This window comes from Methanobrevibacter sp., assembly GCF_017409525.1.
In the GTDB taxonomy this organism is placed as follows: domain Archaea; phylum Methanobacteriota; class Methanobacteria; order Methanobacteriales; family Methanobacteriaceae; genus Methanocatella.
The window spans coordinates 57,672-115,342 of sequence record NZ_JAFQSO010000008.1; the positions used below are offsets into that span (position 1 = coordinate 57,672).

The following is a 57,671-nucleotide window of genomic DNA, read 5'->3' on the forward strand; positions in this document are numbered from 1 at the left end:
CATTATTGTCCTTGAAATCGATTTCACCAAATTCCTCTCGAACCTGAAAAGCCAACTGGTCTTTATCCAAACTAAATTCTAAATCGTCGTCACCCGTATTTCCCCGAGCATCAATTCTAATCCATTTATCCCCATTGAAAACAGTATTTAAAGCATGAACAATGTGGCCCTGACTGTCGTCCTCGGCAATTGTCAGAAGCTGATAGCTGATTCCTGACGGAATTCCGTTTGCCCTTAGAAGTGCTGCAAGAAGACATGATTTTGCCCAGCATATTCCAGTTTTATTTATCAATGCTTCGCTAGCAGTTCTTGAAACGGTATTTACTCCAATATCCCATGAGTGAGGAATTTCATCCTTAACAAAGAAATAGCATCTTTTGATATAATCGGCTTCATCAGTTGACTGATTTTTTAATTCACAAACCTTTTCCTGAATATGAGGATTCATATAATCAATACTTGGTGTTTCAGTTAAATATTTGTCCATAAACGTCACCTAAAACTTATATGGGAAATTCACTTATTTTTAAATTCCAATTGTAACCCTTGTGCTAAAATTGGTTCGGATATCTAATATCCTTCATTTTCAAGTTTGATCAACCATTATACAATAGCAAAACATATATTATCAACTGTAATATATTAGCTAATGTATTACAAATGATAATATCTAAACCATATATTACATATCACAATACATTTAGTGTGTATTGTAATCAATAATATGTTTTCCAACACTTAAAAAAACTACCAATTTTAGATGAATCAAAACCACAGTTCATCATACCATCATAATGGAGACCCTCCGTTAAGACAACTCATCGTAGAGCGGTCCTTCTCCGTACTGAGACATATCTTCCATTGCATTTTCGAAGCTTAATCCAACCTGTAACATGCTTGAAAGCTGCCTTAAAAAGTCAGGTGCAGTTTTTTCAATTTCCTGAGCTCGTTTTTCCTGCTGGACAATGACATATGTGAAAAGAATAGGAATTGAAAAAAAGGGCAATATTAACACAGAAATAGGCAAATTTAGAATCGATAATGTTAATGCTAAAGCAACTTCACCTACCAATATAAAAATTATAATTATAGCTAAAACTTTACTTGCCTCTGTAAAAATAGTTCCACCAATCAAAAATTCCTGTAATCTAGATAAATACTTTTAAAAAATGATATTGTCCAAAAATATAGCTAAATCATTTATTATTTTAAATTTCATAAAATACATTAGACTTAAAAGCATATAAAGTGTTTGTCGTGTTTAAAAGCAATTTTACAAAGTGAAAACAAACTGAAAAAAAATAAAAAAAGAATTAAATAACCATGAAGATTATTTAATTGAGTTTATGATTGTACTTACTGGATTGTCAGCTCCTTCAGGCGCTGTTTCAGATGAAGGAATAGTGAATGTAATTATACATTGGTCATCCCCAACAGAGAAAACATATGTCATGACAGTATAATCATTTTTTTCATAATTCTGTTGACGAACCTCTTTGCTACCCACGGAATAGGTATCTTCACCTATAAATTTGTAACCTTGAGATTCAAGATTCTCTTTTGCATCCTCACTGTCTTTAACATCATCAGTAATCATCACTACGATTGCATGTTCGTCTCCTTCCATCAGAGTAATCATTGAACCATTGACTTCTTTAACTTCATATCCATCAGGAATAGTGAATGTATAGTCATCGATTGTGGTATCTTGAGCTACAACTATACCGACACTAGCAATGAATACTAATGCAACTAGAAGTAAAATCTTTTTGTTAATATCCATAAAAAACCTCCTTATTTTTAATTTATTATTGTCAAGAGTTATAAAGATTTTGATATATTCTGAATATTTTAACTTAAAATTAAAAAAAGTGTGAATAAAAATAAATTATATTTTTAAAAATGATGTGGCAAAACTGAAAAAATACCTAATTTTTCTTATTTTTAGAGTATTTCATTCTAATAACATTGAAAATAACTACAAGAATGAACAAAATAACTCTCCAATACCATGCCACAGGAGCAAAAAGCAGACAATATAGAAGAATCACACCTACAATCCCATGTGTAAGGAGATTTTTCCAATCTGTTAAATAACTTTTTAAAGCATCGATAATCTTCATTTAAACACGTCATTAGTTTTTACAGGATTAATTCACATTTTAACAAAAAAACAATAGATATTATTTCACAAGTTTATTTTTCAATCATTTTTCAGAAAAAACCTCAAATTTCGCATATTTAATTAAAGTATTATATTATCGCCATTATTAAAATAGCTTTCTTAAAAGCCACGACAAGCCAATAATGTGAAAACAATAGTGAAAAAGATATATATTATGTCCAACCTAAAATTACATATTGATTAGTTTTATCTCAAAAATCTAAACAAAATACGGGTTGATAAAATCATGCTAATGAATGAACAGACAAAGCTAGACAAAGACCACTATAGAATTTTTGGATTGAGCTGGGCAGGTTGGGTTTTTGATTTCTATGATCTGGTCCTGTTCACCTTTTTAATATCTCAACTTCAAGCCGACTTGAACTTCTCCGCCGAAATGCTTTCATTATGCCTGGGTATATCACTATTTGCAACAGGTTTGGGAGGAATTATTTTTGGAGCATTGGGCGACAAACACGGTCGTAAAAAAGTATTGCAATGGACAATAATCGTTTATTCGATAGGCACATTACTATCCGCATTTTCATGGTCATTTTATTCGCTCGTAATATTTAGATTCATTACCGGCCTGGGTGTCGGTGGAGAATGGGCTACTGGCCAGATCTATATCAGCGAAACATTCCCCGACAATTTAAGAGCCAAATTCGGAGCGTTCATGCAATCCGGAGCGCCTGTTGGAGTGATTTTAGCATCAATTGTGGGCGGCATAATAACTCCAATCGTCGGCTGGAGAATGACATTTCTAATTTCAATCCTTCCTGCACTCATGGTCATTTTCATAAGAAAACATCTTAAAGAGTCAGATGTCTGGATTCAAAATAGGGACCAATATGTAAACAAGAACATCTTTAAGGAGTTCAAGGAATTAGTCGCAAAAGAGCACAGGAAAATATTCCTCATATCATTAATATTATGCATATTCGGTATGTCCGCATACTGGTTTACGTATTCCTGGCTGCCAACCTATCTTGCAAAGGAAAGGGGCCTTGCCTTAATCGGATCCACATTCGGAATCATATTAATCCAATGCGGAGATTTTTTAGGATACACCACATTCGGTTTTGTAGCCGAGAAGCTTGGAAGACGTCCTGCATTTACAATCTACAGCTTCATCATGGCATTCAGCATATCAATGATAACCATCTGCTGGAACCAGATCAATGCAATCAACGATTTGATATTCGTATTCATGTTCCTAACAGGATTCGGAACAGGATTCTTCGGCGGATTCGGTGCATTGTTCTCTGAACTGTTCCCTACAAAAATACGAAATACCGGTGTTGGAACAGTATTCAACCTTGCACGGGGAGCACAATTCATCACCCCATCAATCATTACTCTTGTTGCCGCATACTTTGATTTAAGCTATGGAATAGCAATTGCAGCAATATTCGCTCTGCTGGTAGGTATTTGGATTTGGGTATTCCCAGAGACTAAAGGAACAAACATTAATGAACTGGATAAAGCCAATTAACTATTATAGAAGTCAACAATTCAAAAAAAATCTGTGATGAAAAAAATAAAATAAGTTTTTAAAACTTATTTTTCAAAATACTATAAAATTTATCCAATATCTTTTTGATGCGCCATGACTAAAAAAAATTATGCGAATCCAATTATAGGCCATTCCTAATACGTATTATATGCATCATATGCCGCATATAAACTATATATGATTGAAATAGCATTTCCAAATAAGCCTAATTTAACTATGTAGATTATAATTCCAATAATTAATGCAATTATAAACATTATAATCCCTTTTTTCTTATAACCATTAATGGCCTGACCTAGACCAGGGATAATGAATGAAAGAATTGCATTGACAAGTGCATCTGTGTTCATAACTTTACCTCCATTAATTATTTATCATCATTAATGATATTTAAAGTTTTAGGCATACCTAAATTTTTAGTAGATTAAAAATTATTTTTTTAATTAAAAAATTCCAATATCATATAGGCAGTCAAAATCGTGAAAAAATGTGGGATTTATGCCACATCCAATTAATTTTTAATAGTTATTACTGTACTGTTCAAACCAAGCACTCTTGAGTAATCAATCTTATCAGCAATCTTATTCAAAACACTGATATTGTCAAACTCCAACTTGTCATTTTCAACTACCGGATTGAAGTCAATTCCCGTGTCTTTTACAGAAATTAGAATATTATCCCCGTTATCCCTAACAATAACATCAATTGTTTCGACTTCATCGTTGGTGTTAATGATGTTTACAAGCATTTCTTCAATTGCCAGGCCCACTATTGTTGCTGATTTATTTCCTGACAGGTAATCCTGAACATCACGAGCCAAGTCTACAGCTTCCCGGATATCCCCTTTAATTGTATGCTCAAATACTTTTTCATCATCGTTATGCTTGTTAATAAAGAATCCTGAGTATTCACCATCTGTCTTTTTGTTAGTGTATCTTGAATAACCAACAATGACCAATATTGTAACCAACTCTGCAATTGCAAAAGAAATCCAAATTCCGTTTCCACCAATGGCAAAAGACAATATGGCTGCAAGTGAAATCGGCAATACAAATCCTTCAAGTAACGAAATAACTGTAGATATTTGATTTTTTTGAATTGCCTGAGCATAGAATGTGTATAAAAATGTAATAGCTGTTCCAACATAGCTTATCGCAAATATTCTTAAAGCATTCAATACAACAGGAACATCCGCAGGGTTTTTAACGCTATACAAGAATAACAAAGCTTGAGGATAGACAATGAACAAAATTGATAGCGCCAAACTTGATGCAACGACAATTTTTAAAGATCTTTTAATTATGTAATTTACTCCGGAATAGTCCTCCTCTTTAAAGTAAACAGACACAATAGGAGACATTGTCTGCGCCGTTCCAATCAGGAATATGTATAATATAAATAAACTGTTATAACAAATACCAAATGCAACAACCCCAGACTTTCCAACGTAAAGTCCTACTAAAAAGTTTATGACAAGCAACTTTAAAGTTAGGTATAATTGAGTTGATGCAGATGAAAATCCTGAAGTTACGATTTTCTTAAGGAAACTGAAGAAAGAATTAACTTTTAATTTTATAAATTCCAATGTGCGCTCCTTTTTAAGGAAGTAATATGAAATCAAGATAGAACCTACCAGATAACCTGTTGAAGTAGCTAGTGCTGCACCAGAAAGCCCCATATTGAAAAATTTAATATAAATAAAATCAAAGCAAATGTTAACGATATTAGCTATCAATATTGCCCTGAACGGCAATGTTGGAATACCATCTGCCCTTATGAAATAAGACAAGCTCATCATATAACATAAAAATGGCATACCAATAATCAAAGCAACGAAATATTTGGCAACATCTGAAACAAGCTCAGGTTGGGATGAACATAAAAATTGAGCGATGTTTCCTGAAAACAGCAATCCTACAGCCGTAATTAATAGCCCTATCGATATAAGTGAAATAATGGATACCGAAAAGTAAGTATTGCTTTTCTTATCATCGAATTCCGCCTTTGCAACGGAACAAAGTACACTGCCTCCCAATCCAATCATCCAGTAAAGAAGATTAACAAACGTGATTACTGGAGCTACAATTTGAATCGGAGCAAGATTACTTGCCCCTATTAAAAAACTCACAATTAAACCATCTACAAATAGACAGATATTACCTGCCATTGATGTAAATAATGTGGGGAGGAAAAATTCAGAGAATTTTGCCCTCAACAAATTATAATTTCTTTCATACATCTTTCATACCCCTAAACACTGAAGAAATCCAGATCATCCAAGAATTTAACAAAATTATAAATGTACTCCTCAGATACGAATGGCCATTTGATACCTAAGCGGTACAATGCCTGAATAGTGTAAGTATTGTCAACAGGCATCCATATCTTTTTAACCTTTCCAGAACCGATGGACGTAATTAAACCTGACACTCCTTCCTGTTTTGTTTTATCAGCAAGTGCTTCATCCAAAGCAGTTTCATAATCTTCTTCTTCAGCAGGCTCAATATCCAATCCCAAAGGTTTGATGATTTCAATAATATCTCCAAAGCAGACACTATGATGGTCATATGGATGGAACACTGTGCACTCTTTAGGTGTTTTTGAAAGGTTTATAATGGCCTTTGCAGTCATGTCAATTGGTGAAAATTCAACATTGCTCATCAACATTGAATAAGGCATTTTTCCGATTGTAATAAATGCTTTCAAACGATTGATGAATCCATTTGATTCAAAGTTGATTTGGAATTCGCTGTCTGAGCTTCTTGCCATCAAGTTTCCAACCCTCATGATTTTAACATCCAAATCATCATTGACGGCAGCTTCCAGGACTGCACGTTCAGCTAAGAATTTGGAACTGAGATATTGGTTGTCTACAGCCTGTCCAATGAATAGATCTTTCTCCGTGAATGGAACATCGACTGGAGGATAATTGTTTTTACTCTCACCTGCAATACTGTAGGTTGAAACTTGGACATATTTTGCATTTTTCATTTTTGCAAATTTAAGTCCGTTTACTACTCCTCCAAGGTTAATGTCTTCAATATCGGTTCCTGATGAGAAGTGTTTTACATTTGCTGCACAGTTAACTATTGTATCAATTTTTTCAGGAACCAGCTTTTCAAAGTCTTCAAAGTTAGTGATGTCCCCTTCAATAACATGCAATCTTTCGCCGAATAAGTCTTCATATTCATTGGAGAAGTAATAGAAGAGTAATGATTTCAATCTTTCTTCACCGCTGAGTACTTTGTTTGCCCTTATGAAACAGTAAACATCACCAGTTTCATTTTCCAAGATTTCGCGCAATACATGTATTCCTAAAAATCCAGTAGCTCCTGTCAATAATATATTGCCCAAACTATCTTGAATTTCACCATTGATTATTGTTTCAATGTCATTTTTAACAAGCAATTTGTTAATTTCAGAATAATCATATGTCAATTCTGATTTCTTCTCGACGGACTCATCAGATAAAATCAATTCCGCCAATGCCCTTGGAGTTGGATTTGAAAATACATCCCCATAATTTAGGTTATAATTGCGGTTTAACGCTTCCATAGTTATTTTAGTAACAAGCAATGAAGTTCCACCAATGTCAAAGAAACTATCTGTTACACTCACTTCATCAAGGCCTAAAATTTCTGCAAACAAGTTTGCAAAGAACGCTTCGACATCATTTTCAGGAGCAATATATTCTGTGATTAAAACTGGTTCAGGCAAGTTCTTCAAGTCTGTTTTACCATTCAATGTTTGAGGCATCTCATCAAGTTCCATATAAACAGTCGGAACCATATAATATACCAATTTCTCAGCTAATTTAGTTTTTAAATCATCAACATCGATTGAATATCCATTTTCTTCACGATTTTCATCCTTAAATTCATCATGAAGTGTGAAATAAGCACACAAATGGTCATTGCCTTTAATCTTTCGAACAACAACCGCTACAGATTTGATTCCAGGATATCTGGCAATTCCTGCTTCAATTTCACCTATTTCAATTCTTAGACCCCTGAGTTTGATCTGATTGTCCATTCTACCGAATACATAGAATTCACCGTCTTCAGTAACCTTAGCAAAGTCTCCAGACCTATAGAATCTAATTCCATTTATTTCATCATATGCTTCGGCATTTTTCTCAGGACGGTTCAGATATTCTCTTGAAACACCTCTTCCTGCAATATACAGCTCCCCAATAACATTTGGAGGCAAAGGATTGGAGTCAAAATCCATGATAAACTCATGAACATTGAAAAGTTCTTTTCCAATTGAAATATCAGAACTTTCAAGCAAAGCACCATTACAGTAAACAGTTGTTTCGGTTGGTCCGTACATATTAAAGATTTTACCGTTCGAATGCTCTGAAAGCAATTCATACAGTCTTTGTGGGAATGGTTCACCCGCAATCAAGTATGCTTTAAAGCCATACATTGTTTCCTGCATTGCTTCAATTTCAAGATATTGAAGTAAACGTGAAGGTGTGGCCACATAAACATTGGCGCCACTTCTGTGAATCAGGTCCATCATTTCAATAGGGTCCTTGTATTCAACATCATTGGCAAATACTATCGGAACACTGTTTAAAAGTGAACCCATCAATTCTTGCTGGAATACATCGAAAGCAACTGTAGTTGTTGATAAAACCTTATAATCTTCTTTTTCAAGATTGTGGACCAATTCATAAGTACAGATATTTCTTGGGTCAGGATATACGAAGTTTGCAATGTTTCCGTGTTCCAAGATTACTCCCTTAGGGAGTCCTGTTGAACCGGATGTGTAAATAAGGTAAGCCATGTTATTTGCTTTGACATCCGGATTAGGATTTGATTCATCGGTTTCTTTAAGAAGTTCATTAACATCCAATAAGTTTTCACTGTAGTCGCTTAAGTCTATGCATTTCTTATCGATTACATCATCGACAATGATGAATTTTGATTCACTGTCAGTTAAAACATGCTCAATCCTATCGGCAGGGTACTCCGAATCAACTGGAATAAATGCTGCACCAGATTTCAAAATACCAAATATGGAAGCCATCACATTACTGTCCCTGTTTAAGATAAACATTACCCTATCTTCAGGACCGACACCCCTTTTGATAAGGCCGTGAGCAATCCTATTGGCTTTCTTATTCAATTCATCATAAGTAAACTCACCATCTGTAGCATAAAGAATGACCTTATCCGGATTAAGTTCCACTTGTTTTTCAAATATCTTATTTAACCTGTGTTCCGGAACCTCATCATACTCCAAATCATCAACGCCCCAATCATCATTTTCGATGATTGAAATATCTTTAATTAATGTGCTTTCATCGAATTTTTGGAATTTGTTTAAAACAACACCAATGCAATTTAGGAACGTGTTAATTAAAGTACTGGAGTACAATTGATCATTGTATTCACAGAAAATTCTGTATTTATTGTCAACTTCAACTACATTAAGGTTTATTTTAAATTTCAATCCATCATAGTCAATAGATTGTCTTTCAACGTTCATTCCACCGATTTCGATGTCTTCAATGATTTTTCCATGATATGCGTATAATATCTCAGGAGTTATATCATATTCGTTTGAGATTTCTGTTAAAGGATATGAAGAATATGTCAATACATTTAACCATTCTCCATTGATGTATTCGAAGAATTCTTTAATATTTAAGTCAGAATTTAATTTTAAAGCTAACGGTAGAGTTTTAACCATCATTGCTAATGTTTTTTGTTGATTTGGATTGAATCTACCATTAGTAATTGTTGCGATTAATAAATCTCTTTTATAAACAAACTTGGATAAAACAAATGAAGTGGCAGCCAGGAACAGATTATTTTGACTGATTTTCAATTTAGAACAGAACTCATCAATATTTTCCTTATCCATGAAAATATCATCCATTGCAGCATTGCCTTCAGATTCATCACCGTTAATGTCTTGGGTGATTAATGTTGCCTCATCAAACTCTTTGATTTTGTTAAAGAAGAACAATTCAGCTTCTTTATACAAACTTGACTGTTCTGTCTTAATTTCGTTTAGGCAATATTCAAATCCGTCAAGTTCCTCCAATTCATAATCTTTTCCATCATAGATTTTGGCTATTTCGTCAAACAAAATGTTAAGAGAAGTACCATCAACAATAATATGGTGGAAATCAGCCAACAGCATTGAATCTCCAACTATCTTAAATCTGAATAGCGGCCCTTCATCCAAGATGAACGGTTTTACAAATTCATTCTCATCGGCTTTTCCAACAATTTCAATCAAATCATCCACTTTCAGATTATCCCTTCTTTGTTGGTAGACTTCCCCGTTTTCCATTACAATTCTTGTTTTTAAGTATGGGTGATTGTTAATAGCTGTAACAATTGCTGACTTAAGTTTTTCTGCATCAATATTCTCACCAAATTCCATTTTCTTTGGAAGATTATAGGCAGTGTTTTCTGGGTCTTTGATGCAGTCAAAGTATACTCCAAGCTGATTTGAAGTCAACGGATATAATTCCTGAACTTCAGTTGACTCATCATCAGTTATTTTTATTTCAGAAGCTATCTTCTCAATAGTTTTATAACTTAAGATTTCTGTAACGTTCAATTGTGCATTTAGATTGTTATAAATTGCTGAAGTTAATTTGATTACAGATAGGGAAGTCAATCCAATACTGAACAAATCAGTGTTCACACCAAACTCATCGATGCCCAAGATTTCGCAAACAATATTAAACAGTTCATTTTCAATATCATTTCTTGGTTTTATGAATTCATCAACATCAATTTCCGGATCAGGCAAGTTTTTAAAGTCTGTCTTTCCATTAGGTGTTTTCGGGAATTCATCAAGCTGTGTGAAATATGATGGAACCATATATTCAGGCAGCGAATCGATTAAATGTTTCTTTAAATCATCCATGTCGACATCATCTGTAGCTGTGAAATAAGCGCAAAGATGCTCAATTGAGTTGATTTTCTTAACAATGACCTTTGAAAGGGTCACATTTTCATAATTTGCAATTGCCCCTTCGATTTCTGACAATTCAATTCTCAAACCTCTAAGTTTAATTTGAGTATCATTACGTCCTAAAACATATAATTCTCCAGCATCGTCTTTCTTACCTAAATCGCCAGTATTATAATAAGGAATATTGTTTAATTCCATGAACACCTTGTCTGTTTGTTCTTGATTGTTTAGGTAACCTCTTGCAATTCCAGCACCACCAACATAGATTTCACCAGACACGTAAGCAGGAAGCTGATTTCCATCAATATCCATTACCTTATCAACAACATTCAGCATTTTCCATCCTGCAGTGACATTAGGAGAATCGATTAACTTATAATGTGAAGCGATAGTTACTTCTGTTGGCCCATATGAGTTGTAAATGTCTGCATCAGTGTATTTTGATAACCTATCGTATAGCACTGGCGGGAATCCTTCCCCTCCCACAATAATCACATTGCAGTTTCCAACAACATCCTGGATCTCTTCCAGTTGCAGGTATTCAAGCAATCTTGTCGGTGTTGAACCGAACCCTTCAGCACCAGTCTTTTTGAACAGTTCAACCAATTCCAAAGGATCAATAGCCTGCTCATCATTAGCGAACACTACTGGAAGTCCGTTTAATATTGTACCGAAGACTTCTCTTAAAAATACAATGAATGAAACTGTGGAAATTGAAATGAACTTATTGCACTTACGGTTCAACTCGTAAATTGGAACATTCTCCTCAACATTAGCAATATAGTTTGAGATACCCCTATGAGTAATCATTACTCCTTTAGGCTTTCCGGTGGAGCCTGATGTGTAAATCAGGAAGCACAGATTGTCAGGAGTCAAATCAATTTGAGGGTTTGAATCGTCATCTTCCTTAAGCAGTTCATCAACATCGATTCTATTTTCACCATCATAATCAATATCTGACGAAGTAACGACGAACTTTGAATCACTGTCTTCTAGAATTTGGTTGATTCTGTTTTTAGGATAATTCGGATCAATCGGGATGAATGCAGCCCCTGCCTTAACGATACCTAAAACAGTGGCAATCAAATCACTGTTTCTCCTCATCATGAACATTACCCTGTCTTCGACATTGACTCCATTTTTGATTAAACCATTGGCGATTTTATTTGCCTTTCTGTTTAATTCACCATATGTCAGTTCACCATCCTCTGCATAGAGTATTGTTTTTTGAGGATTTTCGCTTGCAATATTTTCAAATATCTTATTTACCAATCCCTCATTTGCAAGCTCTATCTTAAATCCTTCATCCAATTCCAAATTCTCACGTATTGAAATATCTTTAAGCGGATCATCTTCTGATGAGAACCTATCCAATAACACATCCATAGCATTTAAAAACGCTTCCATCAATTCTTTTGAATAGAATGATTCATCATAGCTGATGTTAATGTTGCCGCTTTCAAAATTGAATACCAATTTGTAGTCTTTTTTAGCATATTCATCGATGACGAACAATATTTCGCTTTCAAAGTTTAATTTTTGATTGTTTAAAAGTGGATAGTTGTTATATTCCTCAAAATATTGTTTAAAATCGTCCAAGTATTCTTTAACAGTCAAATCAGTGTTGAAGTGATATCCTGCAGCAACACGATTATAGGCGATTAAAATATCCTTTGAAAATGAGAATTTGGTTAGATTATATAGGAAAGTTGCAAGCAAAAATTTCTCTTTAGATAACCTATATCTGTTTGCTAAATTCTTTAATTTATCAATGTCAATTGATTTAGATATTTTCTTAAAATTAATTTTATCCCCATTAACATCTGGGGAAATGGCAGTTGGATTATCAAATGAGTTAATCAAATTATTATAATAGTTTTCAGCTTTGAAGAAGTCAACGACGTTTATGTTATAATCCTTGCATTTTTTGGAGGAATCTTCATAAACCTGCTTTGCCAAATCCTTAATGCCTTCTGCAATGAGACCTATTTCCTTTGAGTTGAAACAGGACTTGTCGTATTCAATGAATATTGATTGCAATCCATTTTTATCCGAATAATTCTTGTTTATCCTGAAATGAAGAGGGAATTTGATGTCCTTTTGAAGTGTTAGGAATTTTGAATCATAATTTGTGGAATTTGATACGATTGAAATCATTGAAATGCAATCCGGATCAATTCCAACGTTTCTTAAGTCAGTTGTATACTCACTGAATTGCAGTTTTGCATGAGACAATCCTTCTTTTAGAACTGCTTTTGAATAGGCCAGCAAATCATCAAATGTCAACTCCTCGTCATATTTCAATCTTAAAGGAATTGTATTTACAAACATTCCAAGGGCATCATCCTGGCCGAAGTATCTTCCATGGACAGATGTATTTAAGACCAAATCTTTAAATAGCTCGTTGCCCTTTTTAGATTTTGCGAAATACAAAAAGTTAAGTGCTAGTGCTGTAACGAACGGGGAATATTCAAAATTCGGCGTTTTATCTAAAAGAACTTCCAAATATCCGAGTTGAGAGTCATCAAATGAATACCAATCCTGAGAATAATCTTTTAAGGCATCCAACCAATATTCTTTATCAACATTAGCCTCATCCGAATTTAAATAATCAATTTCCGCATCGACATAAGTTTCATAAGAATAATCAATCGGGACGTATTCCTCATCATTTTTTACACAATCGATATATTTTTCAATTTCCTGCGGAACGATTGAAAACAGAGAGGTTCCATCAAGCAAAATGTGTTGAACAACCCCTATGAGAACTGCTGAAGAAGAAGTTTTTAAGACGGCCCATTTATATAATGGAGAATCAAAAACATCATCAAACGGCTTATCCAAATAGTCCTTGATAAACTCATCAAGGTTTTCATCATTTACTTCAAATGTTTCAACATTCACATCAACATCATCAGCATAATATTGTTTGAAATCACCGTTTTCATCATATTTAATCTGCAAGTTTAAATATTCCCGACAAATGGTTTCAATAGCTGAATTCACATACTCAAAATCATCCAAATCATAATCTTTCCCAAATTTAAGATAAAAAGAATCGTTATTTGGATTGTTCAATTCTGAGAACAATAGCATTTTCTGTGCAGAAGATAAATTATACATAACTACTAAATCCTCCAAATTCTCCTATTATTTATAATTTCTATTAAATAAAATATTTAAAAGTTAACAAATTAAATAATATAATATACAAAAATAGTTTTGAGGATTACTATGAACATTGAAAAAAAATATAATGAAAAAGAATTGACCTTATCTGTTGATGGCCGTATTGATACTATAACCTCACAGGACTTGGAAACTGAAATTAATGCAGAAATGGGCAATTTCGATTCCTTGATAATGGATTTTACCGGTTTGGAATACATCTCAAGTGCAGGGCTTAGAGTATTAATTGCAACCCAGAAAAAACTAAAAGCCGACAATATCCCATTTGTTATTAAAAACGTTAATGATACTGTCAGCGAAATATTCAGGATGTCCGGTTTTGATAAAATATTAAAGATAGAATGAATTCAATAACCCTTAAGCCAGAATTAAAAGAGTTATACACAATAAATGAGTTTATCTCAAATAAACTATCTCAAGAAAACCTTCAAGTTAATTTAATTGTTGAAGAAGTTTTTGTAAATATTGTACACTACTCAAAAACCGATTTTATAACTGTTAATGTTGAATATGACCATCCAATATTAACATTGGAGTTTATTGACAATGGAGTCGAATTCAATCCTCTCCTAAAAGAAGACCGCGAGGCTCCCCAAACAATTGAGGACGCCCCAATTGGCGGGCTTGGAATCTTTTTAACCAAAGAACTGTCTGACGATTTAGACTACGCCAACATTAACGGTGAAAATCACTTAAAAATAACTAAAAAAGTGGAATGATGAAAACCAAACTAAGAAACATATTGATCCCATTCATAGGTATGTTTATTGCTTATTTTGCTTCTAACAGCGATATTTTTCTTGAAATGGGAGTAAGTATCCCCCATGTAGGCCTATTATTTGTTTTTGGATTAATATTTGGCCCATATGGTTCTTTGGGTGCCGTGGCTGCAAACATAGTAATCGATCTTCTAAACGGATATTTCCCTATTGAAATACTACCATCAGCCATTTTTAGTTTTGGAGTTTCATATTTATCCTATAAACTCTGGTACACCAGTTTTAGAGGCCATAAAATTACAAAACCAAACTTAGATAATTTTTACCATGTCCTCCTATTTTTATCAATTATAATAATCTGCGGATTTATCTATTCAGTAGTCCACGGTAATTTAATCTATGTTTTATTTGACATGGATTTAGACCAATATATCACTGTTTATTATTTTATGAATTTTATAAATATTGCATTTGTCTTTGGGATAATATTCATCTGGTTATCTAAAAAGATTGATTTTGTATACACTCCAGAACCATCCAAAAGACCATTCAATAAAAGATTATACCAGATAATATTCTGCCTATTATTACTTGTTTGCCTAATTTCCATGACAACATTAGTATTGGACATAGATTCCCATATCATATATGCAGAATTAATATCAATCGGAATCTTATTATTTGCATTTTTAACAAAACCGGTTGAAAATAAAGTAGAAGAAAATGAAGAGAATACAATAGTCACTAAGATTGTGAATGTCTTTCTAACAACGACACTACTTATTGCCATTATCGGAATAATAATCTCCCTTTTTAGTTATGGGTTTGTGGAAAGCTTAGACACAGGCAATGAAATGAATCTCTTCATATATCTGATGCCTTTACTCATAATTAGTGATGCCCTCATAATATTATTCTTTATTCCAGGAATAGTTATTTTAAAATACATTGAAAATAAGGTAATCAAACCGATTTCATCATTTTCAGAAATTGAAAAATTTATCAAAGAAGACGAAAAAATCGAAACCGAAGGACTGGTGGAAATCTATTCAAAGTACATCAATGAACAGAATGAAATCGGAACCCTTGCACGCTCCTACACCGATTTAATTAATCACAACAACCAATATATTGAAAATATCCATGAGATTGAAGGTGAAAAAGAGCGCATAAAAGCAGAACTTGATATCGCAACAAAAATTCAGGCTGCAAACCTGCCGACTGAAGCCCTCATAAATGATGATTACATTGTTAACGGTTACTCACATCCTGCAAAGGAAGTTGGAGGGGACTTCTTTGATTATTATGAGATAGATGACGATAATTTGGCTATTGTAATCGGTGATGCATCAGGAAAAGGCGTTCCAGCCGCACTGCTTGCAACAATTACGCAGGCGATACTGCAACAATTGCTCAAACATGAAAAAGACCCTTCCAAAGTGTTATATCTATTAAATAATCAGCTAGCTGAAAATAATTCCGAATCCATGTTCATTACATTATGGCTTGGAATTTATAATAAAGCAACCAAAAAACTAACATTCTCAAATGCAGGACATAACCCTCCATTAATAAAAGAAAATGATGAGTTCAAATACTTGAATATTGATACTGGAATTGTTTTGGGAATAATGGAAGATTATGAGTTTGTATGTGAAGAATTAACATTTTCAAAACAATTAGTTGCATATACCGACGGAATAACAGATGCCAACAATAAGGAAAACGATATGTACGGTGAAGACAGGCTCCGAGACTTCTTTAATGGATTTAAATTAGACACCGACCCGATAAAGCCTCTTTTAGATGACATCAATGACTTCACCAAAGGTGCGGAACAATTTGATGATATGACATTAATATACTTAAAGATAGAATGATAAAATTTGCCTTTTGTGATGTTGATAATTTAGATTTAACCAAAGCCTATAATCTATTGCCCAAAAGCAGGAAATCAAAAGTGGACAATTTTAGATTTGAAAAAGATAAAAAGCTTAGTGCTGGAGCATATCTACTATTGAACAAATTACTAACTGAAGAAGGCATCACCCAACCTATTTTTAAAATTGGAAGATATGGCAAGGCATACATATCCAACCATGAAAACATTTATTTTAATTTGAGCCATTCAAGCAAATTAGTCGCCTGTGCGGTATCCGATGGGGAAGTTGGAGTGGATGTCGAAATGATAGATCCTGCAATTGACTTGAACATAGCCAAGCAATACTTCTACAATAAAGAATATGAAAGCATAATGAACTCAGACAACCCCCAAGACGAATTTTTCACATACTGGGTTTTAAAAGAAAGCTATATGAAATACACTGGCCTGGGCTTTAATCTAAAATTGGACAGCTTTGAAATCATCATCAAAGATGAAATCAAGCTCAAAAATGATGAAAACAATATAAAATTTAGCCTATTCAACATCAATGATTACAAATTGGCAATAGCTTCCAAATACGATGTTGGAAAAATCATGGAATATGACATTAATGATCTAATTTAGATAAAAATGCTAAAATTAGAAATATTTAATATGAACCCTAATAAATAATTTAATATACAAAGAAAACCAAATTATCCAAAATATTGGTTCGTGATGAAAATGTTAGGTTTAAAAAGTAAAAATATTGAAAATGAAGATATTAAAAATCCCCCAAGCGATGATGCATATCCACTCATTGCAACAGTATTTGCAAATAAAAAATTGAGCAAACCTAAAATAGCCATAAATTCTTTATCACTTACAATTCTCGATTTAATTAATCAAGAGCAAATTAAATGTGATATAGATTGGGAAAACCCACATGAAATAGGTAAAAATCTTTCAGAAGAAGATGTGGAAGTCATGAAAAACATCACCCTTAGACTAGCAAATAAAGGAGAGCTAAAAACTTCAGAAACCTTAGCTATCAACCTACTGAAAAGAATGAACAACTCAAAAAAATTCAACTTGAAGGATATGCTGAAGAAAAGCAAAAACTCAGCAATAGCCAATAACTTCCAGGACGATTTCATAGAATTTAAAAATGCTTTGGAAAATGAAAACAATTTTACTTCAAAAGATTATAAAGACATTTTAGAAAATGGCAAATTTACATCTAAAGGAAAAGAAATCAAAAAAGAGTGGAAAACCTTCCAAGATTATCTTAAATCAGAAGAACTAAGTGAAAAATATCCTCCAGAATCAATCGAAGAAAATGCCGAGCAAATAATTTTGGCGGCATGCTTCAACATTGAAAAAGAGGCATTGAAATCAAGAGAAAATAACTCTAAAATATCTGATTTCATTGACAAGGACGGATATAAAATGTTAAACATTATATTTGATAACACATTATCCAATGTTACTGAAAAACGCAAAGGAGACGGAATATTCTACGGAATAAATGACAAATATACTATTCCGGGAGGAGGATAATAAAAAGCAACTTATTTTGTTGCTTTTTTCAATACCCCCAGTATTCCCATTTCATTAATCATTGATTCCAAACCTAAAAGGATAATGGCTACATCACCAACTAATTACTCAATTTTTAAAGGCAAATCCCCAATCACATTGGCTTTCTTATAAATGGCAACGGTATCTTCAAGCCTTACCCCGAATTCACCTTCCAGATATATGCCTGGCTCAACTGTTATGACCATGCCCTCTTCAATTACCGTTTCATCACGAATTGAAAATCCGGGAGTTTCATGAATATCAAGACCTAAACTATGGCCTGTTGAATGAATGAATCTATCACCATAACCATAATCGGCTATGATGTCCCTTGCAACCTTATCAATTTCGATGCATTTAAGACCTGGCCTGATGGCTTTAATCGCCTTATCATGCGCTTCAGCGACAATATCCCAAATTTCTTGTTGTTTTTCATTATAGACAATGGTTCGAGTATTATCAGAGCAATATCCTTCAAAAATCGCTCCCCAATCTATTAAAATAGGTTTTTCTAGCCTCTTAGCTTGAGGTATTGCATGAGGTAAGCTTGAACTGGCCCCACTCGTTACGATTGTGTCGAATGATTCCTTTGAGGCCCCATTTTCTATCATCAATCTGACCAAATCAAAAGCTATTTCCTTTTCAGTGTTTTTATTGTTCAAAATATCCAGCTGTAAAAATGACTTTTGAGCAATTTCTGTCGCTTTTTTGATTTTTTCAATTTCCAGTGTTGTTTTTATCATACGTTGCTTGTCAATGTATGTTTTTGAATCGATTGTAAAGTCATCCTTAAGCTTTTCATAGCTGCCGAACGGCAAACTTGGCTCGATGGCCAAATTCTTGATTCCTTCACTTTTTAGCTCCTTAATCATCACATCCATTGATTCGTATTCTTTAACTTCAAGAGAGGAATTATTTTTAGCAATCTCCATATCCATGCTGGAGACATAAATAATAGGTTCCTCCTTAATTACACAAAATGCAAAGCTGGTTGGCCTATAATTTGAAATATATTCAACATTAGTGAATTTTGTAAGCAAATAAGCTTGAACATTATCTTTTTTTAAATCATTTATGATATTTGTTACATGTTCATCCATAGTTAATATTAGAAAAAACTTTATATATAAAATTAGATATTTTAAAATCATGATTAAATTTACAGCTAGTGAAGTAAGAGATTTAATAATTGCATTCATCGTTATTTCCCTATGTTTCGGAATTGCAAATACCGGACGTGATATGAATGCCTTAGCCCAAATACTTCCACCAATTATGGTTGGCGTAGGTCTTGGCTTTATATTACATGAACTCGGACACAAATTTGTATCAATGAAATACGGATACTGGGCTGAATTCAAATTATGGCCACAAGGGTTGCTATTTGCACTCGTTACTTCATTTTTCGGATTTGTATTTGCTGCACCTGGCGCAGTTTACACATATGCAAATTACATGACCGATGAAATAAACGGGAGAATATCAATTGCCGGACCTATTGTAAATATCGTGCTTGCATTAATATTTCTTCTTATTGCAACATGGGTCTATCCTACTGCCTTCTATTCACCAACAGCACGGTTAGTCTTTGTAATCTGTTCACTAGGTTATTCCATTAATAGCTTTTTAGCTGCATTCAATTTGCTTCCGATAGGTAATTTAGATGGATCTAAAGTGTTAAACTGGAATGTTGGAATTTGGATTGCCACAATAGGAATCGCAGGAATCATGACCCTGTTGTACATGACAATAGGTGTTGAAAATATTGTTAGATTAATCATAGGATTTTAAGATGACGGAAGAGATTACATATTTTGAAGGAACTCATAGGGTAATAGCTCCGAAGAAAACGATTGAGATTACCCAGGATAAATTAAAGACAGCAGGAATAACCCGTATTGCAGACATCACCGATTTGGATAGGATTGGCCTTCCGATATACACTGCCATTAGACCAACCGCTGAAGAGGGCGGAGTCAGCATCTATGGTGGGAAAGGAATTTCTAAAAATCATGCCAAAGCATCAGCAATGATGGAAGGTTTTGAAAGATATTCCGCTGAAAGGCAAGATAGCGATGAAGTTATTGTTGCCAGCCCATCCGAGATTTCTGAGTTTGGCGAGTTCATCGAACCTGAATCATTGAATCTTCCAAAAGAACTTGAAAAAAAATGCATTAATGATTTGAGATTAGAATGGAGCCTATCGCATGATTTGATATCAAATAAAGATTATTATGTTCCGACAAATGCTGTTTTTCACCCATACACACATGAAAATGATATAACCAGTTTATTTAAATCAAATACCAATGGCCTTGCTTCCGGAAACATACTGGAAGAATCCATATTGCATGGGATGTTTGAAGTAATTGAAAGGGATGCCTGGAGCATCTTTGAGCTGACACATAAAAATTATGCCCAAATTGATACAAGCAGTATTGAAAGTGAAATCGTCAATGATACCATCGATAAATTCGAATCCGAAGGCATTAATATTAAATTAATGGATTTCACTGCAGACATTAATGTTCCGACAATTGCCGCTTCAGCAGATGACACAGTAACAAGAGATGCTGGACTCTTAACATTGGGAATGGGAACTCACCTAGACCCGGAAGTTGCAATTTTAAGAGCCTTAACAGAAGTGGCTCAAAGCAGAGCGACTCAAATCAATGGCGCTCGTGAAGACACTGTCAGAGCGGACTTTGCTCGTGAAGCAGGCTATGAGCGAATGAAAAGAATCAATAAATATTATTTCAAAGAGGAAGAAGAAAAGATTAGCCTATCAGATATCGAAAATAAGGCCACAACATCAATAACCGAAGATATTGAAATTGTTAAAGAAGAACTAATATCCAATGACATTAGCAAAATTTTATACACCGACCTTACAAGACCTGAATTGGACATTAGCGTTGTTCGCGTCATTATTCCTGAAATGGAAATTTATGCAATCGATCCGTCTAGAGCAGGTTACAGATTTTTAAAAGTAAGATAAAATGACAAAAATAATTATTTATACAGGACTATCAATCCCATTTAGCGAAGCAAAAGAAATTTTAGACTCCGATGACAATAATGAAGTAATTTATAAAAGACCAATTCAGAGAGGAGATTTGAACTTGGCCTTGAAGGAAAATCCCGACATTATCGGAATAATCGATGGAGTATTCCACCAAAACTCCGCCGTTGGCCATAAGGAAATTTTAAACGTGATTAAAAAAGGCGTTAGGGTTTATGGAGCTTCAAGCATGGGCGCTTTAAGGGCATCAGAGCTAGATACATTAGGAATGACTGGAGTTGGTTATGTTTACAACCAATATGCAACAGGAGAAGTGGATTCCGATGATGATGTTGCAGTGATGCTTGACTCAGAAACTTTAGAAGCGCTTTCAGAACCATTAATCAATATGAAATATGTTTTTACAAATGCCGTTGATAAAAATATCATTACCGAAACGGAAAAAGACGAATTGCTTGCAATTGCCAAAAAAACATTTTATCCCAAAAGAAATTATGCTCAAACATTGAGCGCATCAAATCTGGACAATGATAAAAAGGACAAACTCATTGATTTCATTCGCAAATCAGCAGACATTAAAAAAGAAGATGCAAAAGAATTACTTGAGTATATTAAAAATGAAGCATAATTCTAATTTTTAATTAAGTGATGTAGATATCCCACAACATTTCATTGAGATTTTTGATTAAAATTAATTAAAACAAAATCCCCTTGAAATAAATGATAAAAATAAGATAAAGGTATCGATTTAATTAATCGAATATCAATGTTAATGAAAGCATTTCCGCCATCGTCAAACATTATAAAATTAAGTTATCAAACTCACCTATTCATTTCCTGATATTTTTTCAAAACGATGTCTGGAGTTTCAATAGTTTTTTCAATGGTTTTAAAAATTTCATTAGTTTCGTGATCTTCGGAAACTTTTGTCAAGCCTTTTAAAACCAATTGTTTGCCATCAATCTTAAAACCAGTGTTGTCAGCCTCTATTTCTATTAGATTGATTTCAATTTCAGAAGCGTTTTCCAACTCATCATTAGCCTTAACCTCATATTTGAGTTTTAACTCCTTATGAGGCATCAACTCGTTGATGGTTCTCTTTATCACTGATTCAAACAGCTCCAAAAATTTCACGGCAGGAGGCAACTCATTAGCCCACCAATAGGTAAGAACAGAGTTGAGGACTATTTCATGTTCGACAAAATCATCATATAATCTTGCACGAACTCCAACGGAACTGTCATCAACTACTTTAATCACCAATACTGGACTAACAGCCATCATATCACAGTTATTCTACTAATGCCTTAATTAAATCGCTAGCTCTTACAAGACCGACTAAATCACCTTCAACGCCGATGACCGGAATTTGTTCGATGTTTAAGGATTTCATTTTTTTAGCGCAGTCTGAAACTTTGGTTTTGGAGTTAGCCACTTCAACATTGCCCACTGCAACATCACATACTACTTTATCAGTGAATTTCAAATGATTTTTCTCAATGTATAAAACAGAAGTGCTGTCCCATGACCATTTATCTCCTTCAGTACCAACAGTGGAACTGTGTTCACTTCTTTCAGAGATAATTTCGATTTCAGAGATAAAATCAGTTTCTGTTAAAATTCCGGATAATTTAGCATCATCATCTAAAGCCAAAATGGATTTTAATCCGAATTGATTCATACTTTCAAAAGCTACATTTAATGGAGCTTTTTCCCAAGTGGTTGGAACAGTGGTAATCATATAATTTTCAACAGCATCATCAACAGTAATTTTAGTTAAAGCTTTAGATACCAAGTCAAATGAAGTGATGATTCCAACAAGTTCCCCATCATCATTTACAACAGGAACTCTTCTTACGTCGTTTTCAATCATCTTGCGAGCTGCATCAGTTACGTCATCTCCAGGATTGACAGTAACTAAATCTCTAGTCATCAACATTGCAATTTGTTCTTCATCAGGATTATTAATTAAATCAGAACGAGTTACTAGTCCTACTAAAATATCAGTATCTTCTTTAACAACAGGAAGCACTGCTTTGTTTTCCTTTCTCATTAAGTCTAAAACTTTTTCTCTGTTACCTGGAACAGAAACGCTTACTACATTTTTAGACATAGTTCTTTTAACTAACATAAAAACACCTTTATTAACAAATAAATATAAAATTTACAATACCTTAATGAATAACGAGCACTGCACATTTAGCCGAATTTACAACTTTATCTGCTACACTGCCCATAATAAATCTATCGAAACCGGATTTACCGGAACTACCTATTACTATTAAATCAACTTCTTCTTCTTTTGCCACTTCTAAAATACATTTAGCCGGAGACCCTTCTTTAACGATGTGATTGATTTTTAAATTATCTTCATTTAATTCATCGAATTCTTTAAGGTTCTCTTCTGATCTTTCTTTTAAGAGTTGATTTAACTGGTTTATTTCATCATCTAATGGAAGTCCGTTAACAAAATTATTTTCTGTGACACTCACAGCGACTATTTCAGCCCCAGTAACCTTGGCTAAAAACAAGGCATGTTTTTGAGCTTTTTTTGCAAATTCTGATCCATCGGTAGGGACCAATATTCTTTTATACATCATTAACATCTCCCATAATATATAGATTTATATCCATGATATTATACAATACATTTTTTATTAATGATATATAATATATTTTTCGTTTCGCAACGATTACATATATTAAGATGTGGGTCTTTAGAAAAAGATTTAAAAATAATTAATTCCGCAAAATCGCCCTCATTTATGTACGACTTTTGTACCACATTATTAATCTCATGACTGCAGACATTTGTTGTTGCCATCTGCAATAACATTGCAGGGTCAATGTAACTTTTATAATAAACTGACATCAATTTCAAGCTAAATTCCAACTCCCTAAGCATGTTCGGAGAGTTTAGCATGACATTATCACTTCCAATCAATGGACGGATGCCCAAGTTTAACATTTCATTTAGCTTGCATACCCCAACATTCAATGCTGCATTGGCCCTTGGACAAACGACAACATTTGAAGAGGAATTCTTAATCAAATCCAAATCATCATTTTTCGGATTTGTAACATGGACCAACTGAGAAAAGTTAGCGTCAACACCTTTTTCAATTTCGGTTTTGTTGCATTTTTCCAATGATTCAATTTGGTTTTTTTCGGATTCCGCTACATGAATTGAAGAAATCTTACCCTGCTTACTACATTCATCAACTATTAATCTGGCCACTTCATCTGTAATTTCACCAAACCCGCTTGGAGCTATTCCATCAGCAACCTTTAGAATTTTGCGAATAGCTGTTTTGACTTTTGACAAATCAGGATCATCGCCATAAAAGCTATCATCACGACCCAAAATAACTGGTTTGATTGGGATATCCCTGCTAGCTTCTTTTAGAAGTTTGATGCCATGAAGGCCACCTTCACGATAATCAATGAAATGAGTGGTTCCGGAGTTTACCATATCCCACATTGATGATATCATTGCCCCAATCATCTCATCATCCTCAGCATTTGCCAAAGCCTTATGTTTAACTCCATTAGGCGGCTTGACCATTTCACTTAATGACAAACCGTAACCCTCATCCTTAATAATTGAGTCGCCAATATGAATGTGGCCATTTATAAAAGAAGGACAAACAACAGCCCCATCAACATCGATAATCTTGCCTTCAGACAAATCCTTTCCGATTTCTATAATCCTGCCGTCATCAACGACAATGTTTTCCTTTGATGAAACCAAATTTTGACCTTTCAATATAATTCCATTTGCTATAGTAAACATTAATGGAAATTCTAATTTTTTTTATTTATAAAATTTATCCTAATCAATTAAATTTATTTAATCATAAAAGATAATATTAACTAAGTAATTTGCAACTTTTTTATAAAATATTCAAATCCCAACTTCATCGTTTCATAAGTAAAGGAGATGATTTACATTAACTCTCAAGAGATAAGATACTTCTACAGGAATATAGTAAAAACTGGCGATGTATATAGAGTTAAACATAATAATAAAGACTATGGAGAGTTCAGTAAATTATCAGATGCATTATATGAAAGGGATGCACTATTTTTTTGTAATTTTGATTATGACCTGCTTGTCGAATGCGATTTGGAAAACAAGTATGAAAATATGGAACTGCCACCGTTTCCTGAAAAAAGACCTAAAGGAAGAATAAAAGGAACAAAAATTAACAAAAAAGAAAGGGAAGGGGAAATCCTCTTTAATCACAAAAAAAGGAAATTCTACATCAAACGAATGGAGGATGTAATCGGCTATTACGATACGATGACCGAAGCGTTCTACTACAAAAAGCTTTTGATGGATAATGATTGGGATAAAAGTGTTTTAAAAACCAATATTAGCGAAAGGATTGAAGTCAATATTGTGATTGATCAAAATAAAGAATATAAAGTTCAGCTAAACTTCTGTCCTAAGTGTAAAAGCAGGTTAAAAATTGGCGTGGAAGAATGTCCTTCCTGCGGTATCAATATTGAAGAATACCTTTATAATAATTAAAAAAGGATAGAGAATATTTATTCTCCATCAACATATTCGTTTAAAGATTTAACATTGATTTCACTATTTTGCACAGCAGCAATCGCATTTAATGCTGCTCTTGCACCGGCCAATGTAGTTACGTAAGGTATGCCCAGTTCAATAGCCAATCTTCTGATGATATAACCATCTTTTGCAGATTGTTTACCCTCAGAAGTGTTAATTATTAAATCAATTTCTTTATTTAAGATTGCATCCCTAATATTAGGGGATCCTTGAGATACCTTTTTAATTATTTCGATATCATCTAAACCAGTGGCCTTACCGGTACCGTCAGTTGCGGCAATACTAAATCCTAAATTAGCTGCTTTTTCTGCAATAGGCCTGATTTTTTTCTTATCCAGTTCTTTAACTGTGATGAATACTTTACCTTCCTTAGGCAATTCCATGCCTGCTGAAAGCTGTGATTTGTAAAATGCCATTCCAAAGTTTTCATCAATACCTATACTTTCACCTGTGGATTTCATCTCAGGTCCCAATATAGTGTCTGATTCCGGTAATTTTAAGAATGGGAATACAGACTCTTTTACAGCCACGTGGCCTATATTGATTTCTTTAGTTAAATTAAAGTCTTTTAATTTAGCCCCTTGCATAATCCAGGTTGCAACCTTTGCAAGCGGCACACCGATAGCTTTACTTACGAATGGAACTGTCCTACTTGCCCTTGGGTTAGCTTCAATAATGTAGACCATTTCCTCATCAAGTTTAACTGCATATTGAATATTCATTAAACCTTTGACATCCAATTCCAAAGCCAGTTTGGTTGAATTTTCACGAATGGTATCCAAGATATGTGCCGGAATAGTCTGAGGAGGTATTACGCATGCAGAATCCCCTGAGTGAACACCGGCTTCTTCAATGTGTTCCATAATGCCTGCAATGAACACATCTTCACCATCACATAAAAGGTCAACATCAAGCTCAATGGCATCTTCCAAGAACTTATCAACCAAAATCGGATGGTCCGGTGATACTTTTACGGCCTCTTTCATATATTCTTCAAGCTCATTGACATCATAAACAATTTCCATTGCTCTTCCGCCGATAACATATGATGGACGTACAAGAACTGGGAAAGTAATCCTTTCTGCAATTTCACGGGCTTCCTCAAAGGAATTGGCTGTACCATATGGTGCTTGGTGAATGTGTAATTTTTCTAAAAGTTCTGCAAACAATTCCCTGTCTTCAACCCTATCGATACTTTCATATGGAGTTCCTAAAATCTTTACGCCTGCATTGGCTAAAGGAACAGCCAGGTTAATGGAGGTCTGACCACCGAATTGTACAATAACACCATCAGGCTTTTCCTGATCGATTACCCCCATTACATCCTCAAATGTCAATGGTTCAAAGAACAATTTATCTGAAATATCATAATCTGTACTTACTGTTTCAGGGTTGTTGTTGATTAAAATTGTTTCGATGCCGTCATCTTTTAGAGCTAATGAAGAGTGTACACAACAGTAATCAAATTCGATACCTTGACCAATCCTGATTGGGCCTGCACCAAGAATAACAACTTTTTTCTTAGTGGTGGATACAAGTTCATTGCCCGCATCATAGCTGCTGTAGTAATATGGAGTTTTAGCCTCAAACTCTGCAGCACAGGTATCTACCATTTTGTAAGATTGCTTGATATTGTATCTTGAAAGCAAGTTTCTAACATATTCTTCAGTTTGACCAGATAAATCTGCAAGTCTCTTATTGGAACAACCCAATTGTTTTGCTTTTCTTAAATATGCCTCATCATTTAATTTTTCAGCAGTCACATCGTTTTCGAACTCAACGATGTTTCTGATTTTGTATAAGAAGAAATTATCGATTTTGGTGATTTCCCTTATTTTATCGATATCCATTCCATCTTTAATAGCTGAGTAAATTTGGAAATAAATCAAATCAGTAGGATTTGCTAAATCTTCTTCAGTGTATTCAACATATTCAAATCCATCAAAGCCCATATCAAGAGACCTTAATGCCTTTTGGAATGCCTCTTCAAAGGTTCTTCCAATAGCCATTACCTCTCCTGTTGCTTTCATTTGAACTCCAACTTCACGGCCGATTCCTTTGAACTTATCGAATGGCCATCTTGGGATTTTGATTACAACATAATCGATAGCAGGCTCAAAAGAAGCGGGGGTCTCTTTGGTAATGTCGTTTTTGATTTCATCTAAGGTCAAGCCCAATGCAACTTTTGATGAAATCTTAGCGATTGGATATCCTGTCGCTTTGGATGCAAGTGCACTACTTCTGGATACACGAGGATTTACTTCAATTACCTTATATTCATCGGTTTCAGGATTTAATGCAAACTGAATGTTACATCCACCGCGAATACCCAATGCCCTGATAATCTTAATTGATGCATCACGCATCTTTTGAATGGTCTCATCGCATAAGCATTGAATAGGAGCAACAACAACACTGTCACCGGTGTGGATTCCCATCGGATCAATGTTTTCCATAGTACATACAATGATACAGGTGTCTTCCTTGTCCCTCATCACTTCAAATTCGATTTCTTTCCATCCAAGAACTGATTCGTCAATGAGCACCTGATTGATGAAACTCATATCCAATCCATGTTTTGCAATCTCAATTAATTCTTCTTCATTGTGAGCTATTCCCCCACCAGTTCCGCCTAATGTGAAAGCTGGCCTTACAATAACCGGATATCCAATATCCTTAACTGCTTCAAGCGCTTCATCAACACTTTCAACAGCCTGACACTTTGGAATTTCTTCTTCGATTTCTTCCATAAGATTAGCAAACAAGTCTCTGTCTTCTACATCCTTAATTGTTTGAACATCTGAACCTAAAACCTTGATTCCTTCAAGCAAACCTAAATCCCCAAGACCGGTTGCAATGTTTAATCCTGTTTGTCCGCCCATGGTTGGTAAAATAGCATCAATTTCTTCTTCTTTTATAATCTTTGCAACAATTTCAGGAGTTAACGGTTCGGTATAAACAGTATCTGCCATGCCTAAGTCTGTTTGAATTGTAGCAGGATTACTGTTAACAAGTACTGTTTCAATACCTTCCTCTCTTAGTGATTTACATGCTTGTGAACCGGAATAATCGAACTCTGCAGCTTGTCCGATTTGAATAGGTCCAGAACCAATAATTAATACTTTTTTAATATCCTTATCAACTGGCATAAATAATCCTCATTAAATTTTTTTAATAATCATCCATCATTTGATTAAACTCATCAAAAATACTTCTTGTATCATTTGGACCAGGACCCGCTTCAGGGTGGTATTGTATACAATGCAGAGGCAATTCCTTGTGAGAAATACCTTCCGGAGTTCCATCATTTAAATTAATTTGAGTTAGTACTAAATCTGTTTCTTTTAATGATTCTTTATCGATAGTAAATCCGTGATTCTGTGAAGTGATAAATACCCTGCCAGTATTCAAGTCTTTAACAGGTTGGTTTTCTCCACGGTGCCCGAATTTCATTTTATATGACCTTGCACCAAAAGATTTAGCAATCAACTGCTGACCCATACAAATTCCAAAAATTGGCAATCTGTTGGATAATTTCTTCATGGTTTCAATAGTTTCAGATACCCTATCAGGATTTCCAGGACCTGAAGTTATCATCAAACCGCTTGGAGAGTAATCTAAAACAGTTTTATAATCAGTATCATAAGGGAATAAAATCACGCCTATGTCCCTTTCTAAAAATGAGTTAATAATATTCCTCTTAACGCCACAATCAATTAAAGCAACTTTTTTATCAGCATCTTCATTGAACATCTTAATCTCTTTTGTAGATACCAACGGCACAACATCCTTATCCTCAATACTAGGTTGTGAACGTGCCATTTCAAGCAATTTATCATCATCAATATCTTCAGTTGTTATAGCTGCCTTAAGTGAACCTCGCTCACGAATTTTAAGTGTTAAATCACGAGTGTCAATCCCACTGATTCCAGGAGTCTTAAACTCTTTTAGGAATTCATCTAATGTTTTTTGAGGCCCGAAATTTGAAACATCTCGACAGACCTCACGACAAACAAAACCTTCAACCTGGACTTTATCAGATTGATACCACTTCTCGCTTACCCCATGATTTCCCTCTAAAGGGTAAGTGGACATTAAAATTTCTCCTTTAAAAGACGGATCTGTTAATGATTCTGTATAACCACCCATTCCTGTAGAAAAAACGAGTTCTCCTAATTTAGTGGTTTCATAACCAAAGGATTCTCCTTTTAAAATAGTTCCATCTTCCAAAGCCAATTTAGCTATTTTTACCATTTAATCACCATCATAAAAAAATTATAACTCTCTATCTTTAATATATATCATTTTACTATATTATTAAATTTTGTTTTTTGTTGAAATCTTTCAGAAAAAATTGAAAAATAAAGAAAGTAAATGAATATAATTTAAGAAATAGGAAGGCGAAAATATATACTAACCAAGAAAAGAGAGAATTAAAATATGGGCAATAATCTTGAGAAATTGGCTAAAAAGCATCTGAAAAACCAAAATGACTATAAAAGATTTAAAAAGCTAATCCATGAGACAAAAATCTATAACCCTCCAAAATCATTAACTGGAGAGTTGAGGCCTTATCAAAAAATTGGCTACTCATGGCTGGTTCAAAATATTAGATTTAAATTCGGAAGCATATTGGCCGATGACATGGGGCTTGGAAAAACAATACAGGTTCTCAGTGCAATCCTTTATCTAAAAGAAACCGGCAGATTGGAAAATGAATCAACATTAATTATTGTCCCTCCAACGTTAATATCCAACTGGGAAAATGAGATTAAAAAATTCACACCAGATTTAACCTACTTCATTTATCATGGATCCAGCAGGACTTTTCCCCTTGAAGATTATGACATCATTTTAACTTCATATGGTGTCGTTAGACTTGATTTGGACATGTTCATGGATAGGGTTTGGATGCTGTGCGTGATTGATGAAGCCCAAAACATTAAAAATCCGAATACCGAACAGACAAAAGCCATTAAAAGCGTTGATGCGCGAACCAAAATAGCCTTGACCGGAACCCCGATTGAAAATAGGCTGATGGATTACTGGTCGATATTTGACTTCACAAACAATGGGTACCTATCCACAAAAGATGACTTTAAAAGACAATATGTTGTCCCTATAGAGAAATTGGAAGATGAAGAAACTTTAGAGAACTTGAAAACAATAGCTAAACCGTTTGTTTTAAGACGCCTGAAAACTGATGAGGACATCAAAAAAGAATTGCCTGATAAATTCGTCAATGACATCTATTGCAGCCTAACCAAAAAGCAAATCAGATTATACAATGCAATTTTAGAGGAAATATTTTTCGATATAGAAAACTCAAAGGGAATTCAGAGAAAAGGAATAATCCTTAAAATATTGACTGCCCTAAAGCAAACCTGCAACCATCCTGCACAGTTTCTAGACATCAAAAACCCAAAGATTAGCGAATCTGGAAAGATGGAACTTCTAGTAGACATTTTAGAAAACATATTAAGCGTCAATGAAAAGGTGATAATCTTTACCCAATATGTGGAAATGGGCAAAATTATTCAAAAGCTAATCTCTAAGAAATTCAAGCGGGACGTGCTGTTTTTACACGGTTCACAGACACTAACTGAAAAAACAAGAGTTATTGACACTTTCCAGGAAGATGAAGATTATAAGATTTTGGTTGCAACACTCAAGACTGGCGGAACAGGGCTGAATCTGACTGCCGCCCGAAATGTCATCCACTATGACTTATGGTGGAATCCTGCTGTTGAAAACCAAGCAACAGATAGGGTGCACAGGATTGGACAGGAAAAAGATGTTATGGTTTATAGATTCATAACAAAAGGAACTCTTGAAGAAGCAATCGATGCAATAAGCAAGCGAAAAGTAGATTTGGCCGAAAAGGCAATAAGCAATGACGAGACGTTCCTTACTGAAATGAGCAATGAAGAATTGAAAGATGTATTGTCCTTAAGACTCTGAAAGATGATTTCAACAATCTATTCTATTTTTAGACTAAAGTTCAGACTTCTTGATGAATGTGTTAATGCGCCGATTGAAATAATGTCCACACCCAAATTGGCATAATCAAGAATGGTTTCTTCAGTAATACCGCCAGACACTTCAATCAATGAATTTTGACGAATATTTAATTCTTCAAGCTCATAGATGACATCCCTAACTTCATCGGGAGACATGTTGTCAAGCATTACGATATCCGCTCCATTTTCTACACATTGGATTGCATCCTCTAAAGTTTCCACTTCAATTTCTATTTTTTTAGAAAAACTTGCATTATCCTTTGCCTTTAAAAGAGCTTCCAGAGGTGTCCCGCAAGCGGCAATATGATTATCCTTAATCAATACCATATCATCCAAGCCGAATCTATGAGTGTCTGCACCCCCAACTTTTAGCGCATGCTTATCAAACTTTCCAATTGCAGGAGAGGTCTTGCGTGTTCCCGCAACTCTCACATCATAATCTTCAACTAAATTAACATAATAATCGGCAGCGCTGGCTACGCCGCTCATTCTCATCATCAAATTCAAGGCAGTCCTTTCAATAAGCAGAATTGTCCTTGCATCCCCTTTAATGGACAATAGAATATCCCCAGCAGAGATTCTGCTTCCTTCAGATATCCAAAATCTAACCTTAACACCATACTCTTCAAATAAATCACGAATAATATCGATACCGGATAGGATACCTTCATCTTTTGAAACAATATATGCGCTTACTTCCTTGCCTTTTTCAACCACGGCATCGGAAGTTACATCTCCAAAACCTTCATCTTCAGCCAACATATATTCAATAATCTTATCCAAAAAATCACCTAAAATTTAATAATTAATTAAAATATATATCTATTTTATAATATAAAATAGTGATTATATGGAAATAATATTTTTAGGAACATCATCTGCAGTTCACTCAAAAGAGAGAAATCATCCTTCAATTGCACTTAAGGCATTTGGCGAAGTGATGCTTTTTGATTGTGGGGAAGGAACTCAAAAACAGATGTTATTTACTAAAGTAAGCCCTATGAAGATATCTAAAATATTTATCACCCATTTTCATGGAGATCATATTTTAGGACTTCCAGGATTATTGCAGTCATTAGGATTAAATGGGCGAGAAGAAAAACTAACAATTTACGGCCCTAAAGGATTGGAAAAAATTAAAGAAGCTATTTACAGCCTAGGCTATTGTAAAATTGAGTTTCCAATTGATTTCATCGAAATAGATTCCGGAATTGTAGAAGAGAACGATGAATATGTTATAAGAGCACAATTGGTAAGACATAATGTTCCTAATTTAGCCTATTCTATTGAAGAGAAGAAAAAACCAAGATTTTTACGCCAAAAAGCTATTGAACTTGGAGTTCCGGTTGGTCCTGCATTCGGAAAACTTCATAATGGAGAGGAAGTTGAAGTTGATGGCAAAATTATTAAACCAGAACAGGTATTGGGCGAACCTAGAAAAGGGATAAAAATCACATATTCAGGAGATTCAAGACCTTGTGAAGAGATGATTGAATTTGCAAAAGACAGTGCTGTGTTAATCCATGAATCCACATTTACAACTGAAGAGACATCAAATGCAGAGGAACATGCTCACTCGACATCCGCTGATGCGGCATATATCGCCAAACAATCAAATAGCAAAATGTTGATATTAACCCATATAAGCACAAGATATGGTGAAAATTATTCCAAAATAATTTTAAAGGAAGCTAAAGAGATTTTTGAGAATACAAAATTAGCCCATGATTTATGGAGCTTTGAAGTTTAGATGATAACATGTATATTCAAACGCCAATGGATGCTACAACAACGTTCATTTATATATTGATTGTAATTATAGCCACTACAATCATAATAAGAACAATAGCTTTTCTTATGAATAAAATGAAAAGATTCAATAAAAATATGACCGCAGTATATCTTATAAGCGACATAATTACTTATGCCATTTATTTTATAGCATTGATGATCATTTTACAATTGTTTGGAATCAATCTTGCAGGAACTCTATTGAGTTTGGGTATTGTCGGTATTGCCGTGAGTTTTGCAGCCAAAGACATTATTTCAAATTTGTTTTCAGGAATAATTCTGATTCTTGGAAAAAGCATCAAGGTTGGCGATACCATTGAAGTTAATGGTAAAAAAGGGTATGTGGAGCGCATTACACTTAGATCAACAATCATGGTTGATGATTTAGGAGTTAAAAACCATGTCCCCAACTCAACATTGACTAACGATTATTACCTCCAATTCAAACCCCCTGAAAAATATAGGGTGGACATTATTGTAGGATTGCCTTTAAATGTAGACATCGAGAGATTTAGTGAAAAAATTATTCAAAAAATAAGCAATTATAATGGTTTAGCTAAAAACCCTAAGCCACAAGTCTTTTCAAAAGAAATCAAATTTGAAGAAAGCCGAGTGAAAGTGTCTTTTTGGGTAAAAGATTTAAAGGATAAAGACAAATATAAATTAAAAATCAGTAACGATATTAGAAAATGCATGAAAAACGTGGGTGAGAATGATGAGTAGTTCAATCCAAGAAGAAATTTTAAAGTTAAAAGAAGAAAAAAATGCAATAATACTTGCGCACAATTATCAACCTAAAGAAATTCAAGAAATTGCTGATTTTCTTGGAGATTCCTTAGAATTATGTATCAAAGCCTCTGAAATTGAAGATAAAGATTTAGTTATCTTTTGCGGTGTTGATTTCATGGCAGAAACTGCTTTTATTCTAAATCCTGATAAAAAAATTGTAATACCAACATTAGAAGCGGAATGCCCTATGGCACACATGTTGCCAGAAGAAGAATTATTAAAAGCTAAAGAAGAACATCCTGATGCCGGAGTGATTCTTTATGTAAATAGTATTGCAGAATCAAAACAACATGCAGACACATTATGTACTTCATCCAATGCCGTGAAAGTTACTGAAAGTTTGCCTCATGATAAAATATTATTCGGACCTGACAAAAACTTGGGAACCCATGTGGCTGCAAAACTTGATAAAGAAATCATTCCAGTTCCAAAAGACGGCCACTGTTATGTTCACAGGCTGTTCCACATTGAAGACGTTGAACTTAAACGGGAACAGTATCCGAATGCTGAAATCATTTGCCATCCTGAATGTGACATCAAAGTTCAAAATGCATGTGACAAAGTGATGTCAACTGGCGGAATGCTGAGATATATTACTGAAAGCGACAAAGAAGAATTTGTCATTGGAACCGAAATCGATATGATTACTCGAATCAATTCAGAAGCTCCTGGAAAAAAATTATATCCTCTGCTTGAGGGCGCTATTTGTGAAACAATGAAACTTCATACACTTGAAAAGGTTAGAGATTCTCTATTGAATGAAGAACCGCAAGTAACCCTTCCAAAAGATGTTGCAGACAAATCAAGAAAAGCAGTTGAACATATGCTTAATGCATCAAAATAGCTAGTTAAACTAGCTATAAACTTTTTTTTATTCACTGAATTGTTTTAAAAATGAGATTATTTCGAATCCCATTTCGGAATAGTCTTCATCCTCATAATACTTCTCGCTTTTAGAATCGAAAATTAAAACCTTTGAATCTTCTATCAAATCCCCTAAAGGAGCGCAGTCCTTTTTGGGGTTGAAAAATAAATACCCTTCAAGACCCAAAATTAATGATTTTGCATTAATATTATGCAGCTTATCTTCAACATCATAATTTAACATGCAATCATTTCTGAATTTGAAATCATGAATGTCCATGAATAAACCATCTTCAACATAACCCTCCATTAATGCATCTATTTCATCATTCGATGCATTTTCTAAAATAGATTCAGGAAAATATCCTGCAAATAACAATCTGAAAATAGGAATGGACAGCATGGAAAATGAAGAGCTATACTCATCCGAATAAAAATCATCAGATGCCTCTATTATGCTTTCAGCACATTTTACAAAAATATAACGATAGGAATATGTTTTAAAAGAAGAATTTACAACAATTATGAAATCCATATCATCAGGATATTCGCAAGCCCATGTAAATACTTCAAATCCACCAAATCCTTCTCCAATCAATCCCTGAATATTTTTAATATTAAATTTTTCGGCTAAAAATTGCCTTTTAAAATTTACGCGATCTTTAAAGGTATACTGTGGAAAATTATATTTCAAACCGGTAGACGATGGAGAGCAAGACCCAGGCACTCCTAACGAAAAAATCCTGATAAAGAAATAGTCATTTCTATCAAAATCATGGTTTTTGATTAAATTGTGATATTGGGCTAAAATAGAACGGCCACCAAAGATATTAGGGCAATAGACAATTGCATTCACGATATTTCCATCTTCATCATATTTTGGGATTCCGCTGGTGCCGTATTCAACATTAACATCTTCGAGAACCCTGCCGGATTCAAATTCAAAGGAATCCATAACATAATTGCCGTTTTCAATATTGAATTTCTGATAAATAATATCACAACCGAACAAAATGCATTATAGAAATTAACACGAAACTGATTTTACAGCGCATTATTATTTAAAATCTTTCATAAATTCATAAAAATCATCCATTAAAAATGAATAATCTTCATAACCACTGTGATCCTTTTTTGACTCGAACAAGATGACTTTTGAATCTTCAATCAAATCCTCCAAAGGAAGCACATCATATTTTGGAGAGTAATACAAATCATCAGCTGAAGAAAGAATTAATGTCTTTGCTTTTATGTTCTTTAGCTTATCTTCCACATCATAATCTTGGATGCAATCATTTCTAAATTTAAAATCATAGATGTCTGTAAATAAACCTTCATCCACAAAATCATCCATCAAAACATCAATCTCATCATTAGACATTTCCTGAAAAATTTGTTTTGAAACATGGTTTGAATATAGCAGCCTATAAATTGAAACCATCACGCGAGATAATGTTTCACTATAAATTTCATCATAAAAAGCATCATTAGACTCAATAATGCTGGCTACAGCTTTTGAAATAACATAACGGAAACCGCTGGTTTTAAAAGAGCTGTTGCATATTATCAAAAAATCCATCTCATCGGGGTATTCGCAAGCCCAAGTGAAAATTTCATATCCTCCCAAGCCTCGACCGGCGATTCCATGAACCCTATCCATGTTGAATTTATCTTTTAAGAATTGCCTTTTAAAATTAACCCTATCTTTAATAGTGTATTCTGGAAAAGAATGTTTTAGCCCTGTTGTTGATGGGCTGCAAGAATCCGGAAAACCTAAAGTAGTAATTGAAATGAAACAGTACTCCTTTTGGTCAAACGGTTCCCCTTTGCCAGCAATCTGGTATTCATCTAAAAAGGAGGAATAGTTCCCATTGAATTTATGGCAATAGATAATTGCATTTATAATTCTGCCTTCATCGTCATATTTTGGAGTACCATAAATAGAATACTCCACTTCAACGTTTTCAAGGACTTTACCACTTTCAAAAGCAAATTCATCTAAAATATGTTTGCCATATCCTAAAATGGAGTCATTTCCACTTAACATAATTTTACCTCGTAATTATGATTATCTAAACCAAAACATATAAAATTACCTAAATTGTAAAAAATAGTATACATTACTTTAAAAAATCACATGTCCTCTAAAAAACTAGACAAGAACAGATTCATTTCAATTTCTTCACGAGCAATGAAATCATCCAACCTGAATTGTGCAGTATCACTCTGGAAAGGATATAATTCATCATCAAAACACATTTTCAATCTGAAAACATCCCCCTCGATGTTTGTCTCTTCATCCAGATTATCATTCAAATAAGTCATTTGACTTAAAGACAATCCCGATGCCTCATATTCAATGTAATTTCTATCGCCACTGTTTCCATAATCAATTATCTTAACAATCATCGAAATCACTTAAGAAATCTTTTAATTCATAAGAAATGTTTTCAAGTTCATTAAAGCACAAATGCCCCAATTCAGAATCCATAACTATCAATTCAGAATCCTTAATCATTTTAGACATTGGAATAGCATCCAGTTCTGGAGGAAAGTGAGGATCTTGTTTGCATGCAATGATTAAAACCTTGGAGTTGATTTTATCCAAATCAGCCTCGACATCATAGTTCATGCTCGCCTCATTGCAATATTTCAAATCATAGATGTCTGTTTCTATCATTTCATTTCCAAACTCTTCAAAGTCCATGGCCAATTCATCATTGGATTTTGCCCGCAAAGCTTCTTTTGAAAGGCCAAAATTAAATTCAGCAAGACAAGCCATCCTTAAAGTTCTGATTAAAGAATAAGTAGCCTCACCTTTAGCATAATCCGGATCAGATGTAATAATCTCATCAACAAATTTTGACAAAATGTAATCATGGCCTGCAACTTTAAAACTGCTAACTCCACAAATGATAAAATCTTGAAAATCAGGATACTCAATGGCCTGAGTTAATCCAACAAAACCACCCATGGAGTTGCCAATCAACCCTAAAACATGGAGGATATTGAATTTTTCTTTAAGAAACTGCTTTTGGAAATTAACGACATCCAAAATAGAATATTTGGGGAATTTATTCTTTAAACCGGTTGATGAAGGAGAACAAGACCCTGATGATCCCAGTGCAGTCATGCTTATAAAAAAGTATTTATCCTTATCGAAAGGACAATCTTCAAAAGTCAAAGGCAATATCTTGTTTATTCCTGAAAAAGAACCTAAAGAACCATGACAATAAACAATCGCATTATCGATTAATCCATTTTCATCATATTTAGGAGTTCCATAAGTCATATATTCAACTTTAACATCATCTAAGATATTCCCATTTTGAAATTCAAATGACTCCATTATAAAATGCTCTTTTCTGTTTTCAAAAAACTCCTCATCAAAAATATAAATTCCTCCTAAAGCTAGTTAATTATCTAAAAAACAAAATATTTAAATTAAACTAGACAATGTTATTGTGATGAAATATAAAATTTTAGAAAAACCAAGTTGTGAAGATGCATATGATTTAGTTCACGAGGCCTTAAGAAAAAGAGCGACAATACTGATTTTTGCTTGCTGTAAAGTTAATTATGAAGGCCGTGCATTAAGTGAACTTAACTGGGGAGAACGTATAATTATGATAAAACCCGATGGAGCTTTTTTAATCCATCAAGAAAAGAAAGTCGAACCGGTAAACTGGCAACCGCCAAAATCCAAGACAAGAACCTACATCAAAAATGAAAATCTCTTTTTAGAAAGCCATAGAAGAACACCAAAAGAGCTATTGACAGTTGAAATAAGACAAATCCAATTTATCAATTATGCCAACATCGAAGATTTTGAAGAACTTGAACAGGCGGGATACGAAAAGGATATGGGGGACATGATAATGGACAAGCCTCATATGATTGAAGAAGGTTTCACACCAACTGCAAGAGAATACAGTGTAGAACATGGCTTTATTGACATATTAGGTAAAGATAACGACAACAACCTGATGATATTGGAACTTAAAGCACGTAAAGCAGGAGTTAGTGCAGTTAAACAACTTAAGCGATACCTTCAAGATTTTGAAAACACAGATGACGATTATCTAAAAGAGTGCAAAGCTCAAAAGAAAAGAATCAGAGGACTTCTTGTTGCCCCATCAATAATGGACGACGCACAGGAAATGATTGAAGAGGAAGGAATTGAGTTTGTATCCATCGAACCCCCTCGTGAGTTAAAAAGAGATAAAAAAGTTACATTAGATGCATTCTAATTCAATGCATCCTCAATTTTTTTAAGTTCCATGGCATGGAATTTTTCAGTGAATTCATTTGCAGGAGTTGCAGTTGTTACATGGCACTCCTTTTGCAACTTATATATTAGATATTCATCATTATCAAGAGAAATGGAATCATCCTCATCCAACAGCTCCAAGTCATCCAATTCGGAGTTTATATTCTCATATTCTTCTTTTTCAAGTGCAATGATATCATCAATTTCCATTTCTAGAATTTTAGGATTTAATTGTGTTGCAATAGCCACGAATCCATTTACTGTTTTATCTGAAAGAGCGAATTCTGATTTTCTAATTTCATCCATGGATAATTTAATATGGTGCACAGTGTTTTTTGTTACAGGAATTTCACTAGACAAACCAATCTGATTTATTTCATAGTCGTGTTTCCAGTCCCCAATTTTATAAATTGCATAATTTATATCATCAACATTAATCATTTCATCACTAACCATGATATCACGTAATATAAATATATTTTTATAAAATAAAAACATTATTATAAATATACATATTATAAATGTAAATTTCAATGGAGGTTAAGCTGTGAAAAAATGTCCTGAATGTGGGAATCCTAGTTACGATGGAGCTCCTGTTTGCGGAAACTGTGGATATAAATTCCCAAAACCAAAAATGAAAGTCCATAGGGAAGAAAGTATCTTCGAAGGAAAACAAAAAGAAAAACCAAAAGAGAAAAAAACTTCCAATGACGATAGCGTAATAGAAATTATTAAACAAAAAAAACTGATTATTGGAACAATTTTACTTATAACTTTTATTGTGATTTGTGGAATTATCATCACTGCACCAAATAACAATACCGGTTCTACAATCCAGACTGGTGATTTGATGGAATATGATGCTGGTGATTTTGCATTCAAATATCCTAAAAGTTGGGAACCTGTAAATTTAACCGATCCAGACCATGATACAGCCATATTCTTCAAAAATGAAAACAATACCATTATTGAACATTATAATATAAGCAGCAGCGCCAGTTCTCTTAAAGAAATAAATCAAGATAGAATTGCTCACGCTTTAGCTAGTGGAGATGCCGTCGAGCTTTTAGAAACAATAACATTAGATGGCAGAAATGCATCAAACATCATTCTAGAAAATGCTGACGGAAACTACACAAGATATGTTTCAATGTTCACTGATGGCAAGCTATATGTTTTCAAGGTTACTGGAGACTCTATTAATGCAATTACATCAGACAGCATTAATGATGTGATAAATACCGCAGATATTAAATAAGTATGATTCATTTCATACTTCCTATTTTTATTTTAGTGTTAATATGACTACAATTAAACTTGCTCTTTGTCAAATGGATGTTATCGACAACAAAGAGGAAAATTTAAAAAAAGCTAGCTCAATGATAGCTCAAAGTGTAGAGGAAAATGCTGATTTTATTATTCTACCTGAAATGTTTAACTGTCCCTATTCTAATGACAAATTTATAGAATATCAGGAAGAGGAAAAAGACAGCCCCACATTAAATCGAATCTCATCACTAGCTAGAAAAAACAATGTTTACATCCTAGCAGGATCAATTCCTGAAAAAGAAAACGATAATCTGTTTAACACTTCATATCTTTTTGACAGAAAGGGCGAAATAATAGCCAAACACAGGAAAATGCATCTTTTCGATATTGATGTTAAAGATAGAATAACATTCAAGGAATCGGATGTGTTGACTGCAGGAGATGATTTTACAATAGCCGACACTGAATTTGGAAAAATCGGCATTGGAATTTGCTATGATATCCGTTTTCCAGAATTGGCAAGAATAATGGTGGAAAACAATGCTTTGGCATTATTCTACCCTGGAGCATTTAACATGACAACCGGCCCCGCTCATTGGGAGCTATTGTTTAGGGCTCGGGCATTGGACAACCAAGTATTCTGCATTGGTGTTGCACCTGCATTAAATGAAGACGCCAGCTATCATAGCTACGGCCATTCAATTATCACAAATCCCTGGGGCGAAGTGCTTGCCCAAGCTGGGCTAAAAGAAGAAATAATTATCTCTGAAATTGATCTTGATGAAATAAAAAAAATAAGAGAAGAGCTTCCTCTTTTAAAAAATAAAAGAGAAGACCTCTATGAAGTTGCTAAAAAATAACTATTTTAATTTAGCCAACCTTTTTTCGAAGTAAGCTAGTTTTTTATCATTGCCTTTAAAGACTTCGATTGCAGTTTCTATGACTCTAACCTCATTGTCATAGTCATTGGCTTTTCTGTAAAGAACGCATAATCTTTTATATGGAGCATCTTTAGTTTGTTTTGCTTCAACATATCGTTCATATTCTTTTATGGCTTTTTGAGGATTGGTCTTTTCCATTTCTTTAATTGTGCTCATAGGAATGACTTTTACAATAGATTCCCCTGAAGCCTTAGCTTTCTGTCTTTTTTGGGCCTTTTTGATTGCCTTATTGCAAGATTTTTTAAAGTCCTTATCATCTTCACTTTTTCTTGCTTCTTTAATTAGGCCTATTGCCTCATCAGTTGCAAGATCGCCCAATGCCTGAATTGCGGCTAATTTCACACCCCAATCCTCATCTTCAAGACATTTAGCAATGGTTTCTAATTCCTCATTGGCCTGAAGTTCGCCAAGGGAACGTACAGCAACCTTTCTAACACCAAAATCCTCATCGTCTGTTGCTTCAACAAAATATGGAATGACTCTTTTGTCTTCGGTTTCTTTAAGTGCAAATGCTAAAAACCTTTTATCTTTACCTTCAGCATTTTCAAACTCTTCAATCAATTTATCGACAGCCACATCACCCATGCTTCCTAAAATTTCCGCTGCCTTGAATCTGACTTGTGCATTCTCATCAGTGGTGGCTTTTATTAAAGGTTCGATAGCTGTTTCATCAGTAATTCCAACCAATGATTCGATAGCTTCCTTTCTAACTTTAACGTCATCACTTGATAAATTGTTAATAGCATCCTGAAAATTTAAATTTGACATAGTAATAGTTAGATTTAAAGTGATATATAAAATTTTAAAAAAAAAGTAAAAAAATAAGAGAATAATCTCTTATTTAAATTGCAGTCCATCCGCCGTCAATACAGATTAATTGACCGGTACAGAAACTTGATGCGTCAGATGCAAGGTATATTGCAATACCATCCAATTCACCAGGTTGGCCTAAACGGCCGGCAGGACAATATGCTGCAATAAGATCCATGAATCCATCCATTTCAATTGAATCCACGGTTAATTCTGTTTCAAATACAGCAGGGCCGATTGCATTTACGGTAATGTTGTATTTAGCCCATTCAACAGCCAAGTTTTTAGTTAAGTTCATTACTCCACCTTTAGCTGAGGAATATGCACTAATACCTCCTCCAGGGAATATTACTCTTGAGTGGATTGAACCAATGTTAATGATTTTACCGTATTCCTGTTCAATCATGATTTCTCCGACAGCTTTACACATGTAGTATACACCGCTCAAGTCAATGTGAATGTGCCTTTCCCATTCTTCATTGCTTTGGTCGGTAACCATTTTGTTGTTTCCCATACCTGCTGCGTTAACCAAAATATCGATTCTGCCATATGCGTCCATGACTTTTGCAACTGCTGCAGTGATACTGTCGTAGTCACCAACATCACAAACTGCATACATTACTTCAGTTCCGAATTCTTTTTCAATATCAGCAACGTTTTCTTGGAGTCTTTCTTCTCTTCTTGCAAATAATGCTAATTTTGCACCTTGGCTTGCATATGCTTGAGCAATTTGCCAACCGAGTCCAGAAGAAGCACCAGTGATTACTGCTACTTTATCTTTTATATCAAAATAGTTTTTCATGTTATTATACCACCTAAGGCATAAAGCCTATGATTAAATATATGAAGAAGTATACTATTTAACTATTATTATATGATTTTCTAACGAATATCCAAAAATTTTAAAAATATTAAAATATAATCCAAAAATTGAACTAAAATGCTTAAAAAACTTATAGAAACTTTTCAAACTGTACAATAATATAATGCAAAATTTATACTTAAAAAATAAAAGACATGAGAATAAATAAAATAATAAAATAACTTAACAATCTTATAAAAATGTGTGATGAAAATGATTGAAGAACAAACCAAAAGCTATTCTAAAAAACAAATTTTCAAAACCCTGCACCCTTGGGTAAGACAATGGTTTGATTCGCAATTCAATGAATTCACACCTGCACAGAAAAAATCTCTCATTGACATCCACAAGAAAAATAATATCCTCATCTCTTCACCTACAGGTTCCGGTAAAACGTTGACTGCTTTTTTATCAATTATCAGTGAGCTTACAACTCTTGCAGAAAAAAATAAACTAGAAGACAAGGTTTACTGCATTTACATTTCGCCACTGAAAGCGTTGGATAACGATATTGAAAAGAATCTGGAAGAGCCCTTAAAAGGAATAGAAGAAATTGCAGGACGTGATTTGGGAATTAGAAAGGCCGTGAGAACAGGTGACACATCCCAATATCAAAGACAGAAAATGCTTAAAAAACCACCGCACATCCTGATTACAACACCCGAAACGTTATCAATATTGCTTGTAGCGCCGAAATTCAGAGAAAAATTGAGCGGCGTCAAATATGTCATTATAGATGAAATACACTCCTTGGCAGAAAATAAGAGGGGAGTTCATTTAAGCCTATCACTTGAAAGATTGCAACACCTAATCGGACATTATACAAGAATTGGGCTTTCAGCAACTGTCAGCCCCATTGAAGAGATTGCCAAATTTCTGGTGGGATACGAATATGGCGTTGGGCGAAACTGTAAAATAGTTAACATAAATTACCTAAAGGAGCTGGATATGGAAGTGATGTGTCCTGTAAGCGATATTGTACTGGCCGATGAGGAAGATACAAAATTGGGGATGTATGACCTGCTGGACGATTTGATTTTTGAAAACAAGACAACACTGATATTTACCAATACGCGCAGCGGGACAGAACGCTTTGTTTATAACCTAAAGAAGATGTACCCTACGCATTACAATGATGAAAACATAATGGCGCATCATTCATCCTTATCAAAGGAAGTCAGGCTAGAAACCGAAAACAAGCTAAAAGAAGGAAAATTGAAAGCTGTCGTGTCCTCCACATCATTAGAGCTTGGAATTGATATAGGATACATTGATTTGGTTGTCCTGATAAACTCTCCAAAATCCGTTGCAAGAGCGCTTCAGAGAATTGGAAGAAGCGGACACAAGCTACATCAAAAATCAAAAGGAAGGATAATTGTAACTGACCGTGACGATTTAGTTGAATGTTCTGTTTTGCTTAAAAATGCAAAAGAAGGAAAGATAGATAAAATATCAATACCTACAAACTGTTTAGACGTTCTTGCACAACATATTTACGGAATGAGCATTGAGAACCCATGGGACATTGATTACGCTTATGACGTTATTCGAAAAAGCTATTGCTATAAAGACCTCACAAGGGACGATTATGAAGATGTCTTAAGTTATATGGCTGGAGAATATCCTGAACTTGAAGAAAGATATGTTTATGCAAAAATCTGGATTGATTATAAAGAAAACACTTTTGGAAAACGAGGAAAACTAGCCAGAATGCTTTATTCAACAAACATTGGGACAATACCTGATTCATCAGGCGTTTTAGTTAAATGCGATGGAGAAACTGTTGGAAAAATAGAAGAGACATTTATGGAAAGGTTAAAAAAAGGAGATACATTCGTTTTAGGAGGTAGAACCTACAGATTTAATTACGGGAAAGGAATGACCATCAATGTAACTCCCGCAAGCGGACCTCCAACAATACCATCTTGGTTTTCACAACAATTACCCCTTGCTTTCGACCTTGCAATGGATATTCAACGATTTAGAGCCCACATGGATGTAAAATTCAGATACAGAAGAAGCAAGGAAGAAATAATGGAATTCATTCATGAATACTTATATGTCGATGAATTCGCTGCAAATTCAATTTATGAATATTTTGTAGAGCAATTCAAATATGCCCAGATCCCAAGCACTCAGAAACTGTTAATAGAATATTATAAAGGATTTGGAGATAGGCGATTTGTAATATTCCATTCATTATTTGGAAGGAAAGTTAATGATGCCCTTTCTCGTGCTGTTGCATATATTGTTGCTCAAAGATACAACATTAACGTAACGATTTCCATATCAGATAATGGATTTTATTTAAGTTCAGATGGTAAAATTGGAGGCTTAGAATCTTTTAAAGAATTGAACCCAGAGAATTTTGAAATAATCTTAACAAAAGCATTGAACAAAACAGAAACATTGGCTTCAAGATTTAGACATTGCGCAGGGCGATCTTTAATGACCCTCCGGAAATACAAAGGAGAATCCAAATCCGTTGGTCGCCAACAAGTGCGAGGAAAAATATTGCTTAAATTCGTGCAGGACATGGATGATGACTTTTCAATACTAAAAGAAGCTAGAAGAGAAGCTCTTGAAGATTATATGGATATTAAAAATGCGTTGAAAGTGATTGAAATGGTTTCATCTGAAGAAATGGAAATAAAAACTATCAACACTGTAATACCTAGTCCATTTGCATTTAATTTAGTTTCACAGGGATATTTAGATGTGCTAAATCAAAATGATAAAGGAGAATTTACAAAAAGAATGCACCAGGCAATACTTGACCAAATCAAAGACAAACTAAAAGACATATATTAACCAAAAATAAATATATTTAATAATAATACAAACATAAGTATAAAAGGTGATTATTATGACTAAACGAAAAGCAGTTTTTATTGGTTTCATATTAGTTGTAATCATAGAATCATTTTTTGCACATTATGACTTTATAGGCCTATTAATTGCAGGATTTATTACTGGATATATTGCCCATGACGGTATATTAAATGGCTTTTGGAATGGTGCAGTTGCAGGAGCAATGGGCGCAATCGTTTGTGCAATACTATTCCTACTACTTGTAATCTTTGGAGGCAGTCTAATCGACATATTCGGAGGCCTTACCGGATTTACAGTCACAGGGATTGAAAGCATATTTGTGATAATAGGCCAGTTAATTTACTTTGCAATAGTTATGGGAATAACTGGAGCTGTTGGAGGGGCAATAGCTTCTAGAGATTAAATTTTGGAGATAGAACATGAAATTATTTGATTTTGTGAATTTTAAAGCATTAGTATTTGGAGCGGCAATAGCGGGAGCATTTGTAATATTTGGATCATTATATTGGGATTGGTTTTATCCATTTGCAGCTATCGGACTTTTATATGCTGGATATGGCCAAAAAAATATGAAAATTGCAACAGTTATGGGTACAATGGCATCGACCGTGCTTGTAATATTGGCATTAGAAGGGTATTTCGGAGAAGTTACCGGATTTATGGCAACTGAAACTGGAATACTTGTTATGTCAATAAGTATTCTCCTTGTCGGAGCGCTTGTTGGTTTTACTGGTGGATTAGTTAAAAGAAACAAAATAAAAGCAAGAGAAGAATACGAAAAACAGCAAAAAACTGGTAAAAATAAAAAAAATAAAAAAGCCAAAAGCTCAAAAAATATAAAAAAATAAAACAGTTGCAAAAAAAAATTTTAAAAAATAATAACAAGAATCATGTTATTATTTTTTCTAATTCATCTCTTTCTATACCATTTTTAATTTCAAGTGCAATTCTTCTACCCATACTCATTGGTTTGCCATAAGTTAAGTAGGAGTAAGGAGAACCATCCATGAATGTGTTTGTACCACCGTCAGTTCTTGCACTGATTTCAAAACAAATTACTTCCAGATTATCGTTTACTAAAGTTTGCATACAGAATGGTCCGTTTAATCCAGGAGCAACTAATTTTTTAGCACTTTCTGTTAATTTATCAGCAATATCGAATACCTGTGGGAGTAAAGATTCACGAATTACAGCAGGGTGATTACCAGTGACAACATAAGACGGGCTTAAATCAATGTCTAATTGATCTTTAGCAGGCATTCTTACAAATCCATCAATACTGGATTCATATCTTGTGTCCATACCCATTAATTCAACCTTATCGTCAAGTGCAGAGTAGAAATAGTGTATACAATAGTTACAACCAGAAACATATTCTTCAATGTGTGCTGCTTCCACATCACTGTCGTCTAACCATCCACGTGCTTTCATGGCTTCGATTTTCGCATCGAATTCATCAGTAGATGATGCTACAAAGTAACCTCTTCCACCTCTTGCACCAGGGAACTTGACCATTACCGGCCTGTCAATTTCTGAAGGATCATTGTATTTGAATGGTATCCTTACATCCCCTTCCACAAGAAGCGCTCTTTCTTTATCTCTTTCAGCTTCCCATCTAAGTACATCCCTGTTACCGAACATCGGAACATTGAATTTGTCTTCAACGTTATCGAGTCCAGCATATGCAACAAAAGACCCGTGAGGAACAACGATTGCATTCATGTCTCTAAGTTGTTGTTGAACATCCTCGTTAACAATGTCCTTAAATTCATCAACGATAATGTATTCATCGGCTACGCCAAAACGTTGATAAGGGACCTCACGACCTTTTTCACAAACAATAGCTGTTCTAAACCCTTCTTCTTTAGCACCTTGTAAAATATGTAAAGAAGTGTGACTTCCGAGAGTGGCTATTGTGATTTCATTTTTATCATATTTAGCCAAAATATCCAAAATGTCTTCCTTTTTAACTTCTCCCATTATATCTTCTCCTAAAAGAATGATAATATTATATATATTTTTTGAATTTATAATAGTTTTTATTTGAATTTCAATTAAAAGTTAAAATTAAAAATGATAATGACAAATATTAAAATGAATCACAAAGGAAAAGATGAAAATGTTAATCGGTTTAATTTCAGACACACATATTCCGGATAGAGCGAAACAATTACCTCTAAATGTACTTGATGCATTTAAGGATGTTGATTTAATATTGCATGCTGGGGATTTGACTTCAACTGATGTTATTGACCAACTAGAACAAATTGCTCCAGTAATGGCAGTTCAAGGAAATATGGATAGAGTTAATGGCATTGACTTGCCTAAAGCCAAAGTACTTGAGGCTGAAGGGTTGAAAATTGGGCTTGTCCACGGAGAAGTCTATCCAAGAGCGGATACACAACAATTAGTGTATTTAGCCAAACAGCTTGATGCAGATATTTTAGTCAGCGGCCATTCACATCAACCCAAAATAGAAAAAATAGACGGAGTGTTATTGATTAATCCGGGAAGCCCTATTGTACCAAGACTTGCGGACAGGACTGTGATGCTTCTTGAAATAGACAATATGGAAGTTGATGTGGAAATCGTTAAAATTGGCTCACCAGTATGTAGCGCACTTGATTTTGACCAATACAAGAGGGATTGAAATGGGAAGCAAATGGCAAATGGAAAAACACAAAGACCCCTATTACAAAAAAGCTAAAAAAGAGGATTATCGTTCAAGAGCATCATATAAACTCAAGCAACTTGATAAAAAATTCAAAATAATCAAACAGGGAAATACCGTTGTGGACCTTGGAGCTGCTCCCGGAGGCTGGTCACAGGTAGCTTTAGAGAAAGTAGGTGAAGAAGGAATTGTCGTTGGAGTCGATTTGAATAGATTCAAAAAATTCCATGAAGAAAATTATTATGGAATTAGAGGGGATTTCACAACACCGGAAGTGCAGGAAAAAATCATGGACATCATTGGCGGAAAAGCAAAGGTAGTAATGTCAGATGCCTCACCGTCCCTTTGCGGTATCAAAAACATTGACCAATTGAGATCCATTGATTTAATAAATGTAGTGATTGAAATAGCTGAAAACATCTTAGAAGAAAAGGGAAATTTAGTCATGAAAGTATTCCAGGGCCCCGAATACAAACCGATGCTGGACTCTCTTAAAGGAAAATTCAGACAAGTGAAAACAACAAAACCGGCATCATCACGTAAAAAAAGCTCTGAAATGTATGTTGTGGGACTCGGATACAAACCTAAAAAAAATAGAAAAGAAAAGAAGAATTAAAGAGTATCATATGCGTCTTGAGCAGCTTTAAGTTGCTCCCTAGCATGGTCGATTCTACTGTCAACTTCATTAGATGGTTTATTTGCATCCAAAGCACTTTGTACATTTTGAATAGCCGTATCTGCCCGTGTCAACTCCAGCTTAGCATCATTATATTTTTGAATATCATCAGCGCCACCCGCATAATATGTAGCTTTAATAGAATCAAATTTAACTGACAGGTTAGAATATGTTGCTTTTAAATCAGCAAGCTCATCATATTGAGTACCAGAGGAGATTTCATTTGTAATGCCTGCTGAAATCATACTGTATCCCACATAAGCAACAACAATGATTGTTGACACTATCATGATAATTCCAACAACAGAAATTAACATAGAAGTGGATTTGAATAAACTTAATTTAGATTTCCTCATAATAACCCCAATTTTAACAAATAATTTTTTTATGTAACTTTAATTTTATTAATTTTAATATATATTTTTTCCCATTGAAAACATTAATGCAAGAATTTTTTAACTATGAAATAATAAAATTATAGATAATGAATTCTACTGCTAAATCTCAAACATCAATTATAAAATTCGAAGAATTTTTTGCAACATCATATAAAGATGATGTATTCGAAATACTAGAAACATATCCCGATGAACGCTCACTCACTGTAGATTATAGTGCTTTAGAAATGTTTGATCCTGACCTGGCGGATTTGTTAATAGAAAAGCCAGAAGAAGTTATTGAAGCTGCACAAATAGCCATAAAAAATATCGACCCCCTTGTAAAAGATGCCGACATCAACATCCGTTTTGAAAACTTAACAAATGTGATTCCATTAAAAACATTGTTAAGCAAATATATCGGAACATTTGTTGCTGCTGACGGTATTGTAAGGAAAACTGATGAAATAAGGCCACGTATTGAAACCGGTGTGTTTGAATGTAGAGGATGTATGAGATTGCATGAGGTCGAACAAAGTTCAGGCAATAGAATTATTGAACCTTCCTTATGTGGCGAATGTGGTGGAAGATCATTCAGATTACTTCAAGAGGAATCAAAATACATTGATACCCAAACAGCAAGAATGCAAGAACCTTTAGAAAATTTATCTGGAGGAACCGAACCAAAACAAATGTTAATGGTTTTAGAAGATGATTTAGTAGATAGATTAAATCCTGGAGACAAAGTAAGAATAACAGGAACATTGAAAACATTTAGAGAAGAAAGAAGCGGTAAATTTAAAAATTACATTTACGTCAATCATATTGAACCATTAGAACAAGAATTTGAAGAATTGCAACTATCTGAAGAAGATGAAGAAAAGATTATTGAATTATCACAAGACCCCCACATTTATGACAAAATCATCAAATCAACTGCACCCTCAATTAGAGGATATAGGGATGTGAAAGAAGCCATTGCACTGCAACTCTTTGGAGGAGCTGCAAAACAGCTTGCTGATGAAACCAGACTCAGAGGAGACATTCACATTCTTATCGTAGGGGACCCAGGTATCGGTAAATCCCAAATGTTGAAGTATGTTTCAAAATTAGCTCCAAGAAGTATTTACACAAGTGGTAAAGGTACAACCGGAGCAGGATTAACTGCCGCTGCGGTAAGAGATGAACTGGGAGGATGGTCTCTTGAAGCAGGTGCATTAGTACTTGGAGACCAAGGTAATGTATGTGTCGACGAGCTTGACAAAATGAGAGCGGAAGACAGGTCTGCACTTCACGAAGCATTAGAACAGCAAACTGTAAGTATTGCAAAAGCCGGAATTATGGCAACTTTAAATTCTAGATGTTCTGTTCTTGCGGCTGCAAACCCAAAATTCGGAAGATTTGATAGGTTTAAAGTACTTGCAGAACAAATTGATTTGCCTTCACCAATTCTTTCTCGTTTTGATTTAATATTCGTTGTAGAAGATAAACCTAGTGTTGAAGGAGATTCAAAATTAGCAGAACATATCCTAAAAATACACCAGTCAAACACTGTTGATTATGAAATTGAACCAGAATTGCTTAGAAAATATATTGCATATGCCCGTAAAAATGTAAATCCTGTTTTAACGGATGAAGCTAATGAAGTCTTAAGAGAGTTTTATGTAAGCACAAGAAACAGCAACAGAGAAGAACAGGCTCCCGTTCCGATTACAGCAAGACAACTCGAAGCTATTATTCGTTTAGCAGAAGCGAGCGCTAAAATTAAACTCAAAGAAACTGTCGATAAAGAAGACGCTGAAAAAGCTGTAAGGTTACAATTAGCATGTTTAAAAGAAGTGGGAGTGGATCCTGAAACTGGAGAAATGGACATAGAAGTCATGGAAGGAAGAACCTCCACATCCAAAAGAGAAAAAATGCAAAGGGTCATGGAAGAAATTGCCCTTCTTGAAGAGGAATACGGTAATCAAGCCCCACTCAATGTTTTAATCTCAAACATGGCAGACAAATATGATATGAGTGAAGAAAGAGTTCAGGAGTTTGTCAGAAACTTAAACCAAAAAGGATTAATTTACATTCCTGCTAACGGATATCTTAAACGCGCTTAAGATTTCCAAACATTACTTTTTTTAAGAATGCAATGAAGATTTAATCACCACTATTGAAAATTAGCAATACATTAATAAATGATTAAAATCAAATTTAATATATTATACTTATACTAATTTTTATAGGAGAGATAAAATGGATAAATATGAAGATTTATTAGAAAGAGCGATAGACCAATTACCTCCTGAAGTATTTGAACACAAAAGATTCAAAATTCCTAAAGCTTACTCAGATATCCAAGGTAATAGAACCTTTATCAAAAACTTTAAAGATGTTGCAGAAGGTTTAAACAGAGACCCACAACATTTATTAAAATTCTTAATGAGAGAATTAGGTACTGCAGGAAACATTGAAGGTCAAAGAGCAATATTGCAAGGTAAATTTACACACTACCTAATTAACGAAAGAATTGAAGACTATGTAGACAAATACGTAATTTGTCATGAATGTAACCGTCCAGATACTAGAATTATAAGAGAAGGTAGGATATTCTTACTTAAATGTGCTGCATGCGGTGCAACAGCACCTTTAAAATCATTATAATTCTACTTTTTTATTTATTTTTTACTGATATTATGTTTTGTCCAGAGTGTGGAAGTACCGATAAGGAAATGGTCGGCGACATTTGCATTGACTGCTTTTTAAAAGATTTTCAAATGATTGAACTTCCAAAACGCATTGAAATTCAAATATGTAGCCATTGCAACAGCAAACTTGAAGAGGGAAAATGGTCAGAAGAAAACATTCCTGAAGAAGAGATTATCTACAGAGCACTCGAGAGAAATATAAAAATTGCTGATGAAGTTTCAAATGAAATAATAAATTTAGAAATTGACCAAATTAAAGGAACAATAGCCAGCTGTTATGTTGAAGTTGTTGGAGAAGTTCATGGCATGCAAATTGAAGAAACCCATGAATGTGAGGTTAAACTTCAAAAAACAGTTTGTCCAACTTGCAGCAAAATGCAATCAGGTTATTATGAGACTGTAATTCAATTTAGAGCAGATAATAGAGAAATAAAGCCAGAAGAATATGCTAAAGCGGATGAAATAGTTGAAAGAACATTAATAAAACAGTCAAAATCGGACAAACTTGCATATTGTCCTCAAATAGCTAAATTAAAAGAGGGATATGACTATTATATCGGTTCTTTTAAATCAGGAAAAAAAGTAGCTGAAAATTTAAAGGAAGAATTTGGAGGAATAATAAAGGAATCCCCAAGATTAATTAGTGAAGACAAATCTACCGGAAAAGGACTTTACAGAATTTGGATTTCAGTTAGAATTCCCGAATTTGAACTCAATGACTTCATCAAATACGAAAATAAAATAATTCAAATACATAGCATTAGTAAAAATAGCTTCGTTGGGATTGACATTTCTACAAATAAAAAACATAACATCCCTATGAAGAACCTAGAAGACATTAAACTTGTTAAAAAATCAGACGAGATAGAGACAACAACAATCATCTCAAAATCTCCAAACATGATGCAAATCTTAGACCCTGTCGATTACTCTGCAGTCGATTTGGAAATGAAAGAAGAATTTGCAGATTACAATATTGGAGACGAAATCAATCTTATCAGAATTGATAATTACATTTATTTATTGAATTAAGTGATAAAATGAGTATTGAAGAAAAGATTCAATTAATCAAAGAAGGAACCTTAGAAATTATAGATGAAGAAGGATTAAAAGACGTTTTGGCTAAAGAACAACCTGTAGCTTATACTGGTTATGAACCTTCTGGAAAAATCCATTTAGGGCATGCAGTAACCGTGCAAAAATTAAAACAGCTCCAAAAATTAGGCTTTAAAATTAAAATCCTTCTTGCAGATTATCACGCATTTTTAAATGGAAAAGGAACTGTTGAAGAAATAGCGGAAACCGCAGAATACAATAAAAAATGTTTCCAAGCATTAGGTCTTGATGAAACAACAGAATATGTTTTAGGTTCATCTTTTCAATTAGAAGGAGATTACACTGATAAGGTTTATCAATTAGCTACCTTAACTACTTTAAAAAGAGCAAGAAGAAGTATGGATCAGGTAAGTCGTGCAGACGACAATCCGAAAGTGGCTAGCGTAATTTATCCAATTATGCAGACCGTTGATATGGCTGCATTGGATGTGGACATTGCCCTTGGAGGAATGGAACAGAGAAAAATCCAAATGTTGGCAAGAGAAAACTTGGAGAGAATTGGAGAAAACGTGCCTGTGTGTATCCACACCCCATTGTTGCATGGTCTTGACGGCGATGCCAAAATGTCCTCAAGTAAAGGAAACTATATTGCAGTGGATGATTCTGTTAAGGTAATCACCAAAAAAATCAACAAAAGTTTCTGTCCGCAGGGAGAAATTGAAGGAAACCCGATGATCGAAATTGCAGAAACATTCGTTTTCCCAAATCAAGATACTTTACTTATCAAAAGACCTGAAAAATTCGGTGGTGACATCGAATTGACACATGATGAATTAATTAAAGACTTTAGTGAAGGAAATTTACACCCAATGGATTTGAAAAATGGAATAAAAGACTTCTTAATTGAATTCTTTGCTCCTGTAAGAGAATACATGGAGGGAAATTAAATGGATGAAGAAAAACAAGAATTTCAAATGGGCATACCAAATGGTGTTGGTGAAGCAATGCTTGCCCATGCATTTGAAAAATTTGACTTTAAATTAGAACAGACCGAATTCGGCCCTGTATTGATTGGAGAATATGACGAACTTGTGAAAGTAAAAGAATTCCTGGCAAATGCTATCGAAGAAAGATTAAAAGAACTTGAAGAGTGAATAGTTAATTATCTTAATTAATTATTCTTTTCAATAATTTCTTTTAATTCAATTATTTCTTCTTTTAACTCCTCGATTTTTTTCTCATTTTCATTTAGCTGCTCATTGACTTTTTTTAACTCCTCTTCGGAATTTGCAACATTTTCCTTTAACTCATGTATATGATAGCTTCCTTCCTGCAGCACATTATCCATGAAATAGGAAGAGATCGCCCCCGTGATTGCACTGAAAATGAACACTCCTATTATTAACAATACTAGGCTGAATACCTTACCGAAGACCGTAGAGGGAGTAATGTCACCATAACCGACTGTTGTTAAACTAACAATCACAAACCATAAATCATCAAACAGATTGTTCATACTAGGGTCAATTAGATATAAGCCCAATGTTGAGCCTATTACAACCAAAACAAAAACTCCTAAAATCTCATCCAGATGAGTGCTTTTTAAAAAGACCCCAACAATTCTGAAAAAGAGTGCAATTAGCAGTAACACTCGTATGAATTTAATAAACATTATATAATCAGAGACTAAAAACGGAGATAACATTAAATCAAAAGGTATTGCTGCAATCAATCCTATGAAATTTTCCTTAAAATAACCAAGTTTATCTGAAGATTTATTAAATCCTTTAAAAAAGTCAAACAAAAGAACAAGACATACAAATATGTCAAAAAAGAAAATGGCATTGAATTCAGCCAAATTAAGAACTATTGAAGTGGAAATCAAGATTATATTGATAAAAACTATAATGCTCAACACTATTTTAGAGACATTGCGAATCTTCGTTTTCATTCCACACATCACCTATCTTATGCAATCCGGACAAATCCCTAAATAAGGCGCAACGGCTTTTTTGATATCTGAAGAAACCTTATTAACCCCATTGTTTGCATCAATCACCTGATGTTCATAATTCTCAACCAACTTCAGATAATTTTCTTTGACGCCAGTCAAGAATTCCTCATTTTCAAAAGTATCTTCACCAGATGTCCTTGCAACAGATTTAGAAACATCCAAATCAAGCAATATCAACAAATCCGGTTTTTTAGCGTATTTATTTAAGACCTCAATCCAATCTGCAGGTTCCTGATAAGCAAGAGATGAAATAAATGACCGGTCAGAAATTATGATTTTAGATTCATCTTCCAATCTATCCATTATTAGCATCCTATCAGCTGCAAAAAGCAAGCCTAAAGTCTTTTGAACATTATCGGATGTGGCATCAGGCCTTTGCAGGATTTTACGAATCAATTTTCCAACTTCGGAATCTGTCGGTTCAACCAATGTTTCGACCCTGAATCCATTATCCTCAAGCCATTCCTTTAACATTCCAATTTGGGTTGATTTTCCGGCACCGTCTATTCCTTCAAATACTATGTACATAAAATAGATTATGTTTTAATTTAATATATAATTAATTACAAAAAGATTAATGAATAAATCAATCAAGGTGTATTAATAAAATGGTTTTAGAAGAATTGTTAGCTCCTGCAGGTTCTCCAGAAGTTTTGACCATTGCGGTTAATGCCGGTGCCGATGCCGTTTATCTAGCCGGTCAGCAATATGGAGCTAGAGCTTATGCTAAAAACTTTACAATTGAAGAAATTGAAAATGCTGTTAATTACGCTCATTTGAATGGTGCTAAAATCCATGTAACAGTCAACACACTAATAAACAACTTTGAAATTGTTGATGTACTAAAATACTTATTTAAATTATATCAGATTGGAGTGGATGCAGTTATTGTACAGGATCTTGGATTAATCTGGCTTTTAAAGACATTCATTCCAGAATTGGAGGTTCATGCCTCAACACAAATGGGTTTGAACAATTACTCCTCATTCAAATGGGCCAGCAAAAATAATATAAAACGGGTTGTGCTTCCAAGGGAAGTCAGTATTGAACAAATCAAAGATACTCATGACCAACTTGAAAAAGACAACATTGACATGGACATTGAAGTATTTGGACATGGGGCACTATGCTATTGCGTAAGTGGAAAATGTTACATGTCATCATACAATAGCGGGAGAAGCGGAAACAGGGGAGCATGTGCACAGCCTTGCAGAAGGGAATATCGTCTAAAGTACAGAGGATACAACATAGGAAATGGGTACCTGCTTTCAACACATGACCTTGCAACATATGACAACATACAGGCCATTTCAGATGCAGGAGTTAAATCGCTGAAATTGGAAGGGCGAATGAAATCAGGAGATTATATCGGAACCATCGTCAACAGTTACAGGAACATCATTGACGGAAATCCTGGAGACTATAAGAAAGACTTGCACCTTGTTTTTAATCGCCAATTTACCAACGGATACATGATGGGAGACAGGCCAGGAGAAGTAATGGGAAGAGGAAGTTCAGGTCATGAAGGCCTATACATCGGAGACATTACAAACATTGAAGATACCAAAGTCACAATTGAAATTAAAAATAAGGAGATTCCAATTATTCTAGAGCCTGGCGATGGAATTGCATTTAAATACAACGGCAAAATTAAAGGAATCTATCTTGAAAACATTATCAAGCAGGATGAGAATGAGATAATAATAGACACCACACGCCTTGTCAAGGTTGGAACTGAAGTATTCATCAGCTATTCCAAATCAACACACGATTATCTAAAGCAATTTGAAAAGGAAACCATTAAAAACAATGTTGGAATTAATCTGTCCCTAACCTGGGATGAAAACCTTAACCTATTCACAAAAGTTGAATACCATATAGATGATGAGTTGATTAATTTCAGGCATAAAACCTTAGACAAGTTCCAAAAGGCTAAAAATAAACCAGTTACAGAGGAAACAATTGAAAAGCAGCTTAATAAAACTGGAGGAACTCCATTCTACATTGAAAATATTAGATTTAATAACATGCCTAAGGACATTTTCATCCCAATCCGTGAAATTAACCAGATCAGGCGTGAAATCCTAGACACCGCAACCGAACTTTTAATCAACCATTATACTCCAACTAAAAAGTCTGTCAAAGCTGTGCGTAAGA

General features: G+C 34.2%; 54 protein-coding genes (2 of these 54 cut by a window edge). 28 read left to right on the plus strand and 26 right to left on the minus strand.

Translation table 11 applies throughout. The features are described from left to right. The 4 genes from IJE64_RS03925 to IJE64_RS03940 form a co-directional block, all read right to left on the minus strand. On the minus strand, positions 1 to 487 hold the 5' portion of the coding sequence (locus IJE64_RS03925; RefSeq protein ID WP_292782317.1) for a transglutaminase family protein. It extends 80 nt beyond the left edge of the window; the window shows 487 of its 567 coding nt (coding positions 1-487); its start codon is at positions 485 to 487; the stop codon falls past the left edge of the window. Positions 488 to 808: 321 nt separating this feature from the next. Continuing rightward, entirely contained in the window at positions 809 to 1,072 is a 264-nt protein-coding gene (locus tag IJE64_RS03930; protein ID WP_292782319.1) for a type II secretion system F family protein, read from the minus strand. Positions 1,073 to 1,330: 258 nt separating this feature from the next. Further along, the gene (locus IJE64_RS03935) at positions 1,331 to 1,783 is read right to left on the minus strand and encodes a hypothetical protein (RefSeq protein ID WP_292782322.1); all 453 of its coding nucleotides are present in this window, start codon (positions 1,781 to 1,783) and stop codon (positions 1,331 to 1,333) included. Between the two features lie 145 nt (positions 1,784 to 1,928). Then, on the minus strand, positions 1,929 to 2,123 hold the full coding sequence (locus tag IJE64_RS03940; RefSeq protein ID WP_292782326.1) for a hypothetical protein: 195 nt from the start codon (positions 2,121 to 2,123) through the stop codon (positions 1,929 to 1,931). A 288-nt stretch (positions 2,124 to 2,411) separates the two neighbouring features. Here IJE64_RS03940 and IJE64_RS03945 point away from each other — a divergent pair, with 288 nt between their 5' ends. Continuing rightward, complete coding sequence (locus IJE64_RS03945; RefSeq protein ID WP_292782329.1) at positions 2,412 to 3,659, plus strand: MFS transporter; 1,248 nt, start codon at positions 2,412 to 2,414, stop codon at positions 3,657 to 3,659. Between the two features lie 155 nt (positions 3,660 to 3,814). Here the strand turns inward: IJE64_RS03945 and IJE64_RS03950 are convergent, their stop codons facing one another. The 3 genes from IJE64_RS03950 to IJE64_RS03960 form a co-directional block, all read right to left on the minus strand. Then, positions 3,815 to 4,030, minus strand: coding sequence for a hypothetical protein (locus IJE64_RS03950; protein ID WP_292782332.1), 216 nt, complete (start codon positions 4,028 to 4,030; stop codon positions 3,815 to 3,817). Positions 4,031 to 4,191: 161 nt separating this feature from the next. Continuing rightward, the gene (locus tag IJE64_RS03955) at positions 4,192 to 5,919 is read right to left on the minus strand and encodes an MATE family efflux transporter (RefSeq protein ID WP_292782334.1); all 1,728 of its coding nucleotides are present in this window, start codon (positions 5,917 to 5,919) and stop codon (positions 4,192 to 4,194) included. Between the two features lie 11 nt (positions 5,920 to 5,930). Next, positions 5,931 to 13,745 (minus strand): non-ribosomal peptide synthetase, encoded by a 7,815-nt coding sequence (locus tag IJE64_RS03960; protein WP_292782337.1) that lies wholly within the window; start codon positions 13,743 to 13,745, stop codon positions 5,931 to 5,933. A gap of 111 nt (positions 13,746 to 13,856) precedes the next feature. On the opposite strand from IJE64_RS03960, the gene IJE64_RS03965 reads away from it, so the two are divergent. The 5 genes from IJE64_RS03965 (at position 13,857) to IJE64_RS03985 (ending at position 17,954) form a co-directional block, all read left to right on the plus strand. Then, a complete protein-coding gene (locus IJE64_RS03965) occupies positions 13,857 to 14,156 on the plus strand; it encodes an STAS domain-containing protein (protein WP_292782339.1) in 300 nt (99 codons plus the stop codon). Next, complete coding sequence (locus tag IJE64_RS03970; protein WP_292782341.1) at positions 14,153 to 14,530, plus strand: ATP-binding protein; 378 nt, start codon at positions 14,153 to 14,155, stop codon at positions 14,528 to 14,530. The genes IJE64_RS03965 and IJE64_RS03970 overlap by 4 nt, the downstream gene beginning before the upstream one ends. Then, entirely contained in the window at positions 14,530 to 16,410 is a 1,881-nt protein-coding gene (locus IJE64_RS03975) for a PP2C family protein-serine/threonine phosphatase (RefSeq protein WP_292782343.1), read from the plus strand. The genes IJE64_RS03970 and IJE64_RS03975 overlap by 1 nt, the downstream gene beginning before the upstream one ends. Further along, on the plus strand, positions 16,407 to 17,039 hold the full coding sequence (locus IJE64_RS03980; RefSeq protein WP_292782346.1) for a 4'-phosphopantetheinyl transferase superfamily protein: 633 nt from the start codon (positions 16,407 to 16,409) through the stop codon (positions 17,037 to 17,039). The genes IJE64_RS03975 and IJE64_RS03980 overlap by 4 nt, the downstream gene beginning before the upstream one ends. Before the next feature lie 99 nt (positions 17,040 to 17,138). Then, on the plus strand, positions 17,139 to 17,954 hold the full coding sequence (locus IJE64_RS03985; protein WP_292782349.1) for a hypothetical protein: 816 nt from the start codon (positions 17,139 to 17,141) through the stop codon (positions 17,952 to 17,954). Between the two features lie 104 nt (positions 17,955 to 18,058). Here IJE64_RS03985 and IJE64_RS03990 read toward each other — a convergent pair whose 3' ends face one another. Beyond that, positions 18,059 to 19,075 (minus strand): aminopeptidase P family protein, encoded by a 1,017-nt coding sequence (locus IJE64_RS03990; RefSeq protein WP_292782351.1) that lies wholly within the window; start codon positions 19,073 to 19,075, stop codon positions 18,059 to 18,061. 49 nt (positions 19,076 to 19,124) lie between these two features. Between IJE64_RS03990 and IJE64_RS03995 the strand changes: the two genes are divergently transcribed. The 3 genes from IJE64_RS03995 to IJE64_RS04005 are packed head-to-tail and all read left to right on the plus strand — an operon-like array spanning position 19,125 to position 21,625. Beyond that, a complete protein-coding gene (locus IJE64_RS03995) occupies positions 19,125 to 19,766 on the plus strand; it encodes a site-2 protease family protein (RefSeq protein WP_292782355.1) in 642 nt (213 codons plus the stop codon). A gap of 1 nt (position 19,767) precedes the next feature. Beyond that, positions 19,768 to 20,973 (plus strand): YcaO-related McrA-glycine thioamidation protein, encoded by a 1,206-nt coding sequence (locus IJE64_RS04000; protein ID WP_292782358.1) that lies wholly within the window; start codon positions 19,768 to 19,770, stop codon positions 20,971 to 20,973. 1 nt (position 20,974) lies between these two features. Continuing rightward, positions 20,975 to 21,625: a TfuA-related McrA-glycine thioamidation protein gene (locus IJE64_RS04005; protein WP_292782361.1), complete on the plus strand. Its 651-nt coding sequence runs from the start codon at positions 20,975 to 20,977 to the stop codon at positions 21,623 to 21,625. 194 nt (positions 21,626 to 21,819) lie between these two features. On the opposite strand, the gene IJE64_RS04010 is transcribed toward IJE64_RS04005, so the two are convergent. Genes IJE64_RS04010 through IJE64_RS04025 form a run of 4 tightly spaced genes read right to left on the minus strand, consistent with a single transcriptional unit; the run spans position 21,820 to position 24,790 of the window. Further along, on the minus strand, positions 21,820 to 22,281 hold the full coding sequence (locus IJE64_RS04010) for a hypothetical protein (protein ID WP_292782364.1): 462 nt from the start codon (positions 22,279 to 22,281) through the stop codon (positions 21,820 to 21,822). A 7-nt stretch (positions 22,282 to 22,288) separates the two neighbouring features. Continuing rightward, a complete protein-coding gene (locus IJE64_RS04015; RefSeq protein WP_292782367.1) occupies positions 22,289 to 23,128 on the minus strand; it encodes a CBS domain-containing protein in 840 nt (279 codons plus the stop codon). A gap of 43 nt (positions 23,129 to 23,171) precedes the next feature. Beyond that, on the minus strand, positions 23,172 to 23,594 hold the full coding sequence (locus tag IJE64_RS04020) for a universal stress protein (protein WP_342764989.1): 423 nt from the start codon (positions 23,592 to 23,594) through the stop codon (positions 23,172 to 23,174). Between the two features lie 41 nt (positions 23,595 to 23,635). After that, the gene (locus tag IJE64_RS04025) at positions 23,636 to 24,790 is read right to left on the minus strand and encodes an amidohydrolase family protein (RefSeq protein ID WP_292782373.1); all 1,155 of its coding nucleotides are present in this window, start codon (positions 24,788 to 24,790) and stop codon (positions 23,636 to 23,638) included. A gap of 147 nt (positions 24,791 to 24,937) precedes the next feature. Here IJE64_RS04025 and IJE64_RS04030 point away from each other — a divergent pair, with 147 nt between their 5' ends. Continuing rightward, on the plus strand, positions 24,938 to 25,531 hold the full coding sequence (locus IJE64_RS04030) for a zinc ribbon domain-containing protein (RefSeq protein ID WP_292782376.1): 594 nt from the start codon (positions 24,938 to 24,940) through the stop codon (positions 25,529 to 25,531). A gap of 17 nt (positions 25,532 to 25,548) precedes the next feature. Here the strand turns inward: IJE64_RS04030 and carB are convergent, their stop codons facing one another. Together carB and carA are read right to left on the minus strand one after the other, a co-directional pair. Continuing rightward, complete coding sequence (gene carB, locus IJE64_RS04035) at positions 25,549 to 28,725, minus strand: carbamoyl-phosphate synthase large subunit (protein ID WP_292782378.1); 3,177 nt, start codon at positions 28,723 to 28,725, stop codon at positions 25,549 to 25,551. A 22-nt stretch (positions 28,726 to 28,747) separates the two neighbouring features. After that, positions 28,748 to 29,830: a glutamine-hydrolyzing carbamoyl-phosphate synthase small subunit gene (carA, locus tag IJE64_RS04040; RefSeq protein ID WP_292782380.1), complete on the minus strand. Its 1,083-nt coding sequence runs from the start codon at positions 29,828 to 29,830 to the stop codon at positions 28,748 to 28,750. Between the two features lie 186 nt (positions 29,831 to 30,016). Between carA and IJE64_RS04045 the strand changes: the two genes are divergently transcribed. After that, positions 30,017 to 31,537 (plus strand): DEAD/DEAH box helicase, encoded by a 1,521-nt coding sequence (locus IJE64_RS04045; RefSeq protein WP_292782382.1) that lies wholly within the window; start codon positions 30,017 to 30,019, stop codon positions 31,535 to 31,537. A gap of 17 nt (positions 31,538 to 31,554) precedes the next feature. On the opposite strand, the gene nadC is transcribed toward IJE64_RS04045, so the two are convergent. Then, positions 31,555 to 32,379: a carboxylating nicotinate-nucleotide diphosphorylase gene (nadC, locus tag IJE64_RS04050; RefSeq protein WP_292782386.1), complete on the minus strand. Its 825-nt coding sequence runs from the start codon at positions 32,377 to 32,379 to the stop codon at positions 31,555 to 31,557. Positions 32,380 to 32,446: 67 nt separating this feature from the next. Between nadC and rnz the strand changes: the two genes are divergently transcribed. The 3 genes from rnz to nadA are packed head-to-tail and all read left to right on the plus strand — an operon-like array spanning position 32,447 to position 35,020. Continuing rightward, on the plus strand, positions 32,447 to 33,346 hold the full coding sequence (rnz, locus tag IJE64_RS04055) for a ribonuclease Z (RefSeq protein WP_292782392.1): 900 nt from the start codon (positions 32,447 to 32,449) through the stop codon (positions 33,344 to 33,346). Between the two features lie 8 nt (positions 33,347 to 33,354). After that, on the plus strand, positions 33,355 to 34,110 hold the full coding sequence (locus IJE64_RS04060; protein WP_292782395.1) for a mechanosensitive ion channel family protein: 756 nt from the start codon (positions 33,355 to 33,357) through the stop codon (positions 34,108 to 34,110). Next, positions 34,103 to 35,020, plus strand: a complete 918-nt coding sequence (gene nadA / locus IJE64_RS04065) for a quinolinate synthase NadA (protein WP_292782397.1) — start codon at positions 34,103 to 34,105, stop codon at positions 35,018 to 35,020. Before IJE64_RS04060 ends, nadA begins: the two co-directional genes overlap by 8 nt. A gap of 27 nt (positions 35,021 to 35,047) precedes the next feature. Here nadA and IJE64_RS04070 read toward each other — a convergent pair whose 3' ends face one another. The 4 genes from IJE64_RS04070 to IJE64_RS04085 form a co-directional block, all read right to left on the minus strand. Next, a complete protein-coding gene (locus tag IJE64_RS04070; protein WP_292782400.1) occupies positions 35,048 to 35,995 on the minus strand; it encodes an alpha/beta fold hydrolase in 948 nt (315 codons plus the stop codon). A 102-nt stretch (positions 35,996 to 36,097) separates the two neighbouring features. Then, entirely contained in the window at positions 36,098 to 37,087 is a 990-nt protein-coding gene (locus IJE64_RS04075; protein WP_292782403.1) for an alpha/beta fold hydrolase, read from the minus strand. Between the two features lie 86 nt (positions 37,088 to 37,173). After that, positions 37,174 to 37,449, minus strand: a complete 276-nt coding sequence (locus IJE64_RS04080) for a DUF5750 family protein (protein ID WP_292782405.1) — start codon at positions 37,447 to 37,449, stop codon at positions 37,174 to 37,176. Further along, on the minus strand, positions 37,439 to 38,389 hold the full coding sequence (locus IJE64_RS04085) for an alpha/beta fold hydrolase (protein ID WP_292782408.1): 951 nt from the start codon (positions 38,387 to 38,389) through the stop codon (positions 37,439 to 37,441). Before IJE64_RS04085 ends, IJE64_RS04080 begins: the two co-directional genes overlap by 11 nt. 118 nt (positions 38,390 to 38,507) lie before the next feature. Here IJE64_RS04085 and nucS point away from each other — a divergent pair, with 118 nt between their 5' ends. Further along, positions 38,508 to 39,290 carry an endonuclease NucS gene (nucS, locus tag IJE64_RS04090; RefSeq protein ID WP_292782484.1) on the plus strand — a complete coding sequence of 261 codons (783 nt, stop codon included), beginning with the start codon at positions 38,508 to 38,510 and terminating at the stop codon, positions 39,288 to 39,290. On the opposite strand, the gene IJE64_RS04095 is transcribed toward nucS, so the two are convergent. Next, positions 39,287 to 39,766, minus strand: a complete 480-nt coding sequence (locus IJE64_RS04095) for a hypothetical protein (protein WP_292782411.1) — start codon at positions 39,764 to 39,766, stop codon at positions 39,287 to 39,289. The genes nucS and IJE64_RS04095 overlap by 4 nt on opposite strands. 91 nt (positions 39,767 to 39,857) lie before the next feature. Here IJE64_RS04095 and IJE64_RS04100 point away from each other — a divergent pair, with 91 nt between their 5' ends. Both IJE64_RS04100 and IJE64_RS04105 read left to right on the plus strand, forming a co-directional pair. Continuing rightward, positions 39,858 to 40,568, plus strand: a complete 711-nt coding sequence (locus IJE64_RS04100; protein ID WP_292782414.1) for a PsbP-related protein — start codon at positions 39,858 to 39,860, stop codon at positions 40,566 to 40,568. A 43-nt stretch (positions 40,569 to 40,611) separates the two neighbouring features. Continuing rightward, a complete protein-coding gene (locus tag IJE64_RS04105; RefSeq protein ID WP_292782416.1) occupies positions 40,612 to 41,439 on the plus strand; it encodes a carbon-nitrogen hydrolase family protein in 828 nt (275 codons plus the stop codon). Here the strand turns inward: IJE64_RS04105 and IJE64_RS04110 are convergent, their stop codons facing one another. Both IJE64_RS04110 and IJE64_RS04115 read right to left on the minus strand, forming a co-directional pair. Further along, positions 41,440 to 42,288 (minus strand): HEAT repeat domain-containing protein, encoded by an 849-nt coding sequence (locus IJE64_RS04110; RefSeq protein ID WP_292782419.1) that lies wholly within the window; start codon positions 42,286 to 42,288, stop codon positions 41,440 to 41,442. A gap of 73 nt (positions 42,289 to 42,361) precedes the next feature. After that, on the minus strand, positions 42,362 to 43,132 hold the full coding sequence (locus IJE64_RS04115; protein ID WP_292782421.1) for an SDR family NAD(P)-dependent oxidoreductase: 771 nt from the start codon (positions 43,130 to 43,132) through the stop codon (positions 42,362 to 42,364). Between the two features lie 273 nt (positions 43,133 to 43,405). Here IJE64_RS04115 and IJE64_RS04120 point away from each other — a divergent pair, with 273 nt between their 5' ends. Genes IJE64_RS04120 through IJE64_RS04130 form a run of 3 tightly spaced genes read left to right on the plus strand, consistent with a single transcriptional unit; the run spans position 43,406 to position 46,872 of the window. Continuing rightward, entirely contained in the window at positions 43,406 to 46,003 is a 2,598-nt protein-coding gene (locus IJE64_RS04120) for an ATP-dependent helicase (RefSeq protein ID WP_292782424.1), read from the plus strand. 55 nt (positions 46,004 to 46,058) lie between these two features. Next, positions 46,059 to 46,427, plus strand: a complete 369-nt coding sequence (locus IJE64_RS04125; protein WP_292782427.1) for a DUF5518 domain-containing protein — start codon at positions 46,059 to 46,061, stop codon at positions 46,425 to 46,427. A 16-nt stretch (positions 46,428 to 46,443) separates the two neighbouring features. Next, positions 46,444 to 46,872 (plus strand): hypothetical protein, encoded by a 429-nt coding sequence (locus tag IJE64_RS04130; RefSeq protein WP_292782430.1) that lies wholly within the window; start codon positions 46,444 to 46,446, stop codon positions 46,870 to 46,872. Positions 46,873 to 46,912: 40 nt separating this feature from the next. Here IJE64_RS04130 and IJE64_RS04135 read toward each other — a convergent pair whose 3' ends face one another. Continuing rightward, the gene (locus tag IJE64_RS04135; RefSeq protein ID WP_292782433.1) at positions 46,913 to 48,004 is read right to left on the minus strand and encodes a formate--phosphoribosylaminoimidazolecarboxamide ligase; all 1,092 of its coding nucleotides are present in this window, start codon (positions 48,002 to 48,004) and stop codon (positions 46,913 to 46,915) included. 139 nt (positions 48,005 to 48,143) lie between these two features. On the opposite strand from IJE64_RS04135, the gene IJE64_RS04140 reads away from it, so the two are divergent. Next, a complete protein-coding gene (locus tag IJE64_RS04140) occupies positions 48,144 to 48,674 on the plus strand; it encodes a metallophosphoesterase (protein WP_292782436.1) in 531 nt (176 codons plus the stop codon). Position 48,675: 1 nt separating this feature from the next. Continuing rightward, positions 48,676 to 49,311 (plus strand): RlmE family RNA methyltransferase, encoded by a 636-nt coding sequence (locus IJE64_RS04145; RefSeq protein WP_292782438.1) that lies wholly within the window; start codon positions 48,676 to 48,678, stop codon positions 49,309 to 49,311. On the opposite strand, the gene IJE64_RS04150 is transcribed toward IJE64_RS04145, so the two are convergent. Then, complete coding sequence (locus IJE64_RS04150; protein ID WP_292782439.1) at positions 49,308 to 49,727, minus strand: hypothetical protein; 420 nt, start codon at positions 49,725 to 49,727, stop codon at positions 49,308 to 49,310. The genes IJE64_RS04145 and IJE64_RS04150 overlap by 4 nt on opposite strands. Positions 49,728 to 49,855: 128 nt before the next feature. Between IJE64_RS04150 and mcm the strand changes: the two genes are divergently transcribed. From mcm to IJE64_RS04175, 5 genes are all read left to right on the plus strand, one after another. Continuing rightward, positions 49,856 to 51,856: a minichromosome maintenance protein MCM gene (gene mcm / locus IJE64_RS04155; RefSeq protein WP_292782441.1), complete on the plus strand. Its 2,001-nt coding sequence runs from the start codon at positions 49,856 to 49,858 to the stop codon at positions 51,854 to 51,856. A gap of 136 nt (positions 51,857 to 51,992) precedes the next feature. Beyond that, positions 51,993 to 52,400, plus strand: coding sequence for a translation initiation factor IF-2 subunit beta (locus IJE64_RS04160; protein ID WP_067040760.1), 408 nt, complete (start codon positions 51,993 to 51,995; stop codon positions 52,398 to 52,400). A 32-nt stretch (positions 52,401 to 52,432) separates the two neighbouring features. After that, positions 52,433 to 53,476, plus strand: a complete 1,044-nt coding sequence (locus tag IJE64_RS04165) for a 60S ribosomal export protein NMD3 (RefSeq protein WP_292782444.1) — start codon at positions 52,433 to 52,435, stop codon at positions 53,474 to 53,476. A gap of 8 nt (positions 53,477 to 53,484) precedes the next feature. After that, positions 53,485 to 54,447: a tyrosine--tRNA ligase gene (locus tag IJE64_RS04170; protein ID WP_292782446.1), complete on the plus strand. Its 963-nt coding sequence runs from the start codon at positions 53,485 to 53,487 to the stop codon at positions 54,445 to 54,447. Next, positions 54,448 to 54,654 carry a hypothetical protein gene (locus tag IJE64_RS04175; protein ID WP_292782448.1) on the plus strand — a complete coding sequence of 69 codons (207 nt, stop codon included), beginning with the start codon at positions 54,448 to 54,450 and terminating at the stop codon, positions 54,652 to 54,654. A 17-nt stretch (positions 54,655 to 54,671) separates the two neighbouring features. On the opposite strand, the gene IJE64_RS04180 is transcribed toward IJE64_RS04175, so the two are convergent. Continuing rightward, positions 54,672 to 55,451: a potassium channel family protein gene (locus tag IJE64_RS04180; RefSeq protein ID WP_292782450.1), complete on the minus strand. Its 780-nt coding sequence runs from the start codon at positions 55,449 to 55,451 to the stop codon at positions 54,672 to 54,674. A 12-nt stretch (positions 55,452 to 55,463) separates the two neighbouring features. Continuing rightward, entirely contained in the window at positions 55,464 to 56,042 is a 579-nt protein-coding gene (gene tmk / locus IJE64_RS04185) for a dTMP kinase (protein WP_292782453.1), read from the minus strand. Positions 56,043 to 56,122: 80 nt separating this feature from the next. On the opposite strand from tmk, the gene IJE64_RS04190 reads away from it, so the two are divergent. Beyond that, positions 56,123 to 57,671: the 5' portion of a U32 family peptidase gene (locus IJE64_RS04190; protein WP_292782459.1), read on the plus strand. It continues 956 nt past the right edge of the window; only the first 1,549 of its 2,505 coding nucleotides appear in the window; it begins with the start codon at positions 56,123 to 56,125; its stop codon lies off the right edge, out of view.

What these genes read in the sequence shown, in the direction of transcription:
- IJE64_RS03935 (WP_292782322.1), bottom strand. Translation starts at nt 1,783, where the DNA reads ATGGATATTAACAAAAAGATTTTACTTCTAGTTGCATTAGTATTCATT.
- IJE64_RS03940 (WP_292782326.1), bottom strand. Translation starts at nt 2,123, where the DNA reads ATGAAGATTATCGATGCTTTAAAAAGTTATTTAACAGATTGGAAAAAT.
- IJE64_RS03945 (WP_292782329.1), top strand. Translation starts at nt 2,412, where the DNA reads ATGCTAATGAATGAACAGACAAAGCTAGACAAAGACCACTATAGAATT.
- IJE64_RS03950 (WP_292782332.1), bottom strand. Translation starts at nt 4,030, where the DNA reads ATGAACACAGATGCACTTGTCAATGCAATTCTTTCATTCATTATCCCT.
- IJE64_RS03955 (WP_292782334.1), bottom strand. Translation starts at nt 5,919, where the DNA reads ATGTATGAAAGAAATTATAATTTGTTGAGGGCAAAATTCTCTGAATTT.
- IJE64_RS03960 (WP_292782337.1), bottom strand. Translation starts at nt 13,745, where the DNA reads ATGTATAATTTATCTTCTGCACAGAAAATGCTATTGTTCTCAGAATTG.
- IJE64_RS03965 (WP_292782339.1), top strand. Translation starts at nt 13,857, where the DNA reads ATGAACATTGAAAAAAAATATAATGAAAAAGAATTGACCTTATCTGTT.
- IJE64_RS03970 (WP_292782341.1), top strand. Translation starts at nt 14,153, where the DNA reads ATGAATTCAATAACCCTTAAGCCAGAATTAAAAGAGTTATACACAATA.
- IJE64_RS03975 (WP_292782343.1), top strand. Translation starts at nt 14,530, where the DNA reads ATGAAAACCAAACTAAGAAACATATTGATCCCATTCATAGGTATGTTT.
- IJE64_RS03980 (WP_292782346.1), top strand. Translation starts at nt 16,407, where the DNA reads ATGATAAAATTTGCCTTTTGTGATGTTGATAATTTAGATTTAACCAAA.
- IJE64_RS03985 (WP_292782349.1), top strand. Translation starts at nt 17,139, where the DNA reads ATGTTAGGTTTAAAAAGTAAAAATATTGAAAATGAAGATATTAAAAAT.
- IJE64_RS03990 (WP_292782351.1), bottom strand. Translation starts at nt 19,075, where the DNA reads ATGGATGAACATGTAACAAATATCATAAATGATTTAAAAAAAGATAAT.
- IJE64_RS03995 (WP_292782355.1), top strand. Translation starts at nt 19,125, where the DNA reads ATGATTAAATTTACAGCTAGTGAAGTAAGAGATTTAATAATTGCATTC.
- IJE64_RS04000 (WP_292782358.1), top strand. Translation starts at nt 19,768, where the DNA reads ATGACGGAAGAGATTACATATTTTGAAGGAACTCATAGGGTAATAGCT.
- IJE64_RS04005 (WP_292782361.1), top strand. Translation starts at nt 20,975, where the DNA reads ATGACAAAAATAATTATTTATACAGGACTATCAATCCCATTTAGCGAA.
- IJE64_RS04010 (WP_292782364.1), bottom strand. Translation starts at nt 22,281, where the DNA reads ATGATGGCTGTTAGTCCAGTATTGGTGATTAAAGTAGTTGATGACAGT.
- IJE64_RS04015 (WP_292782367.1), bottom strand. Translation starts at nt 23,128, where the DNA reads ATGTTAGTTAAAAGAACTATGTCTAAAAATGTAGTAAGCGTTTCTGTT.
- IJE64_RS04020 (WP_342764989.1), bottom strand. Translation starts at nt 23,594, where the DNA reads ATGTATAAAAGAATATTGGTCCCTACCGATGGATCAGAATTTGCAAAA.
- IJE64_RS04025 (WP_292782373.1), bottom strand. Translation starts at nt 24,790, where the DNA reads ATGTTTACTATAGCAAATGGAATTATATTGAAAGGTCAAAATTTGGTT.
- IJE64_RS04030 (WP_292782376.1), top strand. Translation starts at nt 24,938, where the DNA reads ATGATTTACATTAACTCTCAAGAGATAAGATACTTCTACAGGAATATA.
- carB (WP_292782378.1), bottom strand. Translation starts at nt 28,725, where the DNA reads ATGCCAGTTGATAAGGATATTAAAAAAGTATTAATTATTGGTTCTGGA.
- carA (WP_292782380.1), bottom strand. Translation starts at nt 29,830, where the DNA reads ATGGTAAAAATAGCTAAATTGGCTTTGGAAGATGGAACTATTTTAAAA.
- IJE64_RS04045 (WP_292782382.1), top strand. Translation starts at nt 30,017, where the DNA reads ATGGGCAATAATCTTGAGAAATTGGCTAAAAAGCATCTGAAAAACCAA.
- rnz (WP_292782392.1), top strand. Translation starts at nt 32,447, where the DNA reads ATGGAAATAATATTTTTAGGAACATCATCTGCAGTTCACTCAAAAGAG.
- IJE64_RS04060 (WP_292782395.1), top strand. Translation starts at nt 33,355, where the DNA reads ATGTATATTCAAACGCCAATGGATGCTACAACAACGTTCATTTATATA.
- nadA (WP_292782397.1), top strand. Translation starts at nt 34,103, where the DNA reads ATGAGTAGTTCAATCCAAGAAGAAATTTTAAAGTTAAAAGAAGAAAAA.
- IJE64_RS04070 (WP_292782400.1), bottom strand. Translation starts at nt 35,995, where the DNA reads ATGGATTCCTTTGAATTTGAATCCGGCAGGGTTCTCGAAGATGTTAAT.
- IJE64_RS04075 (WP_292782403.1), bottom strand. Translation starts at nt 37,087, where the DNA reads ATGTTAAGTGGAAATGACTCCATTTTAGGATATGGCAAACATATTTTA.
- IJE64_RS04080 (WP_292782405.1), bottom strand. Translation starts at nt 37,449, where the DNA reads ATGATTGTTAAGATAATTGATTATGGAAACAGTGGCGATAGAAATTAC.
- IJE64_RS04085 (WP_292782408.1), bottom strand. Translation starts at nt 38,389, where the DNA reads ATGGAGTCATTTGAATTTCAAAATGGGAATATCTTAGATGATGTTAAA.
- nucS (WP_292782484.1), top strand. Translation starts at nt 38,508, where the DNA reads ATGAAATATAAAATTTTAGAAAAACCAAGTTGTGAAGATGCATATGAT.
- IJE64_RS04095 (WP_292782411.1), bottom strand. Translation starts at nt 39,766, where the DNA reads ATGGTTAGTGATGAAATGATTAATGTTGATGATATAAATTATGCAATT.
- IJE64_RS04105 (WP_292782416.1), top strand. Translation starts at nt 40,612, where the DNA reads ATGACTACAATTAAACTTGCTCTTTGTCAAATGGATGTTATCGACAAC.
- IJE64_RS04110 (WP_292782419.1), bottom strand. Translation starts at nt 42,288, where the DNA reads ATGTCAAATTTAAATTTTCAGGATGCTATTAACAATTTATCAAGTGAT.
- IJE64_RS04115 (WP_292782421.1), bottom strand. Translation starts at nt 43,132, where the DNA reads ATGAAAAACTATTTTGATATAAAAGATAAAGTAGCAGTAATCACTGGT.
- IJE64_RS04120 (WP_292782424.1), top strand. Translation starts at nt 43,406, where the DNA reads ATGATTGAAGAACAAACCAAAAGCTATTCTAAAAAACAAATTTTCAAA.
- IJE64_RS04125 (WP_292782427.1), top strand. Translation starts at nt 46,059, where the DNA reads ATGACTAAACGAAAAGCAGTTTTTATTGGTTTCATATTAGTTGTAATC.
- IJE64_RS04130 (WP_292782430.1), top strand. Translation starts at nt 46,444, where the DNA reads ATGAAATTATTTGATTTTGTGAATTTTAAAGCATTAGTATTTGGAGCG.
- IJE64_RS04135 (WP_292782433.1), bottom strand. Translation starts at nt 48,004, where the DNA reads ATGGGAGAAGTTAAAAAGGAAGACATTTTGGATATTTTGGCTAAATAT.
- IJE64_RS04140 (WP_292782436.1), top strand. Translation starts at nt 48,144, where the DNA reads ATGTTAATCGGTTTAATTTCAGACACACATATTCCGGATAGAGCGAAA.
- IJE64_RS04145 (WP_292782438.1), top strand. Translation starts at nt 48,676, where the DNA reads ATGGGAAGCAAATGGCAAATGGAAAAACACAAAGACCCCTATTACAAA.
- IJE64_RS04150 (WP_292782439.1), bottom strand. Translation starts at nt 49,727, where the DNA reads ATGAGGAAATCTAAATTAAGTTTATTCAAATCCACTTCTATGTTAATT.
- mcm (WP_292782441.1), top strand. Translation starts at nt 49,856, where the DNA reads ATGAATTCTACTGCTAAATCTCAAACATCAATTATAAAATTCGAAGAA.
- IJE64_RS04160 (WP_067040760.1), top strand. Translation starts at nt 51,993, where the DNA reads ATGGATAAATATGAAGATTTATTAGAAAGAGCGATAGACCAATTACCT.
- IJE64_RS04165 (WP_292782444.1), top strand. Translation starts at nt 52,433, where the DNA reads ATGTTTTGTCCAGAGTGTGGAAGTACCGATAAGGAAATGGTCGGCGAC.
- IJE64_RS04170 (WP_292782446.1), top strand. Translation starts at nt 53,485, where the DNA reads ATGAGTATTGAAGAAAAGATTCAATTAATCAAAGAAGGAACCTTAGAA.
- IJE64_RS04175 (WP_292782448.1), top strand. Translation starts at nt 54,448, where the DNA reads ATGGATGAAGAAAAACAAGAATTTCAAATGGGCATACCAAATGGTGTT.
- IJE64_RS04180 (WP_292782450.1), bottom strand. Translation starts at nt 55,451, where the DNA reads ATGAAAACGAAGATTCGCAATGTCTCTAAAATAGTGTTGAGCATTATA.
- tmk (WP_292782453.1), bottom strand. Translation starts at nt 56,042, where the DNA reads ATGTACATAGTATTTGAAGGAATAGACGGTGCCGGAAAATCAACCCAA.